The 56,465-nt window shown below is 60.5% G+C and carries 49 protein-coding genes and 1 tRNA gene; 26 read left to right on the top strand and 24 right to left on the bottom strand.

Features of this window, described 5'->3' with window-relative positions; translation table 11 throughout:
- Positions 1-15 precede the first annotated feature (15 nt).
- Together GR183_RS15120 and GR183_RS15115 are read left to right on the top strand one after the other, a co-directional pair.
- On the top strand, positions 16-972 hold the full coding sequence (locus GR183_RS15120) for an ABC transporter permease subunit (protein ID WP_160776492.1): 957 nt from the start codon (positions 16-18) through the stop codon (positions 970-972).
- Between the two features lie 36 nt (positions 973-1,008).
- Positions 1,009-1,830: an ABC transporter permease gene (locus tag GR183_RS15115; protein ID WP_160776491.1), complete on the top strand. Its 822-nt coding sequence runs from the start codon at positions 1,009-1,011 to the stop codon at positions 1,828-1,830.
- 46 nt (positions 1,831-1,876) lie between these two features.
- Here GR183_RS15115 and GR183_RS15110 read toward each other — a convergent pair whose 3' ends face one another.
- A complete protein-coding gene (locus GR183_RS15110; protein ID WP_160776490.1) occupies positions 1,877-3,730 on the bottom strand; it encodes an AsmA family protein in 1,854 nt (617 codons plus the stop codon).
- A 301-nt stretch (positions 3,731-4,031) separates the two neighbouring features.
- Between GR183_RS15110 and GR183_RS15105 the strand changes: the two genes are divergently transcribed.
- Both GR183_RS15105 and GR183_RS15100 read left to right on the top strand, forming a co-directional pair.
- Positions 4,032-4,730: a CoA transferase subunit A gene (locus GR183_RS15105; RefSeq protein ID WP_160776489.1), complete on the top strand. Its 699-nt coding sequence runs from the start codon at positions 4,032-4,034 to the stop codon at positions 4,728-4,730.
- 19 nt (positions 4,731-4,749) lie between these two features.
- Complete coding sequence (locus GR183_RS15100) at positions 4,750-5,385, top strand: CoA transferase subunit B (protein WP_160776488.1); 636 nt, start codon at positions 4,750-4,752, stop codon at positions 5,383-5,385.
- 53 nt (positions 5,386-5,438) lie between these two features.
- Here the strand turns inward: GR183_RS15100 and ftsH are convergent, their stop codons facing one another.
- The 4 genes from ftsH to GR183_RS15080 all read right to left on the bottom strand — a co-directional run bounded on the left by ftsH (position 5,439) and on the right by GR183_RS15080 (position 11,666).
- Positions 5,439-7,265 (bottom strand): ATP-dependent zinc metalloprotease FtsH, encoded by a 1,827-nt coding sequence (gene ftsH, locus GR183_RS15095; RefSeq protein WP_160776487.1) that lies wholly within the window; start codon positions 7,263-7,265, stop codon positions 5,439-5,441.
- Positions 7,266-7,344: 79 nt separating this feature from the next.
- A complete protein-coding gene (locus GR183_RS15090; protein WP_312846837.1) occupies positions 7,345-9,090 on the bottom strand; it encodes an ABC transporter permease in 1,746 nt (581 codons plus the stop codon).
- 94 nt (positions 9,091-9,184) lie between these two features.
- Positions 9,185-10,237, bottom strand: coding sequence for a Fe(3+) ABC transporter substrate-binding protein (locus tag GR183_RS15085; protein WP_160776486.1), 1,053 nt, complete (start codon positions 10,235-10,237; stop codon positions 9,185-9,187).
- Between the two features lie 391 nt (positions 10,238-10,628).
- Positions 10,629-11,666 carry a zinc-binding dehydrogenase gene (locus tag GR183_RS15080; RefSeq protein WP_160776485.1) on the bottom strand — a complete coding sequence of 346 codons (1,038 nt, stop codon included), beginning with the start codon at positions 11,664-11,666 and terminating at the stop codon, positions 10,629-10,631.
- 310 nt (positions 11,667-11,976) lie between these two features.
- On the opposite strand from GR183_RS15080, the gene GR183_RS15075 reads away from it, so the two are divergent.
- A complete protein-coding gene (locus tag GR183_RS15075) occupies positions 11,977-12,555 on the top strand; it encodes a PAS domain-containing protein (protein WP_160776484.1) in 579 nt (192 codons plus the stop codon).
- Positions 12,494-13,726, top strand: a complete 1,233-nt coding sequence (locus tag GR183_RS15070) for a methyl-accepting chemotaxis protein (RefSeq protein ID WP_160776483.1) — start codon at positions 12,494-12,496, stop codon at positions 13,724-13,726. Before GR183_RS15075 ends, GR183_RS15070 begins: the two co-directional genes overlap by 62 nt.
- 51 nt (positions 13,727-13,777) lie before the next feature.
- Here GR183_RS15070 and GR183_RS15065 read toward each other — a convergent pair whose 3' ends face one another.
- The 3 genes from GR183_RS15065 to GR183_RS15055 all read right to left on the bottom strand — a co-directional run bounded on the left by GR183_RS15065 (position 13,778) and on the right by GR183_RS15055 (position 19,933).
- Complete coding sequence (locus GR183_RS15065; RefSeq protein WP_312846836.1) at positions 13,778-14,647, bottom strand: c-type cytochrome; 870 nt, start codon at positions 14,645-14,647, stop codon at positions 13,778-13,780.
- Between the two features lie 491 nt (positions 14,648-15,138).
- Positions 15,139-16,101, bottom strand: coding sequence for a threonine dehydratase (locus GR183_RS15060; RefSeq protein ID WP_160776482.1), 963 nt, complete (start codon positions 16,099-16,101; stop codon positions 15,139-15,141).
- Between the two features lie 121 nt (positions 16,102-16,222).
- The gene (locus tag GR183_RS15055; protein ID WP_160776481.1) at positions 16,223-19,933 is read right to left on the bottom strand and encodes a PAS domain S-box protein; all 3,711 of its coding nucleotides are present in this window, start codon (positions 19,931-19,933) and stop codon (positions 16,223-16,225) included.
- Positions 19,934-20,292: 359 nt separating this feature from the next.
- Here GR183_RS15055 and GR183_RS15050 point away from each other — a divergent pair, with 359 nt between their 5' ends.
- The 6 genes from GR183_RS15050 (at position 20,293) to GR183_RS15025 (ending at position 24,050) form a co-directional block, all read left to right on the top strand.
- Positions 20,293-20,676 carry a phasin gene (locus tag GR183_RS15050; protein WP_160776480.1) on the top strand — a complete coding sequence of 128 codons (384 nt, stop codon included), beginning with the start codon at positions 20,293-20,295 and terminating at the stop codon, positions 20,674-20,676.
- Between the two features lie 231 nt (positions 20,677-20,907).
- Positions 20,908-21,417, top strand: coding sequence for a phasin (locus tag GR183_RS15045; protein ID WP_160776479.1), 510 nt, complete (start codon positions 20,908-20,910; stop codon positions 21,415-21,417).
- A 185-nt stretch (positions 21,418-21,602) separates the two neighbouring features.
- Positions 21,603-21,679, top strand: a tRNA-His gene (locus tag GR183_RS15040).
- Positions 21,680-22,113: 434 nt separating this feature from the next.
- Positions 22,114-22,530, top strand: a complete 417-nt coding sequence (locus tag GR183_RS15035; RefSeq protein WP_160776478.1) for a helix-turn-helix domain-containing protein — start codon at positions 22,114-22,116, stop codon at positions 22,528-22,530.
- A gap of 166 nt (positions 22,531-22,696) precedes the next feature.
- Complete coding sequence (locus GR183_RS15030; protein WP_160776477.1) at positions 22,697-23,116, top strand: hypothetical protein; 420 nt, start codon at positions 22,697-22,699, stop codon at positions 23,114-23,116.
- A 379-nt stretch (positions 23,117-23,495) separates the two neighbouring features.
- Positions 23,496-24,050: a GcrA family cell cycle regulator gene (locus tag GR183_RS15025; RefSeq protein WP_160776476.1), complete on the top strand. Its 555-nt coding sequence runs from the start codon at positions 23,496-23,498 to the stop codon at positions 24,048-24,050.
- 195 nt (positions 24,051-24,245) lie between these two features.
- On the opposite strand, the gene GR183_RS15020 is transcribed toward GR183_RS15025, so the two are convergent.
- Both GR183_RS15020 and GR183_RS15015 read right to left on the bottom strand, forming a co-directional pair.
- On the bottom strand, positions 24,246-25,148 hold the full coding sequence (locus GR183_RS15020; protein WP_160776475.1) for a hypothetical protein: 903 nt from the start codon (positions 25,146-25,148) through the stop codon (positions 24,246-24,248).
- Between the two features lie 88 nt (positions 25,149-25,236).
- Positions 25,237-26,805: a bifunctional aminoglycoside phosphotransferase/ATP-binding protein gene (locus GR183_RS15015; protein ID WP_160776474.1), complete on the bottom strand. Its 1,569-nt coding sequence runs from the start codon at positions 26,803-26,805 to the stop codon at positions 25,237-25,239.
- Positions 26,806-27,012: 207 nt separating this feature from the next.
- On the opposite strand from GR183_RS15015, the gene GR183_RS15010 reads away from it, so the two are divergent.
- The 3 genes from GR183_RS15010 (at position 27,013) to GR183_RS15000 (ending at position 29,800) form a co-directional block, all read left to right on the top strand.
- Complete coding sequence (locus GR183_RS15010; RefSeq protein WP_160776473.1) at positions 27,013-27,393, top strand: hypothetical protein; 381 nt, start codon at positions 27,013-27,015, stop codon at positions 27,391-27,393.
- 136 nt (positions 27,394-27,529) lie between these two features.
- Positions 27,530-27,994, top strand: coding sequence for an Hsp20/alpha crystallin family protein (locus tag GR183_RS15005; protein WP_160776472.1), 465 nt, complete (start codon positions 27,530-27,532; stop codon positions 27,992-27,994).
- A 147-nt stretch (positions 27,995-28,141) separates the two neighbouring features.
- Complete coding sequence (locus GR183_RS15000) at positions 28,142-29,800, top strand: thiamine pyrophosphate-binding protein (protein WP_160776471.1); 1,659 nt, start codon at positions 28,142-28,144, stop codon at positions 29,798-29,800.
- A gap of 4 nt (positions 29,801-29,804) precedes the next feature.
- Here the strand turns inward: GR183_RS15000 and GR183_RS14995 are convergent, their stop codons facing one another.
- The 3 genes from GR183_RS14995 to GR183_RS14985 form a co-directional block, all read right to left on the bottom strand.
- Positions 29,805-32,537: a bifunctional acetate--CoA ligase family protein/GNAT family N-acetyltransferase gene (locus GR183_RS14995; RefSeq protein ID WP_160776470.1), complete on the bottom strand. Its 2,733-nt coding sequence runs from the start codon at positions 32,535-32,537 to the stop codon at positions 29,805-29,807.
- A gap of 118 nt (positions 32,538-32,655) precedes the next feature.
- Positions 32,656-33,483: a putative universal stress family protein gene (locus tag GR183_RS14990; RefSeq protein ID WP_160776469.1), complete on the bottom strand. Its 828-nt coding sequence runs from the start codon at positions 33,481-33,483 to the stop codon at positions 32,656-32,658.
- Between the two features lie 152 nt (positions 33,484-33,635).
- Complete coding sequence (locus tag GR183_RS14985; protein ID WP_160776468.1) at positions 33,636-34,790, bottom strand: acyl-CoA dehydrogenase family protein; 1,155 nt, start codon at positions 34,788-34,790, stop codon at positions 33,636-33,638.
- Positions 34,791-35,081: 291 nt separating this feature from the next.
- Between GR183_RS14985 and GR183_RS14980 the strand changes: the two genes are divergently transcribed.
- The 3 genes from GR183_RS14980 (at position 35,082) to GR183_RS14970 (ending at position 38,296) form a co-directional block, all read left to right on the top strand.
- Positions 35,082-36,098, top strand: coding sequence for a C4-dicarboxylate TRAP transporter substrate-binding protein (locus GR183_RS14980; RefSeq protein WP_160776467.1), 1,017 nt, complete (start codon positions 35,082-35,084; stop codon positions 36,096-36,098).
- 189 nt (positions 36,099-36,287) lie between these two features.
- Positions 36,288-36,929 (top strand): TRAP transporter small permease subunit, encoded by a 642-nt coding sequence (locus tag GR183_RS14975; RefSeq protein WP_160776466.1) that lies wholly within the window; start codon positions 36,288-36,290, stop codon positions 36,927-36,929.
- A complete protein-coding gene (locus tag GR183_RS14970) occupies positions 36,929-38,296 on the top strand; it encodes a TRAP transporter large permease (protein WP_160776465.1) in 1,368 nt (455 codons plus the stop codon). Before GR183_RS14975 ends, GR183_RS14970 begins: the two co-directional genes overlap by 1 nt.
- 83 nt (positions 38,297-38,379) lie before the next feature.
- On the opposite strand, the gene GR183_RS14965 is transcribed toward GR183_RS14970, so the two are convergent.
- Positions 38,380-38,829: a DsrE family protein gene (locus GR183_RS14965; protein WP_160776464.1), complete on the bottom strand. Its 450-nt coding sequence runs from the start codon at positions 38,827-38,829 to the stop codon at positions 38,380-38,382.
- Between the two features lie 134 nt (positions 38,830-38,963).
- On the bottom strand, positions 38,964-40,562 hold the full coding sequence (gene xseA, locus GR183_RS14960) for an exodeoxyribonuclease VII large subunit (protein ID WP_208999866.1): 1,599 nt from the start codon (positions 40,560-40,562) through the stop codon (positions 38,964-38,966).
- Positions 40,563-40,684: 122 nt separating this feature from the next.
- Here xseA and GR183_RS14955 point away from each other — a divergent pair, with 122 nt between their 5' ends.
- The 3 genes from GR183_RS14955 (at position 40,685) to GR183_RS14945 (ending at position 43,752) form a co-directional block, all read left to right on the top strand.
- Positions 40,685-41,413, top strand: a complete 729-nt coding sequence (locus GR183_RS14955) for a 16S rRNA (uracil(1498)-N(3))-methyltransferase (protein WP_244313761.1) — start codon at positions 40,685-40,687, stop codon at positions 41,411-41,413.
- 97 nt (positions 41,414-41,510) lie between these two features.
- Positions 41,511-42,884: a glutamate--cysteine ligase gene (locus tag GR183_RS14950; protein WP_160776461.1), complete on the top strand. Its 1,374-nt coding sequence runs from the start codon at positions 41,511-41,513 to the stop codon at positions 42,882-42,884.
- Between the two features lie 106 nt (positions 42,885-42,990).
- Entirely contained in the window at positions 42,991-43,752 is a 762-nt protein-coding gene (locus GR183_RS14945) for a DUF937 domain-containing protein (protein WP_160776460.1), read from the top strand.
- Positions 43,753-43,824: 72 nt separating this feature from the next.
- Here GR183_RS14945 and GR183_RS14940 read toward each other — a convergent pair whose 3' ends face one another.
- Positions 43,825-44,133, bottom strand: coding sequence for a DUF1127 domain-containing protein (locus tag GR183_RS14940; RefSeq protein ID WP_160776459.1), 309 nt, complete (start codon positions 44,131-44,133; stop codon positions 43,825-43,827).
- Positions 44,134-44,342: 209 nt separating this feature from the next.
- Here GR183_RS14940 and GR183_RS14935 point away from each other — a divergent pair, with 209 nt between their 5' ends.
- Positions 44,343-45,227 carry a LysR substrate-binding domain-containing protein gene (locus GR183_RS14935; protein WP_160776458.1) on the top strand — a complete coding sequence of 295 codons (885 nt, stop codon included), beginning with the start codon at positions 44,343-44,345 and terminating at the stop codon, positions 45,225-45,227.
- 121 nt (positions 45,228-45,348) lie between these two features.
- Here GR183_RS14935 and GR183_RS14930 read toward each other — a convergent pair whose 3' ends face one another.
- Complete coding sequence (locus GR183_RS14930) at positions 45,349-46,290, bottom strand: DMT family transporter (RefSeq protein ID WP_160776457.1); 942 nt, start codon at positions 46,288-46,290, stop codon at positions 45,349-45,351.
- 189 nt (positions 46,291-46,479) lie between these two features.
- Between GR183_RS14930 and GR183_RS14925 the strand changes: the two genes are divergently transcribed.
- Positions 46,480-47,751, top strand: coding sequence for an adenylate/guanylate cyclase domain-containing protein (locus GR183_RS14925; RefSeq protein WP_160776456.1), 1,272 nt, complete (start codon positions 46,480-46,482; stop codon positions 47,749-47,751).
- 2 nt (positions 47,752-47,753) lie between these two features.
- Here the strand turns inward: GR183_RS14925 and queF are convergent, their stop codons facing one another.
- Positions 47,754-48,206, bottom strand: a complete 453-nt coding sequence (queF, locus tag GR183_RS14920) for a preQ(1) synthase (protein WP_160776455.1) — start codon at positions 48,204-48,206, stop codon at positions 47,754-47,756.
- 173 nt (positions 48,207-48,379) lie between these two features.
- On the opposite strand from queF, the gene GR183_RS14915 reads away from it, so the two are divergent.
- On the top strand, positions 48,380-48,985 hold the full coding sequence (locus GR183_RS14915; RefSeq protein WP_160776454.1) for an NUDIX domain-containing protein: 606 nt from the start codon (positions 48,380-48,382) through the stop codon (positions 48,983-48,985).
- On the opposite strand, the gene GR183_RS14910 is transcribed toward GR183_RS14915, so the two are convergent.
- From GR183_RS14910 to GR183_RS14885, 6 genes are all read right to left on the bottom strand, one after another.
- Complete coding sequence (locus tag GR183_RS14910; protein WP_202396119.1) at positions 48,960-49,565, bottom strand: hypothetical protein; 606 nt, start codon at positions 49,563-49,565, stop codon at positions 48,960-48,962. The two genes, GR183_RS14915 and GR183_RS14910, sit on opposite strands and share 26 nt — an antisense overlap.
- Before the next feature lie 85 nt (positions 49,566-49,650).
- Complete coding sequence (locus GR183_RS14905; RefSeq protein ID WP_160776453.1) at positions 49,651-50,334, bottom strand: LutC/YkgG family protein; 684 nt, start codon at positions 50,332-50,334, stop codon at positions 49,651-49,653.
- Positions 50,331-51,767, bottom strand: coding sequence for a LutB/LldF family L-lactate oxidation iron-sulfur protein (locus GR183_RS14900; RefSeq protein WP_160776452.1), 1,437 nt, complete (start codon positions 51,765-51,767; stop codon positions 50,331-50,333). Before GR183_RS14900 ends, GR183_RS14905 begins: the two co-directional genes overlap by 4 nt.
- A gap of 17 nt (positions 51,768-51,784) precedes the next feature.
- On the bottom strand, positions 51,785-52,306 hold the full coding sequence (locus tag GR183_RS14895; RefSeq protein ID WP_160776451.1) for an arsinothricin resistance N-acetyltransferase ArsN1 family A: 522 nt from the start codon (positions 52,304-52,306) through the stop codon (positions 51,785-51,787).
- Positions 52,307-52,310: 4 nt separating this feature from the next.
- Positions 52,311-53,090, bottom strand: a complete 780-nt coding sequence (locus tag GR183_RS14890; protein WP_160776450.1) for a (Fe-S)-binding protein — start codon at positions 53,088-53,090, stop codon at positions 52,311-52,313.
- Positions 53,087-53,917 (bottom strand): FCD domain-containing protein, encoded by an 831-nt coding sequence (locus GR183_RS14885; protein WP_160776449.1) that lies wholly within the window; start codon positions 53,915-53,917, stop codon positions 53,087-53,089. Before GR183_RS14885 ends, GR183_RS14890 begins: the two co-directional genes overlap by 4 nt.
- A gap of 216 nt (positions 53,918-54,133) precedes the next feature.
- Between GR183_RS14885 and GR183_RS14880 the strand changes: the two genes are divergently transcribed.
- Both GR183_RS14880 and GR183_RS14875 read left to right on the top strand, forming a co-directional pair.
- Entirely contained in the window at positions 54,134-55,366 is a 1,233-nt protein-coding gene (locus tag GR183_RS14880; RefSeq protein ID WP_208999865.1) for a TRAP transporter substrate-binding protein, read from the top strand.
- A 124-nt stretch (positions 55,367-55,490) separates the two neighbouring features.
- Entirely contained in the window at positions 55,491-56,456 is a 966-nt protein-coding gene (locus GR183_RS14875; protein ID WP_202396118.1) for a TRAP transporter small permease subunit, read from the top strand.
- Positions 56,457-56,465 lie beyond the last annotated feature (9 nt).

Raw genomic sequence — 56,465 nt, 5'->3', positions numbered from 1 at the left:
GAAGGGGAGAGATCGATGGTCGATACCGCAGCGCCCGGGGCGGACGTCGAAGCCGCCCCCGCTCTGAAGAGAAAGCGAAGCCTCGGCGGCTGGCTCCTGATCGCAATCCCCTACGCGTGGCTGCTGTTCTTCTTCCTTGCGCCGTTCTTCATCGTCTTCAAGATCTCCCTGTCGGAGATCGCCGTTGCCATCCCGCCCTATCTGCCGACGTTCGATCTGGCGGAAGGCTGGCAGGGATTGAGGGAAAATTTCGCCGCATTCAGCTTCGAAAACTACATCTGGCTGACGCAGGACGCGCTTTACTGGAAGTCCTATCTTTCAAGTGTGTGGATAGCGGCAACCTCCACCGCCATAACGCTCGTGATCGGCTACCCGCTGGCCTATGGCATGGCGCGCGCCCCCGCAGCCTGGCGTCCCACGCTGCTCATGCTTGTGATCCTGCCGTTCTGGACGAGCTTTCTGATACGCGTCTACGCGTGGATCGGCATTCTCAAGAACGAAGGGCTTCTCAATCAGGCGCTGCTTTCAATCGGCGTGATAGATGAGCCGCTGACGATCCTGAACACGAACGCCGCCGTCTATATCGGCATCGTCTATTCCTACCTGCCGTTCCTTGTATTGCCGCTTTACGCGACATTGGAAAAGCTTGACGAAAGCCTGCTTGAAGCCGCGTCCGATCTCGGCTGCCCGCCGTGGAAGGCGTTCTGGAAGATCACCGTTCCGCTTTCGCTTCCCGGTGTCATCGCAGGCTGTTTCCTCGTCTTCATCCCCGCCGTCGGCGAATTCGTGATCCCGGACCTGCTCGGCGGGTCGGAAACGCTGATGATCGGCAAGACGCTGTGGAGCGAGTTCTTCGCCAATCGCGACTGGCCGGTTTCATCGGCAGTTGCCGTCATTCTCCTGTTGATCCTGGTCGTGCCGATCGTGCTTTTCCAGAACCAGCAGCAGCGCGCTTCGGAGAAAGACGCATGAGCTGGCGTTCGAAGGTGGCCGAAGGGGAGGGGCGCCATGCGTAAGGGGCCGAGCTGGTTCAACCTCACCTCGCTGGTGCTCGGGTTTGCCTTCCTTTACCTCCCGATCGTCCTGCTTGTGGTCTATTCATTCAACGAGTCGCGCCTCGTTACCGTCTGGGCCGGGTTTTCAACGAAGTGGTACGGCGAGATGCTGCGCAACCAGCAGCTTCTGGACGCCGCCTGGGTCACTGCTCGGGTCGCCTTCACGTCAGCCACGATCGCCACTGTGCTTGGCACAATCGCCGCGCTCGTTCTCGTGCGGTCAGGGCGGTTTCTGGGGCGTACACTGTTTTCGGGCATGATCTACGCGCCCCTCGTCATGCCAGAGGTGATCCTCGGTCTTTCGCTCCTGCTTTTGTTCGTGGCAGTGGATCAGACGCGCGGGTTCTGGACGGTGATGATCGCCCACACCACGTTTTCCATGTGTTATGTCGCCGTGGTCGTGCAATCGCGTCTTGCCGGTTTCGACCGTTCGGTGGAAGAAGCGGCGATGGATCTTGGCTGCCCGCCGTTCAAGACGTTCTTTGCCGTCACCCTGCCAATTATCCTGCCGGGCGTCGTTGCCGGCTGGATGCTTGCCTTCACCCTGTCGCTGGATGATCTGGTGATCGCGAGCTTCACAACGGGGCCGGGGGCGACGACGCTGCCGATGAAGATCTACAGTCAGGTTCGTCTTGGCGTCACACCGGAAATCAACGCGGTTTGCACTGTTCTCGTCGCCATCGTCACGGTTGGCGTAATCGCTGCCTCGCTGGTGACCAAGCAGCAGGAGGCGCGCAGGCAGCGCGACATCCGCCGGGCGGAGGCGCAAGGCTGAATAAAGATCGCACCTTAAAATGGCAACCGCTGCAAGATAATGGAAATCAGTTCGGCAGGAAGGCGGGTTCCGCCAATGTTCCCTCCACCTTGAACGGGGTTTTTGGCGGGGAGGCTGCTGTGGAAACTTTGTCAGCACCGTCCTCTGTGGGTTCGGTCGGGAGCGGACGGGCAGTGCCTTGAAGCGACAATGCACCGTCAGACCTGCTCAGCGTGCCATGCGCGGAAATCGAAAGTCGCTCCGTCTCGGCGTCGATTGCGTCGATTTCCAGATTTTCGCCGCGCTTCCTGCCGGAGATCTCCAGGCGAACCAGGGGTGTGCCGCCGGTTGAATTCGGGCCTGTGAATGCGGGGTTGCCAAGCGCGGCGATCTCGCGGTCCAGATCGAGCGCCTCCACCCCGTTGCCTGAGAATTCGAAGCGGATGGAGGCTGTCAGTTTCCTTCGCAACAAGGCGGCGGTCTCTCCCCTGGACCTTGCCTGGATCGACATGGAGGCGCGTCCGCCTCGTGGCAGAAGAGGTATGGCGAAACTGGCGACGGGCGTTGCATTCATGAGTTCGGCGTTGGCTTCCAGGGAATAGAGGTCGGGCGAACCCGAGGCTGGCGTCAGCCTGAGGTGCGCGCGTCCCGTTCCCTCAGCTACTCCCGCCTCACTCACGTCGATTGTGAGATTGCCTTCCTTCATGAGCAGCGCCAGTGCGCTTCGCCCCAGGACGGCGCTTCGCATTTTCACGTTTGCGGCTGAAAGCCGAAGATCGAGATCGAAGGTGCCGAGAAGGGCCGAAAGCGGCCGGCTTGCCTGCCCTGTGTCCTCAAGGAGGCCCGAAATCGCGGGCTCGAAAGCTGAAAGATCGAGACTGTCGAAGGCAAGTGTACCTTCCGCGCTTGGCCGGTTGGACATGGCATGAAGGGACAGTCTCCCGTCGGCGATGTTACCGTCGACATCAAGCGTCGCCCGATCGAATTCAAGCGCCTGGAGGCTGAAAATTCCTTCACCCGACAGGCGTAACGTCTTGATGGCCGCAGGACTTTCGCCCGCCCCGACCAATCTTGCGATGTCGTTCGACGACACCGTAAGGCTACCGTCCACACGGTCCGCCTTCTTCCCCATGATGCGGCCATTGAAGGTGATTCCGATCGAGGGAGAGGCAAGCTCGAATGCCAGCGTTCCCGGGCGTTTTCCCGTCAGCGCTTCGGCATCGCTTACGCCGAGGGCCAGCTCGAAACGCTCGCCGGCATAGTCGAACCGGCCGTCCAATTGTGCATTTTCACCGTTTTCATCAGCTTTGAATGTCGCGTTCAGCGCCATGATCTGGGGCGCATACGTCACCTGACCCGGAGCGTCTTCCACGAATGCGGGATCGCGTTCGTGGCCGGAATTCGCTCCGGATTCAGCATGTTCAAGCGTGACCGTGCCGCCGCGAATCGAAAGTTGCCGGCGAAACAGCCTTGCAAGCTCGCGCTGGGCCCGGTGAAGCGGCGGCTCACTTCCGTTTTCGTCGCCAGTCATGGCGGCGAGGCGTATGTCCGGATTGGAGATTGAAAAATACTCCGGCGCGAAATCCCCGCCGATGATCGAAGCCGGGTCAAGGCTGGCGGAAAGCAGCGGGCAATCCGCACTCCACTGCCCGTCGCGGCCTTCCAGGCGCACATTGGCAAGCGTCAGGCGCAAATCTGGCAGGAGGCTCAATTCGGCCGCGCCGTCTATGGTCACGCGTGCTCCCAGCCAGTTGGAAACAGCTTCCTCCAGGCGATCCTTCGCAGCATCCGTCGAAACGAGCAGCGGCAGTGCGAGACTTGCCACGAAGGCAAGCGCCGCTACGGCGACGATCCCGATGAATATGGGCCTCGCGAAGCGGGTGCCCCCGCGTCTCGCCGATGCTGACTCTGTCGATGCCATGGTAAGCGGGATAGGCCCTCAATGCGGCCTTATCAAGCGCAAAGACATCGGGCCGATCCAACTTTCGAATCTTTGCAAGGGCGACAAATGAATCTTTGCAAGGACGACAAAAGCCTTGGCTTGTGATTGTGCGGCGCGGGCGTTATCACATGTCGCCATCAGGTCCATTGGACCGGACAAACGCAGGGTGAGCTGTAGCGGAGCGGTTTCGTGGCTGCTGGGTTTGCAAGCGTTCGCACAGCACAGCTTGCGGGCGCCCCATCGGCACGCGGCGTTCCGGACCAACGCCAGGGAGACCCCTATGAACAAAGTTTATCCGGACGCGGCATCCGCGCTGGAAGGCTATCTTTTCGACGGAATGACCATCATGGCCGGAGGCTTCGGCCTTTGCGGCATTCCTGAAAACCTGATCGAGGCGCTGCGCGACAGCGGCACCAAGGGGATCACGGCGATCTCCAACAATGCCGGCGTCGACGATTTCGGTCTCGGCCTGCTCTTGCAGACGCGCCAGATCAAGAAGATGGTCTCTTCCTACGTCGGCGAGAACGCCACGTTCGAGCGCCAGTACCTGAACGGCGAGCTTGAGCTTGAGTTCAACCCGCAAGGCACGCTCGCAGAGCGCATCCGTGCCGGCGGCGCCGGCATTCCGGGCTTCTATACCAAGACGGGCGTGGGCACGCTTATCGCGGAAGGCAAGGAGCACAAGGATTTCAACGGCGAGACCTACGTCATGGAGACGGGCCTCGTGGCGGACCTTTCCCTCGTCAAGGCCTGGAAGGCCGACAAGGAAGGCAACCTCATCTACCGCAAGACGGCGCGCAACTTCAATCCGATGATGGCGACCGCCGGCAAGGCTTGCGTGGTGGAAGTGGAGGAACTTGTCGAGGTCGGCGAGCTCGATTCCGACTACATCCACACCCCCGGCATCTTTGTCGACCGCATCGTTGTCGGAAGCCACGAGAAGCGCATCGAGAAGCGCACCGTGCGTTCCGCCGCTTGAGATCACGGAGAAAAGCAGTATGGCCTGGACCCGCGAAGACATGGCGAAACGCGCCGCGCAGGAACTGGAAGACGGTTTCTACGTCAACCTCGGCATCGGCATCCCGACGCTCGTTTCGAATTACATTCCCGAAGGCGTTCACGTGACGCTCCAGTCGGAAAACGGCATGCTCGGCATGGGCCCGTTCCCGACCGAAGACGAGATCGATGCCGATCTCATCAACGCCGGCAAGCAGACCATCACCGAACTGCCGCAGACGAGCTATTTCTCGTCCGCCGACAGCTTCGGGATGATCCGCGGCGGCCACATCGACCTGTCGATCCTCGGCGCCATGGAAGTTTCCGAAAAGGGCGATCTCGCCAACTGGATGATCCCGGGCAAGATGGTCAAGGGCATGGGCGGGGCGATGGACCTTGTCGCCGGTGTGAAGCGCGTCGTCGTCATCATGGACCACACCTCCAAGGCGGGCGATCCCAAGCTCCTGCCGGAGTGCACGCTGCCGCTGACCGGCGTTCACTGCGTCAACCGCATCATCACCAACTTCGGCGTCTTCGACGTCACGGAGGACGGGCTGAAGCTGATCGAGCTTGCGCCGGACGTCACGGTTGAAGAGGTGAAGGAAAAGACGAAGGCAAAGCTCACCGTCGCGGTTTGACGGTGTTCGGCTTTAGCTGACGATATCGCCGGCCGCGGCTTTCGCGGCCGGTTTCATGTTTCCGCCAGGTTCTTTTCCCGCGCGGCTTTGGATTTCAGCGGCGGGAAATCCTCGGCCGTGAGCGTTTCTTTTTCCAGAAGCAGCGTAGCGCCCTCATCGAGTTCCGTTCTGTGCTCGGTCAAAACGCCCGTTGCCTGCTCGAAGGCGTTTTCCACGCGTTCGCGCACGGCAAGGTCGATTTCGCGCAACGTTTCCTGGGAGACCTCCGGTCCATCCACGCCCGGCTGGCCCAGGAACGACTGTCGCTGCGCGGCATAAACGCGGTTGCCCAGCGTTTCATCCATGCCGTAGCGCATGACCATTTCGCGGGCGATTTCGGTGACCCGCTGCAGGTCGTCGGAAGCTCCGGTGGATATCCTTCCGAAGACTATTCTTTCCGCCGCCCGTCCGCCCATGAGCACCGCCATGCGGTTTTCAAGGTCCTGCGCCGCGAGCAGGAAGCGGTCCTCCGTCGGCCGCTGCATGGTATAGCCGAGCGCGCCGACGCCGCGCGGGATGATGGATATCTTGTGCACCGGGTCCACGCCGGAAAGATTGGCCGCGACGAGGGCGTGGCCCATTTCATGGTATGCGACGGTGCGCCGCTCGATGTCCGACAGCACACGCGAATGGCGTTCAAGCCCCGCCACGATGCGCTCAACCGCGTTGGTGAAATCGTCCTGGGTGACGAATTCCCCCTTGCGGCGGGTGGCGAGGAGGGCCGCTTCATTGATGAGATTGGCAAGGTCCGCGCCACTGAAGCCCGCGGTGATCTGCGCCACCCGGTCAAGATCGATATCGGGGTCGAGCGTGATCTTCCTGACATGAACGTCAAGGATCGCGCGCCGCCCCTTGCGGTCGGGCCGGTCGACCAGCACCTGCCGGTCGAAGCGCCCTGCGCGCAGGAGCGCCGGATCGAGTACCTCCGGCCGGTTCGTCGCCGCCAGAAGGATGATGCCGACGGAGGGGTCGAAGCCGTCCAGCTCGGCAAGAAGCTGGTTGAGCGTCTGTTCCTTTTCGTCGTTGGACTGCACGACGTTCACGCCGCGTGCGCGCCCCAGCGCGTCCAGTTCGTCTATGAAGATGATGGCAGGCGCCTGCTTGCGCGCCTGTTCGAAGAGGTCGCGCACGCGCGCGGCCCCCACGCCGACGAACATTTCCACGAATTCGGAACCGGAAATTGAAAAGAAGGTCACGCCCGCCTCGCCGGCGACGGCGCGTGCCAGCAGCGTCTTGCCGGTGCCCGGCGGGCCGACGAGCAGGATGCCTTTCGGCGCGTGCGCGCCAAGCCGCCCGTAGCTTTGCGGGTCCTGCAGGAAATCGACGATTTCCTTCAACTCTTCCTTGGCCTCGTCCACGCCCGCGACATCGGCGAAGGTCACCTTCGTGTCTGATTCCACATAGATCTTCGCCTTGGATTTGCCGACGGTCATGAAGCCGCCCATGCCCTGCTTTTCCGCAATCTTTCGAATGAAGAACATCCAAAGCCCGAAAAAGAAGAGGACGGGCAACACCCAGGACAGGATATTCGTCAGGAAGGTTTCCTGAACCGTGCCGTTGTACTGCACGCCGTATTTGTTCAGGACTTCCGCCAAAGGCAGGTCGACGCGGTTGGTTGTGAAATATTGTTTCCCGTCGTCGAGCGGGTTTTTGAATTTACCCTCGATCGTCTCCTGCCGGACGGTGATTTCGGCGATCTTGCCGTCCTTCAGGAGCTGCTCGAATTCGGAAAAAGGTATGCTTTCATAGGTGGTATGGGTGATCCACCAGCTCTGGAACAGAAAGACGAGAAAGATAGCTCCGGCAGCGTACCAGAAATTGATCTGGTTCTTCTTCTCCATGACGCATAATCCCTGGCTGAAACAGCAAATCTGCCAGAAGCGCGTTGAATAAAAAAGCTTTTACGGAGAAGAAGGGCGCTCAGCTCACCCGGCTTCCCCGCCGGTCGCGGAAAGTGGCGGCCGATGTGCGCGCAAGCAGGATCACCGGAACAAGGCCGACAAGCACGATAAGAAGTGCGGGCAGGGCGCCATCCTCGAAAGCGCCGCGCGAGGCGGCGTTATAGACCGTCGTCGCCAGCGTCTCGAAGTTGAAGGGCCTGAGCAGGATCGTCGCCGGAAGCTCCTTCATGCAGTCCACGAAGGCAAGCAGCATGGCCGAAAGCAGCACGGGGCGGATCAACGGCAGATGCACTTCGCGAAGCGTCGTCAGGGAGTTGCGGCCAAGTGTGCGTGCGGCCATGTCGAGATGCGGTGTCACCTTGCCGAGCCCGCCTTCCACCTGGCCATAGGCGACCGCGAGGAAGCGCGCCACATAGGCGTAGACAAGGGCGGCCCCCGATCCCACGATCAAAAGCCCGGTGCCGAAGCCGAAAAGCCGCTCGGTGACGCCGTCCAGCGCATTGTCGAAGGCTGCAAGCGGCACCAGCAGGCCGACGGCCAGAACCGTGCCCGGGATGGCGTAGCCGATTGAAGCCGTGCGTCCGAGAAAGCGGATGCCGGCGTTGCGGTTGACCCGCTGGGCATAGGTCAGCACCGTCGCCACGACTATGGTCATTATTGCGGCGGAAAGCGAAAGCGTCAGGCTGTTCCAGGTGGCGTCCAGAAGGCGTGGGTCGGTAAGGGCGTCGAAACGGCGCGAGATGTAGTCGACGAGCGGCCACGCCGGGACGGCGAAGCCGAGCGCGATGGGGGCGGCGCAGGCTGCCCATGCCGCCCACGCGCGGGCACCTGTCAGCCGGTAGCTTGGCAGGCCGATATAACGCGTGGTGGTTACGTGAAAGCGCTGCTTGCGGCGCGCATGCCGCTCAAGCCACAAAAGTGCGAAGACGATGACGAGCATGGTGCATGCAAGCTGTGCCGCGCCGGCGAGGGAAGATCGGTTCACCCAGGTGTCGTAGACGGAAAAGGTCATCGTCTTGACGCCGAAGAAGGTGACGGCGCCAATGTCGTTCAGGCACTCCATCATCGCAAGCGACATGCCGACGACGATCGCCGGTCGCGCAAGCGGCAGCGCTACCTGGAAGAAAAGCCGCATGGGTCCCGCACCCAGCGTGCGCGACACGTCGAGCGTGCAGGCCGACTGCAGCAGAAAGGTCGCACGCGTCGTAAGGTACACATAGGGGTAGAGCACCAGACCCATGACGAAGATCGCGCCGCCCAGCGAGCGGATCTCGGGAAACCAGTATTCGCGCGAGGTCTGGAAGCCGAAGACGGCCCGGATCGCCGTTTGCACGGGCCCGGTATAGTTCAGAACCTCGACGTAGGAATAGGCGACGATATAGGTTGGCACGGCAAGCGGGATCAAAAGCGCCCAGTCGAAAATGCGCTGGCCTGGAAAGCGACACATGGTAACGAGCCATGCCGTGCCTACGCCCACCACCAGCGTGATTGCGCCGACGCCAAGCATGAGAAGCGCGGTCGTGACAAGAGAGCGCGGCAGCACGGTGCCGATGAGATGCTCCCAGATATCGCCGGTGGGTTCCAGCGCAAGCACCAGAAGACTTGCGATCGGCAGCAGCATGAAACCGGCCACAATGCCTGCGAATACCAGCCAGGCTAGGTCGGTGCGGGACATGGCGGTCAGCGCGCCGCCCTTCGCGGCTTCCGAGACAGGCGCTCGAAATGGTGCCGCTTTTTCAGGTTGCAGGCGGGTGGCGTCGGTCATCGGATGCGACGTGTCTTCGTTTATTTTCGTAAAACGAGCGATGCCGGAGGCTGTCCCCCCGGCATCGTCGAAGTTGCGCGTTCAAGCCGAACGGTCAGCTTGCCGGACCATCGTCATACCCGACCTTGTCGACCAGTTCGCTCGCCGTCTTGCGGTGTGCGGAAATCTCCGAAAGCGGCAGATCGTCCGGCGTAAAGGAGCCCCAGGAGCGCACGAGTTCGGATGCCTCCACACCCGGCTTCACCGGATATTCGAAGTTCGATTTCGCGTAGATCTGCTGCGCTTCAGCCGACGACAGATATTCCATCAGCTTGAGCGCTTCGTCGTGATTGGGCGCATATTTCGCCATAACCACTCCGGAAATATTCACATGCGTGCCGCCTTCGGCGCTCGTCGGGAAAAGGATCTTGGCGGAGTTCGCCCACTCCTTCTGCTCCGGCTCCTTCTCGTTCGTCTGCATCTTGCCCATGTAGTAGGTGTTGCCGAGGCCGATGTCGCATTCGCCCGAGTAAATTCCCTGCACCTGGCCACGATCGTTGCCTGCTGGCTTGCGGGCAAGGTTGTCGCGCAGGCCCGCGAGCCATTCCTCCGCCGCCTTTTCGCCCTTGTGGGCGACCACGGAAGCGAACAGGCCGATGTTATAGGGGTGCTGCCCGGAGCGTGTGCAAATGCGGCCCTTCCACTTCGGATCGGCCAGTTCTTCGTAGGTGATGGCGTCCTGCGTCACGCGTTCCTTGGAGGCAAAAACGACGCGCGCGCGGGTCGTCAGGCCGAACCAGTGGCCTTCCGGATCGCGGAATTCGGCCGGAATATTGGCGTTGATGATCTCGGAATCGACGGCTTGCGTCACGCCGAGCGCCTTCGCCCCGTCGAGGCGGCCGATGTCGACGGTCATCAGGATATCGGCCGGCGAGTTTTCGCCTTCCGCCTGCATGCGCTGCGCAAGGCCCTTGTCGGCGAAGATGACATTCGTCTTGATGCCGGTCTTTTCCGTGAAGGCGTCGAGTAGCGGCTCGATCAACTCCGGCTGGCGGTAGGAGTAGATATTGACTTCGCCCGCGGCGGATGCGGGCAGCGTTAAGGCGGCAACGGTCAAAAGGCCGGTGGCTGCGGCCGCAACGCGGCCGGCCAGGGAAGTCTTGTTCATTTCTGTCTCCACGCAATCAGGGTGCAAGGCCCTGATGTTGGTTCTTCGGGCCCAGCGTCGGTTCTTCGAGCCCGAGCCGGTTCTTTGAGAATGAGTATCATTCTCCATTCAACGGCGGCAATAATATCGTCGGCGGCCATGCTGTCAATGAAAAGTTGAATGAATTCAATAGGTTAGAATTGTTCTAAACTAACTTGAGCTTTGCCTTCCAGTTTTTGGCCGCGGTCCGACATGGCCGTTGCCGGTAAGGCTCTGACAGGCAAGATTATTTGTGCGTGGCGATCGCGAGGGCCGCCGCGATATTTTGGACCTCAAGACACGGTAGATGTCATTCGGCATCCGTCTGCCGTGCGTGCGAAGGCTTTATGCAGGCATTCGTCGCATCCCGGCATTATTGCTTGAAGTTGGTGATGACCGCTGTACCCGGAGGCGTGGGTCCGTTCATCGCCCTAAGCTCCGCACTGGCGCCTGACAATGGAATTTCCCTGGCGACCATTGGACTCAGGTCAACCGCACCTCGCTCGATCATTCCAAGCAGCGCGGGATATTTCCAGGCTGGCATCCCGCGCGTCCCGTAAACCGCAAGGTTCTTCATGTAAACGGCGTTCATATTGATCTTCATCCAGGCGGTATGGCCCACCGGCATACCGACTTGAACATGGCGACCGAGCGTTGCCAGGCATTCGATCGACGCATTGGTGGTTGCCTCGATCCCGAGCGCTTCGATCGAGACCTGCGCGCCGCCTCTCGTAATGTCGCGGATCGCGGCCGCTGCATCGGTTTCGGCAGCATTCACGGCTGCGTCCGCTCCCAATTGCTTCGCATGATTCAGCTTTTCCTCGACGATATCGACGACGACCACCTGCGCCCCCAGCATCTTTGCCAGGAGCATGGTGGCAAGGCCGATCCCGCCGGTGCCATGAACGGCTACCCACTCTCCAGGCTTGAGGGCGGCGCGGTCGGTCAGCGCATGCCAGGCGGTCGTCACCCTGCAACCGAGCCCGGCCGCGAGGGCCGGCGACATCGTTTCGGGCAGATGTACGAGATTGTGATCGAACGGTACGGCCACGTATTCGGCATAAGCGCCCGGTGCACTGAAGCCGGGCACGATCTGGTTCGGGCACGTATTGGAGACGCCGGTATGACAGGCCGGGCAACTGCCGCAAGCAAGAATGAATGGGGCAATGAGGCGGTCGCCGATAGCATGGGTTGCGCGCGCTCCCGCCTCGACTACGGTTCCACAATATTCGTGGCCGAGAATGGAGCCATTCTTGATGCGCGGGTGTTCGCCGATCCAGCCGTGGTGGTCGGAACGGCAGACGCCGCAGGCCGCGACTTCGAGCACCACGCCATTTTCCGGACAGGCCGGATCGGCAACGTCCTCGATGGAAAGGTCTTCATTGAAGTTTCTGACGATAGCAGCGCGCATTGAAAGTCCTCGCTTTTAGAGAGCTTTCCACGAAAGCGGGATCGCTTGCGTGTTTGGAAATCGCTCCAGAATCAACATCTTGAGCATATCATGATCACCCATGCATCCCTGTCTGGCGGGCGTGAAGCCATCACCGCCGTCAACGCGGGGCGCATGGCTGCCGCCTGAAAGCGACCCTGCGTCAGGTTACCCTCGAATCCTCAATTGGATAGCGCCATGCGGGTTCTTACGTATGTCGATATTAACAGGTGTTTTACGTGAAAAAACGTATGACGGCTTGCAGAATAGGCGATGCAAGGCAAGAATATTCATGGCAAGTAAACACGCGCTGCGATTAGATATACATTCAAATAGTCAAGAGAGATATTTTGAAGAAAATGAAATAATTGTTAGCAAAACAGATCTTAGAGGCAGGATTACATACGCTAATAAAATTTTCCTGGATATCGCGGACTATACGGAAAGTGAAGTCTTGGGAAAGCCGCACAGTATTATCAGGCATCCTGATATGCCCCGCTGCATCTTCAAGCTCCTCTGGGATACGATTTCCGAAGGGCGCGAGATTTTCGCCTATGTGGTGAACCGCACCAAGTTCGGCGACCACTACTGGGTTTATGCCCACGTAACTCCGAGCGTCGATGTAAATGGCAAGATCCTGTCATATCACTCGAACCGTCGCGTGCCCGACCGGAAAATCGTCAAGGAACAGGTTATTCCGCTTTATGCGAAATTGCTGCAAGCGGAGCGCAGTCACAAGAACGGCAAGGAAGCGTTGGCCGCCTCCATGAATTTGCTGGAAAGCATCCTTGCGGAAGCCGGAATGGCCTATGACGAATTCATCGCATCCCTCGGTCGCGACAGCGCCCGTACCGCCGTTGTTGCCGCTTGAGGTTATCCAGATGTTTTTCAGAACGAAAAAGTCGCCGATCCGCAAGGTGATCGATGTTTGCAAGCGGGTTGCGGAAGGCGACTTCGAAGCGCGCATTGTCGGTATTCCCGAAAAGGGCGAGATGGCGGAACTCATGCATGCCGTCAATCTGATGATCGACCGGACGGACGCATACTTGCGTGAATCCAAGGCTTGCCTCGAATACGTCAGCCGCAACCGGCATTTCCGGCTGATCTCGGAAAAGGGGATGGTGGGCAGCTTCCTGGAAGCATCGAGAACCATCAACGCGGCGACGCGAGCGATAAAACAAAAGCACGACGGTTTCCGCGAAATCGGCGATCGCTTCGATGCCGAGATGCAGGCTGTGGTCGATACCGTCTCCTCGGCGATCCGGGACCTGAACAGCGCCTCGGAGGATGTAGCGAATGCTTCCGGGACAGCGAGCGAGCAATCGATGATCGCTTCCGCTGGTGCCGAGCAGGCCTCGGTGAACATGCAAAGCGTCTCCGCTTCGGCCGAAGAGCTCACCGGAGCGATCGCCGAGATCAATCGTCAGATGTCGGGTTCGGCGGAGGCGGCGGCGAGCGCCGTCGATCGCTCCCGGCGGATGAACGCGGAAATTGAGGGACTTTCAGCAGCCTCGCTCAAGATCGGGGAGGTGGTTCGCCTTATCGGCGATATCGCCGAGCAGACCAATCTTCTGGCGCTCAATGCGACGATCGAAGCCGCTCGTGCCGGAGAGGCGGGCAGGGGTTTTGCGATTGTCGCTCAGGAGGTCAAGGCGTTGTCAGGTCAGACTGCGGCTGCAACAGAGGATATCGGCCGTCAGATCGCCGATCTTCAGGAGGCGACAAGCCGCGCCGTTGCTGCGAATGGCGACATCAGCGACACGATCCAGCAACTGAGTGAAATCGCGACCGCGATAGCCTCTGCCGTCGAAGAGCAGAGTGTGGCGACGGGGGAAATCGCGCGCAACGTCGAACAGGGGGCTGCGGGAACCCGGGATGTCGCCTCGGGTATGGAAAGGCTCAAGCAAGCCACCGATGAGACCAGGCAGGTCGCTGCAAGCGTGCAGTCTGCCGCGGGCGTCCTGTCGGATCAGGAACGCCGCCTGCTTGATATGCGTGAAGAGCTGAGTGCTTTTGTGGCGGAAGCCACCAGGGTCGGCTGATCCTTCTCGACCGGAAAGCCGGCGCAAATTCGCTCGCGCCGGCTTTAATTGTCAGTGCTCCGATTTTTGCGCCGGAATGCTGCGCAGATAGGCGACCATGGCATCGAGATCCGGCTCGGTGATATTGGCGTAGTAGCCAAAGCCCATCGGTGGCAGGAGGTGGGATCCGTCCCGGCTGATGCCCTTGGCGATGGCCGTCTTGATCTCCTCGTCGGACCATTCGCCAAGGCCCGTTTCCGTGTCGGGCGTGATGTTGCGCGAGACGGAGACGCCCCATGGGCCGGGGAATTCGTTGCCGCCCGCGCCCAGCCTGTCGAAATCCGGGTGGCCGTCTTCCTTCAGCGGCGTATGGCATTCCATGCAGTGGGAAATCGTGACGAGGTATTCGCCGTAGGCCAGCTGGTCGCTCGGGGACGGAGCGCTCAGGCTATCGATCGGGGGGCCGTAAGCGGGCGGAAGAGGAATATTATAGGTGGAGACGGGTATCTCGTTTGTCACTGGCTTGACGCTGCGGATATAGGCGACGATCGCCGCAAGGTCTTCATCCGACAACGCGCGATAGAAGGGCACGGGCATCGGCGGGCCGATCAGCGTTCCGTCTGGTCTCAGTCCCTCACGGATCGCCTTGCCCAGTTCCGCATCGCTCCACGCTCCAATCCCCGTCTCGTTGTCCGGTGTTATGTTCGCGGCATAGGCCTTGAAGGGCTCGGCATCGAAAACGAGGCCGCCGGCCAGTTCGCGCGAATAATCCGGTCCGTCCGGTCCGGCCAGCGTGTGGCAATTGCCGCAGGCGACCGGCCCGTTCATCAGATATTCGCCCCGCTTTAACAGCGTGTCATTGTCTGACGCCGCAGAATCATGCGCAAAGGCAGCCAGCCCGACAGCCAGAGCTGTAAGGAATTTGCGAAAACCGGATGTCACGAAGTCTCTCCCAAATCAAGAATCTTCTGTTTGTTATTCTAAGCTATAGAATACGGAATTAAAAAAGAAGAAAAAATTGCAATACAGTTATTCTGAATATAAATTTCCTATATTCATTATTTTAATATGTGAATACTTTTCATTTCAATGTGGCGGGGAGGCGGCAAGTGCCTTCGCGAGAATTGGGCGCCTCAGGTCATGGACCCATTAATGAGGTGAGGCCCGCCACGATGGCCAGTGCGAGCGTTCGAGTGCAATTGTTGATGAAAACGTCCTTCTCACGGCGGTGCGGAGGGCCGCCCGCGTGGATGGGCGTTGCGAGCCGCTTGAAAAATCATACGAATGAGAATTTCCGGCACGACGGAATTAAAAAAGAACCTGGCGACCCTCTTTTTCTCCCGGAAATGCCTGATTTGGAACTTTTTCGGCCTTTTTCGCCCTGAGAGGATAAGTACCGGCAGGCGAGGGGGGATAGGTGCGCCGGCACAGGATCATATTTCCGGCGTTTCGCCCTCGAGCACCTTGGCGAAAACATCGCGGTCGACGTTCTGGCCGCTCAGCACGATGCCGGGCACGCTGCCGCGGTTTGCATCGGCTAGCAAGGCCGCGAGCGCCGCTGCGCCTGCTCCTTCCGCGATATTATGGGTCGCGCGGTAATAAAGGCGCATAGCTTCTGCGACATCGTCCTCGCTGACGCGGATAACATCCTCGGCGCCCGCGCGGATAACCGCTAGCGCTTCCTCCGATGGGCAACGCACCGCCATTCCGTCGGCGAAGGTGCTGGCGCTGTCGGTTTCCTTGTAATCTCCCGTCTCGAAGGAGCGGGCATAAGCATCCGCCTTCGAAGAGACTACGCCTATGATTTTCGTCTTCAGGCCAAGGGCGTCGCGAGCGGATATCATCCCGCAAATGCCCGAACCAAGGCCGATCGGGACGTAGATGACGTCGAGTTCGGGCACGGAGCGCAAAAACTCTAGCCCGTAAGTTGCCACCCCGCGAACAAGATCGGCGTGAAAGCTCGGCACGAAGTGCAGGTGCTGTTCTTCCGCAAGGTCGAAAGCATGTGCCTTTGCTTCGTCGAAATCCCGCCCGTGCTCTACCAATGTGGCGCCGAAAGCCCGCATTGCCGCGTTTTTTTCCGTGGAGTTGCCATGAGGGACGACGATGGTGCAAGGCAGACCGAAGCGCTTGGCGGCAAAGGCAAGGCTCTGTCCGTGGTTGCCGCGGGTGGCGGAGATAATTCCCTGCCCGGTCGTGCTGTGATCGGCGAAATTCTTGAGATAGACCAGCCCGCCGCGCACCTTGAACGCGCCGATCGGCGTGTGGTTCTCATGCTTGACCCAGACCGTCTTGCCAACGGCCTCGCCGATGAGCGGCCATGCGTATTGCGGGGTCGGGGATATCGCGCCGTAAACGATCTTTGCGGCGTCTTCCATGGCGGCCAGGGTAAGCATTCTGAACCTGCTAGAATCTTCTTTGCGGCGGGGGCTGCCGGCGCCGTTGAATCCCGCTTTCCACCGGCTTTTCAAGCTTATGACGTTGAAGGGTTTTCGCTTTCAGGTCAATGCATTGCCACTATTCGGCAAGCACTCGCTGCGGTGGAAAGGTGATTTCAACGAGTGTGCCGTGGCTTGGCTCGGAATCGATACGGAATGCGGCGCGGTTTGCCTCCACAAGGGCCTTCGTCAGCGGCAGGCCGAGGCCGGTTCCGCCGCCGTGACGAGCTGTGTGAAGCTGGCGAAACGGCTCGAGCGCCATCTGCAAGTCCTTGGAACTCATGCCGATACCCGTATCGCGCACCCTCAGGACGACTTCGCCCGTATCCTCCAGCGCGCTCGAGACGATAACCTGCCCACCGGGCTGGTTGAACTTGATGGCGTTCGACAGGAGGTTCAGGATCACCTGCCGCACCGAGCGACCGTCGGCGACGATATTCGGAACGGAACCGGGAAGGCTTGCACGAATAATAACGCGTTCACGATTGGCCTGCGGCTGCATCAGCGCGACGCACTCGCGGATGATGTCGTTGGCCGAGACCGCTTCGAACGTGAGGTCCAGTTTGCCTGCCTCGATCTTTGACAGGTCAAGCAAGTCATTGATGAGGCTCATCAAATGAGAACCGGAAGTATGGATGTCGCGCAAGTATTCCTTGTAGCGGTCGTTTCCGATCGGGCCGAAGCGTTCCTCCATCATAACCTCGGAAAATCCGATGATGGCATTGAGCGGGGTGCGGATTTCATGGCTGATCTTTGCAAGGAAATCCGATTTCTGAGAGCTTGCGTTTTCCGCCTGCCGCTTGGCGTCGGTGAGCTCTTCCTCCGCCTTCTTCCACTGGGTAATGTCGCGCAGGACAGCACAGAAACGGGGGGTGTCTGGGTCTGATCCGATCCTGCCCAGGGTCATGAAGAGCGGGATTAGCCCTCCGTTGCGCACGCGCCCGATCACCTCGCGCCCGTCGTTCAAAACCGAGGCGACGCCGTTCTTCGCAAGCCCTTCGATATAATCCCTGGCATCGCGGTGGCTTTCCGGTGCCAGGTATTCCATGAGCGATGCGCCCACCATGTCCTCGCGCGCGGCGTCGAACAAGGCTTCCGCGGAACGGTTGACCTTCAGAACCGTCGCCTGGTCGTCGAGAACGAGCACTCCGTCGGTTGCCGTTTCGAGGACCGTGTCGAGTTCGGCAATCTGCTGTTCCGCCTCGCCAAGCGCGGTCTGCGCCATGTGCAGCTGGTCGAATGCGGCTTCCTGCAGCGGATCATGGCGGTCCAGCAGCGACATCATGAGCGCATGCCCCTCACCCCAGGGAACGGCATGAAGCCGCGCTTTCACCGGCTTCGTACCACCATCGGCGAGCCTGACGCGCATGGTCCGCTCGAAAGTCTTTTCTTCGCTGTCTGTCGAAGGCCAGTCCTCAGGCTCGGCGAAGAGAGCTTCCAGCCCACCCGCGCGGTTCAATTCGCCAAGATCCTGGTGGCCAAGCAGCGCAAGAAATGCGCGGTTTACATAGAGGACGTCCGGCTCGCGTATTATCGCGACGCCGATCGGAAGCCGGTCGAGAAGTTTCCTGTCGATTGCGCCGGGTTCCACGGATACGGGCGCACCGTTTTCCGCCGCCGTCTCCGCCTCGTGATAGGCGGTCAGCTCCGCTCCGTCCTCCAGTTCATTTCCGGCTTGCGTAGCGCGGCCTTCCGTCTCGTCCGGATCGAACAGCGGCGGCTCTTGCATGCCGGTGTCGGTTGCTTGTACGGCCTGGGTCGCTGCTTCCGTTTTTACGGTTTCCAGATCCTCACGGCCCGGGCTTTCGTCACTTTCGTCTTCAAATATCTCCTCGGGACCCTCGTCGCGTGCGCCCATGATGCCCGCGTCGGCACGTTCTTTGTTCGCGCCAAGGGTTTCGGCGATCTTGGCGAAAGCTTCCCGTTCGGGCTTCGAAAGGCGCGAGGCGTCTTCCTGGTAAATCACCCTAGCTGCCGCTTCGGCCTCGTAGACCTGCGCTTCCAGGCTCTCGTTTTGATTGCCGGCAGGCTCCTCCGCTCTGGCCTCGGGCTCCTGCGGCCGGGCTTCGGCGTCGAAAGTGTCTTGTGTCGCGCCATCATCTTCGCTGGCGTGGACCTTGCCTCCACCACCCTGATTTTCCTCCGCGTCAAGCGGTATCGGATGGCTTTCCTCCACGACCGTCTCAGGCTCGATGGGCCGTTCATCTGGCAACGGGTCGGCTTCCAGGGAGGGAAGTTCGTTCGCCTCGTCATCGGGCGGTGCAACAAAAGCAGTCTCGCCTTTGTCGCCCGTGATCTCGTCGGACGGCCCGCTCCAGGCGAGGTTCAGCCCCGATCCTTCAGGATCTTCGGTCGCATCCGCACCGCGGCACACGCCGAATCCGCGAAATCCCTCGAATACGCGTCTGCGGTCGAAAGCAGGCAGCGCTGCCATGTCCACAGGGACGCGAAGGGCTTCTCCGGTAACAGGCCAGAAGACGGTTCGCCCGCTCCATGTGTCGCGCCGCGCCAGTGCCTTGGCAATATCCCTGTCAGGGTCCATGCCGAAATGTTCGGCAACCTCCTCCCAAGTCCGGCCGACCACGTCGGCGGCTTGCGGACCCAGCACGGCCTCGAATTCAGGCGAAATGAACGTGAAACGCCGGTCGATATCCATCTTCCAGGCGAAGCGGACCGGCCGCCCGTGACGCGAGAAAACAAAGCCCTCGCTCGGTGGCTCCCGCTCTGGCGCATAGGCGCCTGCCAGGCCCAGCAGGAACCTGCTTTTATCGTTCTCCTTGGGCGGGGCGGTTATCTCGACGATATTCGATCCCGAAAGTTCCTCGGCTGTGTGCGGAACGTCGAACTTCGTTCCGGCAATCGTGCCTTCATCGATGTTTTCGGTCGCCCATACAGTGTCGCTGCTCTCTTCGGGCGCTTCCGCATTCACGGCTGTTGCTTCACCTGCGGGGTAATCGTCCTCAGTGTGCTCGGTTTCATCCGCATGGGCTTGAGCCGGCACGTCAACCGGCTTGACCGTTTTCCAATCCGCATCGTCGCTGGCGTCGGCTTCGGCCCAAACGTCGTCAATGCCGGGATCGGCGGTAACTTCCTCGGTCAGGGCGTCGGCGCCGGTCCTTTCGTCGGTGGCGAGTTCCGCGGTATCGGCTTGCTGGCAGACGACGATGATGGCGTTACCGTCGTCAAGCGCGACGGCTGCGGCTTCGTGGCTTTTGTCGCCGAACGCGACCGATCCGAAGACGGGTGAGCGTTTGCCCGATGCGATAAAATCTCGGACGCCTTCGGAATCGGGGGGCAGCATCTCGCCGCACGAAGCAATCGTATTTCCCTTCCGGTCCACAAGGAATGAGGATCCCTGCTCTCCGGCCAACAGCCTGCATAACCCGTGGGCGGGCCCTTCTTTCGCCAATTGCTGGAAATCGGGCGCTTCGGCAGCAACGATAAGCGCCGCATTGCCGCCACCGGGCAAGGTCATGCGCCGACAAAAGCATGTCAGGATCATTACCCGCAAGCCGCGATAAAACCTCAAGCGCTCGATGCTGTCGCGTTCCATCGACCCGGATGCGGCGATGCGCGCGATATGTGGACGGGCAGGCGAGCGCGAAAGCCCGGATACCTGCGAAAGGTCGTGCAGCGAACGTGCGCCGAAAAAAGCGGCTCCCGATGCATTCGCCCATACGATCGACCGTCCGTCTTCCGCCCATAGCCACGCCGGGCGTTCATCGGTCAGATAGGCGCTCGCCGCGGCAAGTCCGCTCAAAGCCAGATAGCTGCGAGTGAGACCGTCCATCTAAGCCAGCTCCGCCTCTTTCCTGTCGTCCCTGTCGCCCGGTTCGCTGCGCTCTCCTCGGGGGAGCTCAGTTGCGTCACGTGCCCGATACTTATACGACCGGTAAACAGGAAGTTAATATCGCGTCCGAGTCGAGTCGTCCACGCATGGCATTCCTGTGTGACCGTCTGATGTTGCTACGTGGTTAACGGGGGTATCGGCGTGGGCCGGTTGAAACAGGGTGCTTGCGCGTGCATGCTGATCTGTTGGAAACTGCGAGGGAAATGCCTGAATTGCCGATTTTGACGTCATCGGCGGCAGGTCCACTCCAGGCGGCCGGTGCGGCGCCGGCCTGCAAATCAGAAGGAGGTACCAGGATCATGGCAGACAAGCAGCCCGGTTTCGAAATCCCCGAGCAAATGCGCGAATTCGCCGACAAGAGCATGGATCAGGCCCGCAAGGCGTTCGACGATTTCATGTCCGCGACGCAGAAAGCCGTTACGAAGGTGGAAGATTCGACCTCGGCCATGCAAAGCGGCGCCAGCGACATCAACAAGAAGGCGATGGAATATGCCGAGGAGCATATGAATTCCGCCTTCGATTTCGCGCAGAAGCTCGTACGGGCAGGCGATGCGAACGAGATGCTTGAGCTGCATAAGGAATATATGCGCAAGCAGATGGAAACGCTTGGCGAGCAGGCGCGCGAATTGAGCGACAAGGCCAGCAAGACGGCGCAGGACGCTTCCAAGGCGACCAAACCTTGAACGAGGTCATGACCGGCGTTTTCAGCGCGTAGCGAAAACCGCGCAATCTCGATGTTTCGCCGACAATAAAAATGGTGCATTGCAAAAAAATATTGCAATGCACAATAACCTCTCCTATATTCCGGGTGCGGATGACGGCGACCCTTGGATTTGTCGGGTTCGGCCGGCGGTCTTTGCAAGGCTTCATTCAGCCAGGACCGCATCCAACGAGACACGATAGGAGATCACATCATGACCGAGAACACCCAGACCACCGCTTCCAAGACGGCGCGCGCGAAGTCCACCAAGTCTGCTGCGCCCAAGACCGCGCTTCCGAACTTCGAGGCATTCGCCATGCCGAATGTGGAAATTCCGGGCGCTGCCCGCGAGTTTGCCGAGAAGTCCATCGAGCAGGCGCGCGACGCCTATGCCAAGGTGAAGACCGCGGCCGAAGAAGCAACCGATCTTCTGGAAGACACGTTCCAGACGACGCGTCAGGGCACGATCGACTTCAACGCCAAGGCGCTGGATGTTGCCAAGGCGAATTCCGACGCGACCTTCCAGCTCCTCAAGGACCTGATGGGCGCCAAGTCGGTTGCCGAGGCTATCGAGCTGCAGTCGAGCTTTGCCCGCACCCAGTTCGAGACGCTGACGGCCCAGGCTAAGGACATTCAGGAATTCTCGACCAAATTCGCCACCGAGCTTTCCGCTCCGGTGAAGGATGCGGTCGAAAAGTCCTTCAAGCCTTTCAAGGCAGCCTGAACCGTTTGACGCCATTCGTGGTCGATCGAATTCGAACACAAGAACCCGGGCCGTTTGGTCCGGGTTTTTATTTGCCTTCGGTAATTCCGGTATGGTGTCAGCCTTGTGGAGAATCCGGGATTCGGCGGGTTGAAGCCTCTTGCATTCCTCGGGATTAGCGCTTAGTTTCCGCGCCATTCGCGCAAGCAGACGTAGCTCAGTTGGTTAGAGCGTCGGATTGTGGCTCCGAAGGTCGGTGGTTCGAATCCACCCGTCTGTACCATCCTCCCGAAGTTTACCGTTTCTTGAATTTGGCCTGTGACCTGTCATCGCAGGTAACGGTATCCATGACGTTTTTGCGCGACCTTGCTCCGCCATATAAAATCCGGGCCTGTGTCTGGCGGCGAAAGCGACTTCCTTTTCGTGAAATGCACTCCCGATCTCCGATTAATAGAATTCATGCGGAACTGTTTGCAGTCTTGGTAAATGCAAGTGCAAGTCGTTTATGTATCTAATGACGTTTCGTTAAGTGTAATATTTACCAATCAAATTAATGTAAAAATTTAGGTTACTGCTTGGTGATATTTACCATTAAATATCTCGTTTGTTGCGAAGTTATAAAGGCTAACAAAATACTGCGCCCATGAATCGGTGGCCACGCACGCCATGTGAATAAGAGCCAGCGGCGTCGAAATACCCGAACAGGGGGCGAATTTGTTGTCGGGAACTGTGAATCCGGAAGAGTTCCGGAGCGCACGCTTTCGTGCGCTTCGGCTATTGAATGCCTACTACGAACTAACGTTGCAGTTGCGCGAGCGCTTTGGAGCGCATGATCCTGTAGATCTGACCATGCTCGTACTGATTGCGCTCGGGGATCTCGGCTCAGTGCCGATGGATGCTGAATTGCTTGCCGAAAAACTCGCCGCCTCCCGTTCGACGGTGGACCGCCGTTTGCGGCCGTTTCTGGATCAAGGGGTCGTGGTGAAGGAGCGGGAGGGCAAGGGCACGGTCTTCAAGCTCGGTGCGGATATCTTGTGGAACCCGGAGCCGCCGGCCGGTGTGGCGGTGGATTTGACGGAGGAAATGGTCCAAACGCTGATGGAGCTGATTTTCGACCTGATCAATGAAGAGTAAGGAATCTGGTAGCCAATTTCTGGCCGGTTCATGTTTACCGCAGTAAATGCTTATTCGAGGGTGGGTAGCTGCGTTCAAGCCATTGCGATTTTTCCTGATAGAAGAGTGCTGCATATTTCTTATGTTTCTTCAAATTGACGAATGATCGCAATGGAGAGAGTGCGGAATGAACATCCATCACCATAAGTTATCTTCAGAGGCGCATAGTATCCTCCGAATTTATGAGATGTTCTTCAGCCTGACTTTTCGTTTCATGGAAGAATATAAAGTAAACGAATTCAGCATGCTCATGATAATCACAACAATAGCAATTGCCAATTCGAATGAACTTGAGGCGGACCTGGATTTAATCTCGGAGGAAACCGATATACCTTATTCCACAGTACGCCGGAAGGTTGAGAAAATGTGTGAAGAAGGAATATTATCTGTTAAAAAATCACAAAATCGGTTGACTTATGAATTGTCAAAGGAAATTCCAATTGCGCATCCGAATCAAGTGATTGATAAAGTAAATAAAAACTTTAAGAGAGAAATTTCAGATATCGTTATTCGCGAAATTAAAAACATGATTCTTGAAAATAAATAGTAAAATTCAAACTGAAAATTGTTATTCATTGACCCTTTAAGAATTTGTTCACTATGATCTACCTGTGGTTGGGGACTACGGATAGATGAGGCAATTGTCGAACTTTTTGTTCATGGCGTAGTTTGACGATCGGTGGCGTATAAGCTGCCGGAGCCTGGCACCTGCAACCTGAACATTGATCGCCGCGTATGCCCGATCGAAGCCGGAAGGGGTTTCGTCCGGGAACGGGAAAGCCTTGCCCGATACGAAGTGAACCGCCGGAAGGTTCGTTTTCGATCGGCAGGAAAGTGTTGACGGCCTTCATGATCGGATTTCGTCGGATCACGGGCGGCAACGCGGGGGCTTTCGATACGCGCCTTGCGCGAATGGGAAATGACAGATGGTCTGGACGCCGGAACGTGAAGATCTCCTGAAAAAATTATGGCTGCAAGGGCTGAGTGCCAGTCAGATCGCTCGGACGATGGATTGCTTTACCCGCAATGCGATAATCGGCAAGGCGCACAGGTTGAACTTGCCCAAACGTTCTCCGGTTGCGCGTTCTGGCCCGAAGCCGCGCCGCCTTCGCGCGAAGCCTTCGCTTGCCCGTATAGGCAGTATGGCCAAGGCAAGTCCACGTCTGCCCGGTCAGCATCGCGAGGGGCCGCTGCGCGCAGAGCGCTCGCTCGGCTTTGGGCCAGTAGCGCTTGAACGCGGCAGCGACCTGTCGCTGCAGGAAACGCATTCCACCTTGATGGAACTGAAGCACAACACCTGCAAATGGCCCATAGGCGATCCTGGCGACCCTGATTTTCATTTTTGCAGCCAGAACGCGGAAGGTGGCAAATCCTATTGCGAATTCCACCACCGCCTTGCTTACCGCCCTTTGCGCAAGCGAGATGAAAAGAGGGAAAGCCGACAGGACCAGCAGGATTTTGTAAAAGCCCTGGCAAGTTGATCCGCTGCCGGCGAGCGGCACCTTCTGGCCGCTGGTGCGGGCAAGAGGCCCCAAATCTCAGGCGACCTCATCAGATCCAAAAATGCCAGGCGATTTCAAGAGAGTTACGACGCAGCCTCCCGAGCGGTCGAACTGCCGGCGGTCCCGAATTCGAGGGAGCGCCGGCTTCTTTTTTGATCGAGGCGGCATGCGAAATCAGAAATCGTATCCGAACGCCTTCAGGAACGATCTTAGAGCTTCGGGAAAGCCGACTTGCATCTTCTCGTCCGGCCCGCATTGTCCCGGATAGGGTTGGTTGCGGCACATCTCGTAACCGGGGTCCCGGGAAGGAGAGTAGGCGGAAAGCATTTCCTCCCAGGCTCTCGATCCCTTGCCGAGAAGAGCACTTTGTGCCACGTAGCCGGCATAGAAGCCCGGCGAAAACTCCTGTCCCGGCTGCGCTGCCTGTCGTTGCCAGTCGATCATCCTGGCCAGATGGCGTTCCTGTACCTGGCGGAAACGGTCCTGGCGGGAAACGTCTTCGAGCCTGCCATCCCTGATCGCCAGAATTTGCTTGGGCGCAGCGCTGCAGGCGTAACAGTCGAAGGCATAGAGGAAGCGCTGATCGACCGTGGAAAATTCCCCGGTGCCATCGCCATCAAGGTCTGAAACCGTTGGGCCTTCACCGTCCCACGCGCCAAGGTCGACCATCGTCCAGGAAATCGGCCCGGCTTTCGTCGCGACCTGCATTTGCGTGCAGCAATGGGCGCCTCCGGAAAACGTTGAAAATATCACCTCGGGCGTGTCGTTTGAGTTATCCACTTCAGCGAAACGGGCACTCCCGTATGGTCCGCCGAAGCCGCCGGGCGAACCGAATTGGCGCAGCACCTGCCGTCCGCGGTAGACGATCGAAAGCAATGGCACCTGTTCTGCGCTTGCCGGGTCCTTCGCCATTTCGAGGTGGAACGTGATATTCCCGTTCCTTGCCTTGCCGGATGAAATTTCGCCGCCAAGGGTTACCGCGCCGTCCTCTTGAGCGCTCGAAATTCGGAGCGGTGCAACGGCGGCTGCGATCAGGCAAGCGGCAGCGACTATTGCACGGGATGAAACCCTGACCATGCGATCGGCCTCAATCTTAAATACGCAAATCATAGGAATTCAGAGCGGGCTTGTCATGAAATCCGGGTTCAAATCCGCTGGCGGAGGTTCATCCGGTGCGAACGCCAAGATATTCGCCAAGCTCCTCCTGAATCTCGTCAATACTCCGCGAAGCGTCGATGCGTTGCCAATCCATTCGGCCTAGATCGAAGCTTTCCTGCATGGCGACGACCTTCGCGCTTGCGTCCGACGCGTCAGCCTTGCGGGCCGTGACGCGCGATGTTTTGACTTCGTGAGGGGCTTCAAGCCAGATCCCGGCAAAGGGCAATTCAAGGGCCTTCGCCAGCCGCCTTGCCGCCTCTCTCTCTTCTTCGCGGGCGAATACCGCATCGAGGATCACGCTGCAGCCGCCTGCAAGACAGCGGTCCGCCGCGTTCAGCATGAGATCGTAAATCTCCGCATGCGCCTGGGGTTCATAGGCTTCCGGTGGCGCGGGCTCGGTTTCGCCGAGGCCCAAGTGCCGCTTGCGGAAGACATCGGTCCTGAGCAGAACCGCACCCGGAGGATGTCCTACGAGCGGCGCGAGCAGGCGCGCCTGTGTTGTCTTTCCGGTGCCCGATAGCCCGCCAATCGCGAAAAGCCGTGGCGTATGCGGCTCCATGAAGCGTTCCGCGCACTCGAAATAGCGGCGGGCGGATGCGGCCGCAGCTGGCCGCCCTTCCGCGGGTTGATGGGGGAGGGCGGCGGCGGTCACCTTGGCGCGGATCGCGGCGCGCATCATCAGGAAGAAGGGCAGCGCGGTCAGCGCGTCGTAATCCGTTGCACCGCTGCCTAGCGCGAGATAGCGGTTGAAAACGCGATTGGCCGCAATGCGTTCCCCGCGTTCCCAAAGGTCCATCAGCAGAAAGGCGAGATCGTAAAGGATGTCGCCGGTTGCAATGGTGTCGTCGAATTCCACCGCGTCGAAAAGCGACGGCTTGCCCTCGATCAGGACGATGTTTCCAAGGTGAGCATCGCCGTGCCCGAGCCGGACTTTTCCCTGACGTCCGCGCGCGTGAAGCAACTCGCCGAGACGGTGATAGGTCTTGCGCGCTTCCAGGGTAAGGGCTTCGGCTCTGTGCTGCGGAAAAAGATCCGGGTCGGCGCGAAAAGCTTCGTCGTTCTGTTCGAGGTATCGGCCGAGATCGATGATCCAGCTCGCCGCATCGCGCACTTCCGCCTTCGAGTGGGCTTCGACCATGATGTCGGCCAGTCCATCGGCCAGCGCATCGTCTATACCATGTCGGTCGGCAATATGGTCGAGCGTCTTCATCTCGTCGAAGCGGCGCATGACGACCAGCCAGTCGATCGTTTCTCCGTCGCCGGAAATCGCAAGATTGCCACTATCATCGCGGGTAACGGGCTCGACACCCAGATAAATATCGGGTGCGAACAGGCGGTTGCGCTCGATTTCGCGGTCGCAGGCCGCCTTGCGTTTTTCGAGCGTGGAGAAATCCAGGAAGGGGAAGCGCACGGCCCGCTTCAGTTTGTAGGCCTTTTGGCCGGCGAGGAAAACGATTGCCGCATGGGTGTCGATCCTTTTGACATCCGCACCGCCGTGGGTCCGCCCATCGCTCATGAATGCGATGACACGTTCCTGGTTCGTTTCTTTGCCCGATGCTGTCGCCGCTTGAGTCATTCTTTGATTCCGGTTTCTTCAGAACAATATGTAAAACGTAGGCTGAAGAGCAAAATCTGTCGCTGAGGCAGAGATATTGATCCTTAATCATCTCTATCGGCAATACTTGCCAGTTGATTGCGGGTGTTTGACATTCGTCATTGTTATCATTGAAACGGTTGAGAAAATAAAGACCGACAACCACCTCACTGCGGAGGAAGGCCCGAAATGGCAGCGCATCTTGGCTTGAAGAAAATACGCCTCAACCTCGCCAGAACGAAGGAGTTCCCCAATGGATCCGCGCATCATGGGTATGAGTTCCTGGCCCCGCTTGATGCGGATGATCATATCGATCCGGCTGAGTGGAAGACGCACCGCAAGCATTGCCGGGTTCGCCGCTTCTGGGGCGATGAGGACGAGGATGTCGGCCATCTGATGCATCGTCCCGGCGGGTCCTGGGCCTTCCACTACGATATCGACGGCGATGAGGACGATGAGGCGGGATATCGCTTTGGAAGCCATGCGTTCCGGCCTGGCGAATACGTTTCCATCCGGGACGAGGACGGCGACCTGCACACTTTCGTCGTCGTTACGGTCGACGACGTGTGATGGCGCAGGCACATCTTTTCGGGTTGACGAGGATCAAGGTCCGATTTTCCGGAAAGCGTTACATTGCCTTCAGCGGGCCGCGCGAAGGAGTTCAAATATATCGCTGCCTGCGTGAAACAGGAATGGAGCATCACCGATGAAATCGCTGTTGCCGTCTTTCTGGGATGAAAAGAACGATCCGTTCGCGGCTCTTGGCCGCGATCTGAACCGGGTGTTTTCGGATTATTCCAAAGCCTTGCCTGCCCTGTCTTCGACATTCGGAAACGGATTTCCCGCTATCGATGTTCAGGAAACGGATGAAGGCCTGGAAATCACCGCGGAGGTGCCGGGAGTTTCGGAAAAGGATATCGACGTGTCGCTCGAGGGGCGCATGTTGACCATCAAGGGCGAAAAGCGCTCTTCCAAAGATGTTAGCGAGCAGAACCGGTTCGTTTCCGAGCGCTCCTACGGGGCGTTCCGGCGAGCCATGACGCTACCTTTCGAGCCTGAACACGACAGCATATCGGCGCATGTCGATAACGGGGTTCTGACGATCGGCCTTCCCAAGCCGAAGAAGTCGAAGGAGAAAACCTCCAGGATCGAGGTCAAGCGTAAAGCTTGATCGGCGCCGCTCAGTCATTCCCGGGCGGAATAGGTTGGCAACGGTCGCGCTTTTGCGCGGCCGTTTTCGTTATGTCTATATGGTGGCGATAACGAAACAATCTGCGGCAAACGTGTTTGCCTGCCGAAGGGCGAGAAAGAACGGATGATGTCAGGCGACAGGAAAAAAGGTGGCAGGCTTCTGGTTGAGGCGCTCGAACGGCAGGGGGCGGAGCGGGTGTTCTGCGTTCCGGGCGAGAGCTACCTTGCGGTGCTTGACGCCCTTTACGATGCCGACCTGCCCGTCACGGTCTGCCGGCAGGAAGGGGGGGCGGCGATCATGGCCGAGGCCTGGGGCAAGATGACGGGGCGTCCGGGCATTTGCATGGTCACGCGCGGGCCGGGCGCTACGAACGCTGCCGCGGGGCTCCATATCGCCCAGCAGGATTCCACGCCGATGATCCTCTTCATCGGGCAGATCGAGACGGGCATGCGCGGGCGAGATGCCTTTCAGGAGGTCGACTATCGTCAGATGTTCGGCGGCGTCGCCAAGTGGGTGGCCGAGATCGAGGACGCCGCCCGTGTGCCCGAGATGGTGCAGCGTGCGTTCTACACGGCAACGTCGGGGCGGCCTGGTCCGGTGGTCCTTGCCCTGCCGGAGGATATTCTGGTCGAGGAAGCTTCCGTCACGCACCCTGCTTCTTTCGAACCCGTCGAGACTTATCCCTCGCCCCGGCAGATCGGCGAACTCGAAAAGCTTCTCAAGGCCTCCAGTAACCCGATCGCCATCCTTGGCGGCAGCCGCTGGACGGAAGCCGCATGCGTCGAATTCACGCGTTTTGCCGAGCGTTTCAGACTGCCGGTCGCCTGTTCCTTTCGCAGGCAGATGCTGTTCGATCATCTGCATCAAAACTATGCGGGTGACGTCGGCATCGGCATCAACCCGGCGCTGAAAGCGCGCATCGAGGACGCTGATCTGGTTCTTCTCGTTGGCGGCAGGCTTTCGGAAATGCCGAGCCAGTCCTATACGCTCCTGGATATTCCCGAACCACGCCAGACGTTCGTTCATGTGCACCCGGGCGCGGAGGAACTTGGCCGCGTCTATCGCCCGAGCCTTGCGATCCACGCTTCGCCTTCGGCGTTCGTCAGCGCTCTCGCAGCGCTTGATGCGCCGGGCGAGGTCGCGTGGGAAGGGTCGGCGGAAGCCGCACATGCGGCCTATCTCGAATGGTCTGGGGCAAGGCCCAGGATCCCCGGCAATTTGCAAATGGCCGAGGTCATGGAGTGGCTTGAGGCCAACCTGCCTGAGGACGCCATCCTGACGAACGGCGCGGGAAATTACGCGACGTGGGTGCACCGTTTTCACCGTTTCCGCCGGTTCATGACCCAGCTTGCCCCCACCAGCGGCTCCATGGGGTATGGCCTTCCGGCGGCCGTTGCCGCGAAGCTCAAGTTCCCCGGGCGTACTGTCGTTGCTTTCGCGGGCGACGGTTGCCTGCAGATGACGATGCAGGAATTCGGCACCGCCGCGCAGGAAGGTGCGGCCGTCATCGTCGTCGTTGTCGATAACGGCATTTACGGCACGATCCGCATGCATCAGGAGCGTGACTACCCGGGCCGTGTCTCGGCAACGACGCTCGTCAATCCGGATTTCGCAAGCCTCGCGCGCGCCTATTCCGCTCATGCCGAAACGGTGGAAACGGCGGAAGAATTCGGCCCCGCCTTCGAAAGGGCGGTGGAGAGCGGCAAGCCGGCGCTCCTGCATCTGAAGCTCGATCCGGAGGCGATCACGCCGGTAAGGACGCTGAGCCAGATTCGGGCAGGATAAGCGGTCAGGCTGGCCGGTTTCCGCCCGAGAGCTGGCGCGCGGCTTCGCTGATCGTGAGTGATACGACGGCAATGGCGTCGTCGTCCGGCGAGGTGCGGATCGTGAAGCCGAGTGCCTGGCACATGTCGAGCATCGTCGTGTTTTCCTTCAGGACCTCGCCCTTGATGGTCTCGATCCCGTCCACCCTGGCGTAGTTGATAATGCGTTCCATCAGCACCCAGCCGAGGCCGCGCCCTTTCAGGCTGGATCTCACGATGATCGCATATTCACCCGTGCGGTGGTCGGGGTCGGCGTGGAGGCGAACGGCTCCAAGCATCTCGCCGCTTTCCGGATCGAGTGCCGCGAACGCCATGGCGCGCGAATAGTCCAGTTGTACAAGCCGGGCGAGGAATGCGTGGGTGAATTCACGGACGGGCGCGAAGAAACGGAGGCGCAGATCCTCGGGTGCCACCGTCGCGAAGAACTCGCGGTAAAGCTCCTCATCCTCCGGGCGCACGGGTCTGATGAAGACCGGCGAACCGTCTTTCAGCTTGACCGTTTGTTCAAGTTCCTTTGGATAGGGCGCGATCGCGAGGCGGGATTTGCCCTGCCGTCCCTTGTGGATGGCCGGTTCGGCAACGGAAATGCGCGCATCGAGGGCCAGCACGCCATCCGCATCGGCGAGAAGCGGATTGACGTCCATCTCCCGGATTTCCGGAATGTCGGCCGCGATCTGCGAAAGCTTGACGAGGGTGAGTGCGACGGCGCGAAAATCCGCCTTCGGGCGATTGCGGAAACCTTGCAGAAGCTTGCAAACGCGCGTTCGGTTGACAAGGGCTCCGGCAAGATTGAGGTCGAGCGGGGGAAGCTCCAGCGCGATATCCCCGACGATTTCGATCGCCGTGCCTCCGTGACCGAACAGAATAATCGGGCCGAAGGTCGGGTCGTCGGCAATTCCCGCAAATATTTCAGCTCCGTGCGGACGAGAGCGCATGGGCTGCAGGACGATGCCGGATATTTCCGCGTCGGGGTGGCTTGCGCTGATGCGTTCGATCAGGCCTTTTGCCGCGGAAAACGCCTGCTGGGGCGTCGTGATTTCGAGGATGACGCCCCCGACATCGGATTTGAAGGGCAGTTGTGGCGAGGTGATCTTGACCGCGATCCTGCCGTTACGCTCCAGAAGCGTCCGGGCATTTTCGTAAACCTCGTCGAGATCGCGCGTAACGAGCGTCTCGATCTGCGGAATCTCGTAGGCTGCCAGAACTGCGGAAACTTCAGCAGGATCAAGCCATGTACGGCCTTGTTCGAGCGCGCCCGCGGCAATGGCGCGCGCTTTTTCCGCATTCGGCTTGAAGTCGCTCGGCAGGCTGGGCGGTGCCGCCATCAAATGGGTTTTGGCTTCGGTATATTGCACGAGGTGCATGAAGCTTCTGACGGCGTCGGCCGCGCTTGCGTAACAGGGAACGCCTGCCTCATCCAGCGGCATTCGCGGCAGGGGAGTGCCGGCGGCAAGCGTTGCGATCAGGGCTTTTTTCCGGCTGGCCGGGCGTTTGTCGGCATTATAGGCGGCGGCAATGGCGCCTGCGGTTTCTTCTAGTGAGGAAAACGCGGAAGGGGCGGCAAGTGCAAGAACGCCGTCGCTTTGCCGTTCCGCCAACAGTGCCGAAACCGCTTCGCGGAAGGTTTCGGGCGATGTCGCTTCCGGCAGGATCAGCGGGTTGTCGGCAGGCATCCCCGATCGGACCGCGGAGGCTAAGGCGGTCTTCGTTTCCTCGCTCAATTCGGCCAGTTCGCCGCACCGGGTCGTAAGTTGATCCGCCGCTATTGTCGCAAGGCTGCGGCCGGTCGAGACGATTGCGAGCCGGCGTCCGGCGACCGGGCGCAGGCGTTCCACCGTTTCTGCGGCGTCGAACAGCTCGCCAAGGTCGTCCACCCGCAAGATGCCGGCGCGCTGAAGTGCCGCCTCGAAAACGAGATCGGGTGCGGCGAGCCTTCCGGCATGCGTTGTGCCCTGTCCCCTGCGATCTCGGCTCTTGCCCGAACGGATGGCGATCACCGGCTTCGAGGATGCTGCGATCCGGGCGGCGGAAAGGAACTTCTGAGGGTTGCCGATGCCTTCCAGGTGAACCAGTATCGCGCGGGTGCGATAGTCGAGGGCGAACCAGTCGAGCAGGTCGCTGACGTCGATATCGGTCCGCTGGCCAAGCGATGCGACGGCGGAAAATCCGATACGGTTCGACGCCGCGTGAGACAGCGTCGCATTGAGGACGGTGCCGGATCGCGCGATCAGCGCCAGGTCGCCTCGTGCCACGTCCGATGCCGCAAGATGTGCGAAAAAGCCCTGCCGGGGAGCGGCGACGCCAAGGCTGCCGGGGCCTAGCAGACGAACGGTATGCTCTCTTGCGGCTTCAAGCGTCCGCGTTACCAGATCGTCCGGCCAGATCGCGAAGCCCGGCGAAAGTGCTATCACCGCGCGCGTTCCGCGCCCGCCCGCTTCCAGCACGAGCCGCGGCGCGTCCTGCGGATCGCCGGCAAGGATCATGAGGTCGGGCGCTTCATCCAGGTCGCTGAGCTTGCGTTTCGCACGTAGACCATCCGGAACGTCCTTGCCGCAACCGACGATCGTCACCGGTTTCGCACAATCCCCGGAACAGAGCCTGGAAAGCAGCAGCCTGTACGCCTTGTTCGGCAATCTGTTCGGGCCGACAACGGCAATGGATGAAGGGGCGAACAGGCCTTCGAGATTGCGGATCGTCACGAGGGAAACTCCGGAATGACTACGGACCCTGGATCATTTCTCCCGCAAAACCGTTGATTTTGTTCTTGTTCGGAAAGTTGGCGGCGAAGCGCACCCGCCGCCGGATCCCGTTATTTGATTAGTGCGCCATCAGGATGGGTACGGTCATGGCGGCAAGGATTTCCCTGGTTGCGCCGCCGAAGAGGAATTCGCGCATGCGCGAATGTCCGTAACCGCCCATGGCGACCATGTCGACGCCCTGGTCGGACACGTAGTTCAGAATGGCGTCGGCGATGCCCGTCTGCGGGCGCGGGACCAGATCCACGGTGACGTCGAGGTTGTGACGGGCGAGATAGGTTGCGATATCCGCTCCCGGTTGGCCGTGAGACACCTTGCCGGTTTCCACCATCATGACGGTCACCTTCTCTGCCATGGCCAGAAGCGGAAGTGCCGCATGGACCGCGCGGCTTGCCGTCGGGCTGCCGTCCCATGCGACGAGCACGTTCTTCATCTTCAATTGGCTTCCGATGTAGGGCACGACGAGAACCGGCACGCCGGATTCGAAGAGCACCGCTTCGATCAGCGTTTCGCGCATCGGTTCCGGCTCGTCCGGGTTGTCCTGGCCGATGACGACAAGGTCCGTGAAGCGGCAATGCGAGATGACAGGCTCCGCCGTTCCGCCGGTGATCATTTCGGCGGTGCGCACTTCGGATGAGACGCCGTTCTTGCGTGCCAGATCGGAAAAAGCCTCGCCCGCTTTTGCGGCTGCTTTCAGGGCGGAATCGCGAGCGATCTCGATATAGTCGGCCGGCATGGGCGCGGCGATGAAGCCCGGCACCACCGGCTCGAAGGCTATCGAAAGCCCGGTCACATGGGCGCCCGTGCGGCTCGCCAGATCGAGCGCTAGCTTCGGCGCTGCCTGTTTCCCGTTCAGGTCGACAACAGTCAAAATATCCTTGATCGCCATAACAACGTCCCTCCTTTAATGGGCCCGAGCCTCGCGGGCCCGGAATGTCGTTGCGAGAGTACCCGTCCATGGGCGATCATTCTTTGACCCTCGTCAATCGGACGCAAGGGCAGAATCGAATTTTCTTAGCGAAAATAGGGATATGTCACGGCTCATATCTCTTTAAGTACTTCCCGGGCGATGATCAGCCGTTGAATCTCGGAAGTTCCTTCGTAGATGGTCGTGATGCGGGCATCTCGAGCGTATCGTTCCAGCGGATATTCGCGGATGTAGCCTGCTCCTCCGTGAAGCTGCAGCGCGGTGTATGTGGCGCGCTGGGCGGCTTCGCTGGAAAAGAGCTTCGCCATGGAAGCTTCGCGTGCGAAAGGCTTGCCGCTTTCCTTCAGATGCGCTGCTTGCAGGATCAGGAGGCGGGCGGCTTCCAGCTCGGTTTCCCGGTCGGCGATCATCCATTGGATGCCCTGCATATCGGCGATCGCCTTTCCGAACTGCTTCCGCTCCTTGACGTAGGCCTTCGCCGCTTCCATCGCCGCGCGCGAAATGCCGAGCGCAAGCGCGGCGATGCCGATGCGCCCTCCCGCAAGTTCGCCGACGGCAATTCGGAAGCCATCGTTTGCCTCGCCCATCATTTGCGTTGCGGGGATGCGGCAATCCTGAAAATGCACTTCGTTGGTGACGGAGCCTGTCTGGCCCATCTTCTTTTCCGCCTTGCCGATGACCAGTCCCGGCGTGTCGCCCTCGACGAGAAAGCAGGAAATCCCCTTGCCCCTGGGCGCATCCGGATCGGTCACCGCCCAGACGACGAAAATGCCGGCGTATTCAGCGGAGGTGATATAGAGCTTCGAGCCGTTGAGGACGTAGTGATTGCCGTCCCGCACGGCTTTCGTGCGCATTGAGGACGGGTCGGAGCCAGCTCCCGATTCGGTCAGACAGAAGGCGGCTGCCGGATAGGTGCCGTCGGCGATTTTCGGCAGATAGGCCGCGCGCTGTTCCTCGGAGCCCACCGCCTGAATGACTTCGGCCACCATGTTGGTGACGGACATTGTCACCCCCGTCGAGGCGCAGGCCCGGCCCACTTCCTCGATGGCGAGCGCGAAGGCGACTGTTCCCGCTTCCGTTCCGCCGTAGCCGGCGCCGACGTTCAGCGCCATGAAGCCGTTTTCGGCGAGAAGTTTCAGGTTTGCCAGAAACTCGTCGCGGCCTTCGCCCCGGTCCAGATGTTCGGCGAGCGGGGCGATACGGTCACCGGCAAGTCTTCTCGCGGTGTCCTGAATGAGGATTTGTTCCTCGTTCAGCAAAAATTGCATGGTTTGTCCTCCCATGTGCCCGTTCGGGCACGCGCGTGGCTCTTGCCTCAGCGTATTCCGGTCCTTGTACGGCGAATAATGGAGACCGCGAGGCTTTGACCATTTCTCCACGCGGCTAGTCGCAGCCTGAAAAGCTTGAGGAATTTCGCTGAGATTGCGTTCACCCTCTGGATATGTCGTTTTTACCATGTAAATGTGCGTCCACGGATCGCCGTGGCGGGACCAGCAATCATTCGGGCGCGGCGATCTTCGTGTAAAGGCAGCAAAAGAGACAAAAATCGGGAGGACCGAATGAAACTCAACCGCGCACTTATCACGTCGGCGACAGCACTCGCGCTGACGTTCGGCTTCGCCGCCGAAACCTTTGCCCAGGACGTTACCTGGAACGTGTCGCTGTGGGGCAAGCGTCGTGCTTTCACCGAGCATATCGAAAAGCTGGCCGAGCTCGTCGACCAGAAGACCGATGGCGGCTTCAAGCTGAACCTTTCCTACGGCGAAGCGCTTTCCAAGTCGCGCGAGAACCTTGATGGCATTTCCATCGGCGCATTCGAGATGGCGCAGTTCTGCGCGTCCTATCATGCCGACAAGAACCCGACGCTAACGGTGCTTGAGCTTCCCTTCCTCGGCGTGCCGGATCTTGAGACCCAGGTCGCGCTCGACAAGGAGATCTATTCTCATCCCGCCGTCCAGAAGGACCTTGCGCGCTGGAACGCGAAACTCCTGATGTCCTCGCCCATGCCGCAGTACAACTTCGTGGGCAAGGGCGATGCTCCGAAATCCGTGTCCGACTTCGAGGGCATGCGTGTTCGCGCGCTTGGCGGCGTGGGCAAGGCGATGGAGACGATCGGCGCCGTTCCGACGACCGTGACGGCTTCCGAGACCTTCCAGGCGATCGATTCCGGTACCGTGCGTGCCGCGTCCTTCGCTCCGCATGCGCATCTGGCGTTCAAGACGGTGGAAGCTGGCAGCTGGTGGACGACGAACCTCAATCCCGGCACGGTGAACTGCCCGGTCGTGATCAACCAGGACGCCTATGCCGCGTTGCCCGACAACTACAAGGAAGCGCTCGATTCCTCCGTCGACGAGGCGATCGCCCACTACCTCGCGACCTACAAGAAGGTCTATGACAAGTGGTATCCGACGCTTGACGAGATGAAGATCGAGCAAATCACATTCGAGCAGTCGGAAATCGACGCCTTCAAGGAAAAGGCCGGCAAGCCGCTTTGGGACGAGTGGGTCAAGGAAATGAGCGCCAAGGGCATTCCCGCTCAGGAACTGCTCGACATGGTGCAGTCCAAGCTTAACTGACGGTCCATCGATCCGCATGACGCACCGCCCCGGCCGACACTCTCGACCGGGGCGGTTTGCCAACATGGGATCGGTCTTTTCTCCTGCGGTCCGTGATCCGGTGGCGTAGGGCATATCGACTGTGAGCGATTTCCTGTTTCACGATTACGCAGCCGTATTCGTGGAAAGCGCTCTAGACAGGAGCACATCATGAACGCTGGGCCCGCCTCGAGCGAGCAGCCGCGTACCTATATCCGGTTCGACGGCGCTCTCGGCGTTATCGAAAATCTGTTCAATCTGATCGCCGCCGCCAGCATCCTGGTGCTGATGCTGCTTGCCGTCGTGCAGGTCGTCGGGCGTACGGCCTTCAATTGGCCCGTCCCGGGCTTTATCGACATCACCGAACAGGCGATGGCCGTTTTCGCCTTCGGCGGCATTGCCTACTGCCAGCGTGTCGGCGACCACATCCGCATGGAAATCGTGCTTGGCCAGCTCAAGGGCCGGACGCTCTGGATTGCGGAGTTTGTCGGCGTCGTCCTCATCTGGCTTGTCATCACCGGCCTCGTCTACGGTTCCTGGTTCCACTTCCAGCGCTCGTGGCTGCTTGGCGACAGCACCATCGACATCGGCCTGCCGACATGGCCGTCGAAGCTGGTCGTCCCCGTCGCGCTTTCGCTTCTGTGGTTGCGGCTGGTGCTTCAGATCTACGGTTACTGGCGTCTGGTGCGAAATCCCGATGCGGAGCCGATCGCCGTACCCGTGATCCATGATGTTGCGGAGACGGCCAAGCATGAAATCGAGGAAGCTTTCGGAGAAGACCCGGCGGAATTCGGGCGAGGGGAGAAAGCCTGATGACGCCTTTTGACATCGGTTTGATCATGACGGGCGTCCTGCTCGTTCTAGTCGTCATCGGCATGCGCGTCGCCTTTGCCGCCGCTCTCGTCGGCATGGTTGGGCTCATTGCCATATTTTCCATGCGCCTCGGCTTTGAAAAGGGGGTAATAACCGCGCTCAAGATGGCGGGAACGGTTCCCCATTCGAAGTCGGTTACCTATTCGCTGTCGGTCCTGCCGACATTCATCCTCATTGGCTTTCTCGCCTTTTACGCCGGCTTTACGCGCCAGCTTTTCGAAGCGGCGAAGCGCTGGCTCGGCTGGCTGCCGGGCGGCATGGCGGTGGGTACCGTATTTGCGACCGCGGGTTTTGCCGCCGTTTCCGGCGCAAGCGTTGCCACGGCCGCGGTCTTCTCCCGGGTCGCGATCCCGGAAATGCTTGCGGTAGGGTATTCAAAGCGGCTGTCTTCGGCGGTTGTCGCGGCGGGCGGCACGCTCGCCTCGCTCATTCCGCCTTCGGCGATCCTTGTGATTTACGCCATTCTGGTCGAGCAGTCGGTCGCCAAGCTCCTGATCGCGGGCTTCCTGCCGGGCATCTTTTCCGCGTTCATCTACGTGATCATCATCATCGGCATGTCGGCCTGGCGCGGTGATGCCCCGCCGGTGCACGGATTTACCTGGGGCCAGCGGTTCGCCTCGGTGCCCGGCACGCTGCCGATCGTCAGCGTCGTCGCCATTATCTTCGGCTCGCTTTACTACGGCATCGCCACGCCGACGGAAGCCGGTGCGCTCGGTGCTTTCGTGGTGCTCGTCACGGCAATCGTCAACGGCATGCGCGGGCGCCAGCTCGGCCAGGCGCTGCACGAGACGGCGAAGCTTACGGTGATGATCTTCACGCTCATCTGGGGCGTGCTGGTCTACGTCCGCTTTTTGGGTTTCGCCGGCCTGCCGGAAGCCTTCAAGGAGTTTATCGTAGCGCTCGAGTTCAGCCCGTGGATGACGCTCGTCATCATCCTGTGCGCCTATGCCGTGCTCGGTATGTTCATAGATGCCATCGGCATGCTGGTGCTGACCTTGCCCGTGGTCTATCCGGCGGTCATGGCACTTAATGGTGGCGAATTCGTATCGGCGGCGGACAGTTCGTTCGGCATGTCGGGCGAGCTTTGCGCGATCTGGTTCGGCATCCTGGTGGTCAAGATGGCGGAGCTTTGTCTGATCACCCCGCCGATAGGCCTGAACTGCTTCGTGGTTGCCGGTGTCAGGCCGGATATCCCGGTGCAGGAGGTTTTCCGGGGCTGCATGCCGTTCTTCGTGGCGGACGGACTGACCATCGCGGGCCTTGTCGCCTTCCCGGCGATCGTGACCTGGCTGCCGTCGGTGATGTAGGGCCGGCAAACGGTGTAAAAAACGATGCGGCGAGCCGTTTTCCAATGGCTCGCCGCAAACATTTCGAGCTTCGGGCTTCGGGCTCAAGGCCTAACGATCGTCCAGCCCGCCTCGTTAAGCTCCATGAGGGTCACGACGCCGGCGGGAACGGTCTCTGCATTTTCCACCAGCGGTGGCTCCTTTCCTTCCTTCTTCGTCATTCCCGCAATCGTATTTCCGCATGCGTTGAAAGTGACGTTGGGCATGCTCTTGGCAAAGCCGGCAAGACGCTCCTTAACCGGAGATGTGTCGGATCTGAGCATGTGAAGGCCCTGGTTGAAGGCGACGATCCTTATTTCCACCTCCTCGCCGTTTCCCGAGTAGTGCCGCGCCACATTCGCAGCCACGTTGAGAACGGTGTTCATCTTTTGCGGGTCGTTGTCGCTGATCTGAAGCGCAAGCCGATGCACTCCTTCGCCGGCGACGACTGGCCCGGAAACAAATAGTGCAAGCCCAGCCAGAATGGCTGCGAAATATACGGTGATTGGTCTCATGGATTTCCTCCCGTTCGCCGCCCGTTGGGGCGGTGCGGAACTATAACATAATAACATTTATATTTTTGAATTTATAATTGGATGGAATTCCCCGCATGCCTTGCGCAGTGCTCCACCGATCCCGCAATCAGACCCTAAAAAAGGGTGCCTTGCTTTTTCGGTTCGGCGGAAGACTTTGCGGTGCGGGCCTTTTTCGACGCCGTTCCGCCGCCTGCCGGTGTACTGCCTGTAACGGCGGTGAGGTGGCTTTCGTCGCCGAATTCGATATCGATCACCGCACCTGCCGCAATGCCTTGGGCCGATCTGACAGGCGCGCCCGTATCGTCGCGCACGAGCGCGAAGCCGCGTTGCAGAACGTTTCGGTACGAGAGCGATTCCAGCAGCTTGTCGACGGCATTGAGCCGCGCGCGATCCGCCTTGGCGCGTTCGGCAAAGGCCCGCTCGAAGCGTGACGCAAGTCCCTCCAGCTTTTCGCGCGAAAGCCCGGCCCGTTCGCTCAGGCGCTGGGGTGACAGGCGCTGGGCGGTCGCCTCGAAGCGGTGCCGGCGTTTGTCGGTGATGACGGCGAGCGCGCGCAGGCTTCTTGCCGAAAGCACTTCGATCCGTTCCGCCGAGTAGCGCATCGTGCGCTGCAGCGTCGCCGGCGAAAGGCGGGCGTTGGCCGTGTCCAGGCGTGCGCGCCGGTCGCGCAGGGTGGCGCGCAGCGCCGGTTGCAGGCGCTCCGAATAGGTGTCGAGCCGCTGGCGGGGAAGCGCAAGCAGATCGCGCGGGGCGGGCAGGGCGGCGCTTGCCGCGCGCAATTCCGTTCGCCGGCTGCTCAGGAGTCTGACGAGGCCGGAGCCGAGGCGGCGAGAGAGATCGTCGATCGCGTTCAGAAGTTCCGCCTTGACCGGAACCGCGATTTCCGCGGCCCCTGTCGGCGTCGGTGCGCGCACGTCGGCTGCCAGATCGATCAGCGTCCAGTCGGTTTCATGGCCGACCGCCGAAATCAGCGGAATGTCGGAAGCGGCCGCCGCGCGCACGACCTCCTCTTCGTTGAAGCCCCAGAGGTCTTCGATGCTGCCGCCGCCTCGCGCGACGATCAGAACGTCGGGCCGGGGGATCGGGCCATCTGGACTAAGGGCGTTAAAGCCGCGAATGCCGTTCGCCACTTCCGCCCCGCAGGTTTCGCCCTGCACCCTGACGGGCCAGACCAGAACGTGCAGCGGATAGCGGTCGGTGATTCGGTGCAGGATGTCGCGGATGACCGCTCCGGTGGGGGAGGTCACGACGCCGATCGTGCGCGGCAGGCGCGGCAGAAGCTGCTTGCGCGCCTCGTCGAACAGCCCTTCGGCGGCGAGCTTTTTCTTCCGTTCCTCCAGAAGCGCCATCAGCGCGCCGACACCGGCAGGTTCCAGGGATTCGATTACGAGCTGGTATTTCGACTGGCCGGGAAAGGTCGTGATCTTGCCGGTCGCAATCACTTCAAGGCCTTGTTCGGGCTGGATTTTCAGTCGGCTTGCCACGCCGCGCCAGATCACGCCGGCCAGCACCGCCTTGTCGTCCTTGAGGTCGAGATAAACATGGCCGGAGCCGGGCCTCGAAATTCGGCCCAGCTCGCCGCGTACCCGTACATAGCCGAAGGTGTCCTCCATCGTGCGCTTGATGGCGAAGGAAATTTCGGAAACGGAAAATTCGGCGACGTTGGTTGTGTCGGACAATGGCTTTCTCGAAAACGCTGTGGCGGATCGCATTTCGCCTGATCAAGGGACATGAGCCGGCGTTCAAGGTCAAGGTCCACACCTTTGGATATCGACAGGTGGGAATGAGGAATCGATTTCGTTAAGGTGGTCCCATGCCAAGATCGAACTTCAGAATGCAGCGTCTTTTCCTTCGGCAGATCCTTGCGCACGGTGCTCGGATCGAGGCGGACAAGGCGCAGACGAATTATCTCGTCAACGTCATGCGGATGACCTCGGGCGACCGGATTCTGGTCTTCAATGGAAGCGACGGGGAATGGCTTGCGGAGCTTGAGGTGGAAAGCCGCAAGTCCTGCCGGATCGCGCTCGTCGAGCAGACGCGCGAGCAGGCGCCGGCACCCGATATCGATTATCTATTCGCGCCGCTGAAGCATGCCCGCCTCGATTATATGGTGCAAAAGGCGGTGGAGATGGGGGCGGGGCGTCTTCGTCCGGTACTGACGCAGCACACTCAAAGCTCGCGCATCAATCTGGAGCGGATGGAAGCCAACGTCATCGAGGCGTGCGAGCAATGCGGCGTCATCGCGGTGCCCGAAGTCCTCGAACCGACATCCCTTGCAGGCCTGCTGGAAGGCTGGGCGCAAACGGATGCAGGCCGGCGAATTCTCTTTTGCGACGAAGGCGAGGAAACGCATAATCCGTTGGCCGTGTTGAGCAAGGTCGAGCGCGGGCCGCTCGCCGTGCTTGTCGGTCCGGAAGGCGGTTTTTCGCAAGGCGAGCGGGAGAGCCTGCGTGCGTTTGACTTCGTTACGCCGCTTCCTCTGGGCCCCAGGGTCCTGCGCGCCGATACGGCGGCCGTCGCCGCACTTGCGGTCGTTCAGGCGGCGCTCGGCGACTGGTACTGAAAAGTAACTGAAACGAACCGCGAGCGTGCAAATTCAGGTTTGTGCCTGGGGGACGGGGTGAGTATGTTGCCGGCCAACATACGTTAGGGATTTCCGGATGGCTCGCGATACTGTCGATTCCACCCCGATCGAGGGGATACCCGCGCTCGCCGCGACGCTGGAGGCTGGCTGCAAGCCGGCCGACCGTTTCCGCATCGGGACGGAACATGAGAAATTCGGTTTCAACTTCTCCGACCTGAGCCCCATTCCCTATGAAGGCGAAAATGGCGTGAAGGCCGTGCTTGAAGGCATGGAGACCCTGCTTGGCTGGGAGCGCATTTCCGACAACGGGCTCATCATCGGCCTTGCCGATCCGGTTGGCGGCGGTGCGATTTCCATCGAACCCGGCGGCCAGTTCGAGCTTTCGGGCGCGCCGCTCGACAATCTCCACCAGACCTGCCGCGAAACCAACAGCCACCTTGCCCAGGTCCGCGAAGTGGCGGAACCGCTCGGCGTCGGCTTCCTCGGTCTTGGCATGGCTCCGACATGGGCGCGCGAAGACATGCCGGTCATGCCGAAATCGCGCTATCAGATCATGACGCGCTACATGCCCAAGGTCGGCAGCCTCGGCCTCGACATGATGTACCGCACGTCGACGATTCAGGTGAATCTCGACTTTGCGTCGGAAGCGGACATGGCGCGCAAGATGCGCGTCGGCCTTGCGCTTCAGCCGGTCGCCACCGCAATCTTCGCCAATTCGCCCTTCACCGACGGAAAGCCCAACGGGTTCAAATCGTTTCGCGCGGAGATCTGGCGCGATACGGATGCCGACCGTTCGGGAATGCTGCCGTTCGCCTTCGACGAGGGTTTCGGCTTCGAAGCCTATGTCGAATGGGCGGTCGATGTGCCGATGTATTTCGTCAAGCGCGGCGATACCTATTTCGATGCGACGGATGTCACTTTCCGCCAGTTCATGAACGGTGCGCTGGAAGGGCGGATTCCCGACCCGCATCCGACGCTGGGCGATTGGGACAATCATCTGTCGACCGTATTCCCTGACGTCCGGCTGAAGCGCTACCTCGAAATGCGCGGGGCGGATGGCGGGCCGTGGCGGCGCATTTGCGCACTGCCCGCGCTTTGGGTCGGTCTTCTCTATGATGACGGCGTGCTCGATCAGGCTTGGCAGCTCGTCAAGGACTGGACGCTCGAAGAGCGGGAGGGGCTTCGCGACGGCGTTCCCCGTCATGCGCTTCAGACGCCTTTCCGGGCGGGGACGGTGCGCGATGTCGCGCGCGAAATGGTCGCGCTTGCCGGCGAGGGGCTGAAGCGGCGCGCCCGCCTCAACGATGCCGGCGAGGACGAGCGAACCCATCTTGCCGCTGTCGAGGAAACCGTTGCGACCGGAATGTCGCCTGCGGACCAGATGCTGGAGCGCTATCACGGCGCCTGGGGTGGAGATGTCACCCGCGTCTTCCGCGAATATGCGTATTGAAATCGGTCGTCGGGCAAGAATTTTCCCTTGCCCGTCAAGGCATGCCGTTTGACCCGCGACGCGGCAAAGGCGATGATTGGCGTCCACTCTTGAAGGACGGACATTCATGTCGGACGCGTTCGGATTTCCTCAAAGCTACGACCCGCAGGCGCTTGCCGAACATATGCGCGAGCAATTCGGCTGGTCGAACCAGGACCTCCTCAAGGCGTCGGAAAACCTGATGTCCGCCGCCCTTGCCGGGCTTCGGCAAAATGCGTCGTCGCCCGCAGGGTTGGAGAGCCTCATGGCGATGATGCCGGGGCCGGGGGGCGCTTGGGCCTTGTCGCGTCCCGACGCTTTCGCTGGTGAGCCGCTTGCGCTCTTCTTCGGCCCGGCGGATGTTCAGGCCCGCATCATTGAGCAGATCACGAACGCGACGGGCCTTGGCCGTCAGGGTGTCGAGACAATGATGCCGGTGGTTGCGACCCTCACGCTCGGCAATCTGGCGCGGCAGTTCACGGCAGGGCCAATGCGCGACATGCTGGATGCCTTCCTTGCGGGTTATGCCCGCGGTCGGCCCAAACCCGCTCCGAAGCCGGAGGATTATCTCGCGCCATATGCCGAGGCGATGCAGTCCTTCTGGGATGGTTACATGCGCGCGTTCATGCCCGCGCCACCGCAAGAGGAGCCGGCTGAGCCGGAACAGGGCGAGCCGGAGGCGGAAAATTCGCAAACGGAGGACGCTCCGCCTCAGGAAGCGGCGCCTGAAGCGCCTTCCGACGAGAATATCGCGGAGGCCTGGCTCGACCTCGGCCGTAATATCCAGGAAACGCAGATCAAGGCTTTCGAGCGTCTGTTCGACAAATCTGCCAATCAGACCGACACATAAAAAACCCGCCCCGGAAGCCGGGGCGGGCAAGGTGTGTCGGCGAGGGGCCGACAGGGCTGCAGTTGCAGGAAATCAGGACGTCTTCACACCCTTGCGGCGGGAGAGCGCATTGAAGCGGCGCCCGCCGCGCATGGCCGCAAGCCGGCTTGAGGGGTCTTCGAAGACGTCGCCCATCAAGGCGCTCTGGATGTCGGTGCGCGACACGCCGATATCGGCGAGCATATGGTCGTCCATCTCAAGCAGCCTGGAGATCTGGCGGCGGTTGCGATGGGCGTTCCACATGTGCGCGGCAAACCTGCCGAGTGCGGCGGCGCCATCGGCGGCGAGCATGAGGACGGATGACTTGACGGTCCGTCTGACGGGGTACTGTATCAATGTCATGGCACGGGTCTCCCGTTCGGAAAACAGGCGTTTTGCCTGTCCGTTGCCTATGCCGGAAAGTTTGGTCCGGCTTCGTTTCAGATGTTGAAGCGTATATGCCATTCCCCCATCAATTCATCAAACGAATGATTTGAATGGAAAACCATCGAGATTGGTGATAGGTTTGCAAAACAGTTCGATCACACTTCTGAATGGACCGGGGAAATTCGATGGCGCATGCACTCGATATCGACCAGTTGAGGACCTTCCTGGCGATTGCGGAACTCGGCAGTTTCACCAAGGCCGCGGATGCGGTTCACAAGACGCAATCCGCCGTATCCATGCAGATGCGCCGCCTCGAAGAGCGGATAGACCGGCCGATCTTCGTGAAGGACGGGCGCCAGTCGCGTCTGACGGAGGATGGCCACAGGCTGGTTGAATTCGCGCAGCGCATGATCCGGCTGAACGACGATACCTTCAAGGCGTTCACCGAACCGACCATGGTCGGCCGTGTGAAGTTCGGCCTGCCGGACGATTACGCGGAGCGGCTTCTGCCGCAGGTTTTGGCCGCCTTCTCGCGGCTCAACCCGTCGATCGAGATTGCCGTCCAGTGTCAGGCTTCGGTCGTCACGGCCCAGCTCGTCGAACAGGGCGAACTCGATATCGCGATCGTCACCTCCGGCGATTGCGTGCCCCTGCAGGGTGAGGTGTTCCGCCGCGAGCCGTTGCATTGGGTGACCGCGTCGGATCGTTGCCTGCATTGCGAAGACACGTTGCGGCTCGCGCTGGGGCCGACGACCTGCTCCTGGCGCGCGCAGGCGGTGGCGTCGCTTGACCGCGCCAACCGGCCGTATTGCATAGCCTATACTTCGTCCAGCGCTTCCGCCCTGACGAGCGCGGTGCAGGCTGGCCTTGCCATCGCCGTATTGCCGGAAAGCGCCATCCGCCCGGGCCTGCGCATCTTGGGCGAGGCCGACGGCCTGCCGCAGCTGCCGCCTTGCGAGATCAATATCCTGCGTGCAACTCATGCGACCGACCCGGTACACGATGCGCTGTGCGATCACATTCACGCGTCGATCGGCAACGTGTCCTATCAGTTGGCCGCTGCCGAATAAGATGCCGCTAGAGCATATCCCGCGAAATCTGAGTCGGATTTAGCGAAAAGGATATGCTCAAACCATTGATCCTGGAGCGAATTCTTGTCACGAAAGCGATCCCGCTTTCGTGGAAAGCGCTCTAGCGGCGCCCTGCTCGCAGGACGAAGATATTGCCGATGAGCACCGCGGCGAGCCCGGCCAGAACGTCCGGGCTCCAGTGGAAGTCTTCCAGGGCGGTTGAAACGAGCAGCGCCACGACCGGGAACATGACGGTGGCGTAGCCCGCGCGCGCCGAGCCGATACGCCCAAGCAGCGTCAGATAGCAGGCAAACGCGACGATGGTGGCGAAGATCGCGAGATAAACGAGCGCGCCGATATAGGTCGGCGTCCATTCGATGGCGAAGCTCTCGCCCTTCAGATACGCGAATGTTCCCAGAAGTGCAGCCCCGTAGACCATGCCCCAGGCGTTGGCGGAAAGCACGGAGATGCCTTTGCGCTGGTTTGCGGCGGAAACCATGTTGCCGAGGCAGAAGGAAAGCGTCCCGCCCACGCAGAAAGCAAGTCCTGTCAGCGCGCCGCTGTCGAAACCGGCTGGACCTCCGGCGAAGATCTGCGGCCGGAACATGAGCGCGATACCGGCGAAGCCCAGCAGCCCGCCGATAAGCACGCGCCTGCTGATCTTCTGGCCGAAAATCATGAAGCCCAGAAGCATGTTGAAGATAGAGGCCAGCGAGAAAACCACGGAAAGCAGGCCGGACGGTACGTAGTGCGAGCCGTAGTAGAAGAGCACGAAGTTGGTGGAAAAGATAAACCCGCCGAGGGCCGCGAAACGCAAATGATCGGAGAGCGGAAAGGCGAGCCTTGCCCCCTTCGCCCATGCCCAACCCATCATGATGCAGGCGGCAAGCACGAAGCGCCAGAAGACGGAGACCTCCGGCGAAACCGGTCCCGCCTGCAGCTTTACCGCATACCAGGAGACGCCCCACACCAGCACCGTTGCTCCATAAAGCCCGAAATCCGCCGGCGACATGGAAAAGTCGTCGCTGGAGATGCTTCCCGCCGTGCTGCGCGAGATCGTCATGGAAGGTGATCCGGTTGGTTGATCGAAATGGGGCGGGCTTTGAATGCCATGTTCGTCACCGCGCATCCAATCAATCATTGTCGACTAAACCATCGCGTTTCCTGATTAAACTTCGATTTTTCATGCCGTAACGGAATTTGCTCGCCGCGTGTTACGATCCTTTCATGCTCTTGATCCGGGATAAGAAAGATGTTGGCCCGTAAATTCCCGAGGGTGCGTTTCCGGCTGCCCGCATGGATCGACAGTGCGCTTGATCTTGGCATCGTCTCGCAGGACCCTGAAGTGCGCCAGCGCGAGCGCTTCACGAATATCGGCGTGGCGATGATGTTCGTCGCGAATTTCACCCACAGTCTTCAAAACTGCTTCTACGACGCGGAAGGCTTGATGCCGATCATCGTCTACGGCTTCGTGATGATGGCACTCTTCAGCTTGACGCCCGCGCTTTACCGTCTGGGGGAGAATGTCGGCGCGTTCTGGTTCGCTATCGTCGCGGCGATAGGCAATCTCTTCGTCATCTGGTCGATCGGGCTCGAAGGCGGGGCGCATTTCTATTATGCGCTTGCGGGTGGCGGGGTGCTGCTGCTCGGCGTTCACCGCTGGCGCTGGGTGGTCTCCCTCTTCGTGCTGGTGTTCGCCCTTTTGATCGTCTCGATCAACTTTGCCCCCCATTACGGGCCGGTGATGGCTGATGATTCCGAGTTTCATGAACTTCTGTCTGGTCAGATCGCGGTCAACGTCACCATCGTCTACTGCCTGTTGATGACCTATGCGCTGTCTGCGCTCAGGAAGGCGGAAAAGGCGCTGGAGGCCGAGCATGAGCGTGCCGAAACACTTCTGACCACCATCATGCCGGAACGCGTCGCGGAGCGGCTGAAACGCGAGCCGGGCCGCACGATCGCCGACCGGCGCGAGACGGTCGCGGTCCTGTTCAGCGATATCGTCGGCTTCACTCCGGCCGCTCGCGAACTTCCGCCGGAGGATGTCGTAAAAGGTCTCGACCGGCTGGTGCGCGCGTTCGACAAGCTTGCCGTCGAACATGGCGTGGAAAAGATCAAGACGATTGGCGATGCCTATATGGCAGCCGCCGGGCTTTACGGCGAAACGGGGGAGGAGGCTGCCCGGCGCATCGCCTCCTTCGCCATCGCCATGATGGATGAGATCGACAACCAGCCGCCGCTCGGGCCGTCAGGGCTTGCTTTGCGCTGCGGGCTGCACATAGGCCCGGCGATCGCCGGCGTTATCGGCCAGCGCCGCTATTCGTTCGACATCTGGGGCGATGCGGTGAATGTCGCCGCGCGCATGGAATCGCACGGACTTCCCGGGCGCATCCATGTCACGCGAGCGTTCTGCGATGTTGCGGGCGGCTGTTTTTCCTTCGAGGAGCGAGGGGTGATGATGGTCAAGGGCATCGGCGACATGGAAACGGCGTTCCTGGTGTGTCGCCTGCCGGAGGCCGTTTGAGCTCAACCGCGCCCGCGATAGGGCGGCACGCCCTGGTCGGGCAGCCAGATGCCTTCGGGCGGGTTCCCGGTCTGCCAGAACACGTCGATGGGAATTCCGCCGCGCGGATACCAGTAGCCGCCGATCCTGAGCCAGCGCGGCGAAAGCCGCTCGACCAACCGCTTGCCGATCATCACGGTGCAGCCCTCATGAAAGGCGCCGTGGTTGCGGAACGAATGCATGAAAAGTTTCAGCGATTTCGATTCGATCAGCCACTCGTCCGGAACGTAGTCGATGACGATATGCGCGAAATCCGGCTGGCCCGTTACCGGGCACATCGAGGTGAATTCCGGCACCACGAAGCGGGTGACGTAGTCGACTTCGGGGTTTGGGTTCGGCACGCGGTCCAGCGGCGCCGTCTCGGGGTCGTTTGGCGTCTCGACGGCGCGGCCGAGCGCGAGTTCGTTTTCGTTCATCTCATTCTCCTTGCGACCGGCAATACAGGCCGGCGCATTATCCTGTCGGCTGACCGGAGGCCGGCGCCGAACTTCTATTAACGTGCTTGCCCTTCTGCTTGAAGCGGCAATTCACAAAGTTTATCAAACTCGGAATCTCAGCGAATCTTGATAACTTAGCCTGGAGCCAGTTCATGACGTCGCGACCGCCGTCGACCGAGAACGTCGCCATAGAAAACGTCGAGACTTTAAGCGACAACTGGTATGTCCTGCGGAAATACACGTTCCGTTATCGCAGACGCGACGGCTCCGAGCAGCGGCTTTCGCGCGAGGCCTATGACCGGGGCAACGGCGCGGCGATCCTGCTCTACAATCGCGAAAAGAACAGCCTGATCCTGACACGGCAGTTTCGCCTGCCCGCTTTCGTCAACGGGCTCGACGACGGAATGCTGCTTGAAGTTCCTGCCGGGCTTCTTGACGATGACGATCCGGCGTCGGCAATCCGGCGCGAGGCCGAGGAGGAAACGGGCTTTCGGGTGCGCGACGTGATCCCGGTTTTCACGGCCTATACCAGCCCGGGATCGGTTACCGAGCAACTGCACTTCTTCGCCGCCGAATATGCGGATCGCGACCGCGTCGGCGCCGGCGGCGGCCACGCTGGCGAAGGTGAGGATATCGAGGTCATCGAAGTCGGTTTTGACGAGGCGATGGCGATGATCGAGCGGGGAGAAATCGTCGACCTCAAGACCATCGCGCTTATCTATCATGCTGCAATCAAGGGTCTTTTGGGGAACTCCTAACAGTTACCTCATCGGATTCACCAGCCGGGCTGGCGCTTTCATGCCATTGCGGAAGGTAGTCGTTTTTCAGCACAGCGAGGGTCGCGGGCGGTGTCAGCACTTCGGCCTCACCGGCTTCGGGCCGTGTGACTCCGGTTCCATAGCCATCAAAGGACCAGGGCAGAAGTTCCTTGCCTCTGACCGCCAGAAATCTGTCGCCCTCACGGATCACGGCACCATCCGGCAGGGATGAGAATTCGCGCCGGTATGTCCGCTTTGCTCGATGCTCCAGCCGCTCTTCGTGCAGCACCTTGTCCATTTCGCCTGCTCTGGGCGGGATCGCGAGGTCGAATGCGCGTGCCCAGGCTGCTGCGAAGCGCACGAAATCCTTACGCCGGCATTCGAAGCAGGGACGGTGCCCGGCGGCAAGCGCCGTCACCTCATCGAGGAAGAAAAGTTCCGTATAGCTCTCGCCCATCAACTCTCGTTTGCGCCCCTTGAAAGACAGCACGCAGCAGATCCAGTGTTTCGACGCCCACCTGCGGGAGAGGAGCGTCTTCGTCTCAGGATCGTGAATGCGCCCGCCGCGATTGCCGAACATGCTCCCGCGTGCTGGGGTCGCTGTGATCGAACCGTCGGGGGAAACGCGGTTTTGCAGAGGTGTTTTCGTTATTTTGGAAATCCGCCTAACCCTCTTCCACCACGATCACATGCAGTGCCCTTGGCCCGTGTGCGCCCAGAAGCAGCGTTTGCTCGATGTCGGCGGAGCGCGACGGTCCGGTCACCAAGTTGACCGTGCGCGGCATCGTCCCTTCGCCGTATTTCCCGCGAACTTTCGCCCATACGGCTTCCATGTCGCCGGAAAGATCGGCGGCATTCACCACCGCGATGTGATGCTCGGGCAGGAAGTTGATCGTCGTCGGGTTGTCGTTGCCCGACGTCAGCACAAGCGTGCCCGTCTCGGCAATTCCGGCGAATGCATGAGAAACGCCTGCCTCCTCGCTTCCCTCCGCTCGGCCCTGCATGACTTCCAGGTTGGGCTGGTCCTTCCAGGGCATGGCGGCAAGGCGGGCATCGGCGCCCATTCGTACCTGTTGTGACAGATTTTTCGACCGCAGATAGTCGCTCACCGCCGCCGGCACCTCGTCGGGCGAGGAAATGCGGGCAACGGACGCCTGCACGCCTTCCGCCATCTTGCAGAAAAGGTCGATCAGGTCTTTGCCGGAAAGCTGACCCCGCTTGGGGATGATGCCCTTGTGGTGGGCGGAAAGCCGCTCGGCAACCGTGTCCCGGCGCGTCTCGTCTTCGCCGTTCCGGCCGAGCGAGGTCCTGATTTTCGCGAGAATGCGTTCGCGAGAGGTCGCCGTCATGCCGCTTCCTTTCGTTTCGCTTTTTGCCGTTCGGCCCATTGTTGCTGGAAGGTCTTGCCTTCGGGCGCCGGCAGGTCGCGATATTTCGTCCATCCGCCGGCAAGCGGCAGGCCTTTGAACCGGCCCTTCGTTCGCCCGAGCAGCCCGAGCGTTCGCATGCCAAGACCCGTCATGAACTGGTAGAGCGAGGGCCGCTTTGCGAAATAGGCCCAGACGCCCAGGCCGTAGCGCGCGGTGGCGGAATTGAGGTTCCGCTCGAACTCGCGCTCGCGCCAGTGGCGCATCATTTTCGGCAGCGGGATGCGCATCGGGCAGACCGCCTCGCAGCGTCCGCAGAAGGTGGAGGCATTCGGCAGGTGGCCGGACTGGTCGACGCCGATGAGCGATGGTGTCAGCACAGCGCCCATCGGGCCGGGGTAGACCCAGCCGTAGGCGTGTCCGCCGACGGCGTGATAGACCGGGCAGTGGTTCATGCAGGCCCCGCAGCGAATGCAGCGCAGCATGTCCTGATAGTCTGAGCCCAGCATCGACGAGCGTCCGTTGTCGAGCAGGATGACGTGGTATTCGCCGGGCCCGTCCGGGTCGTCGTCGCGCTTCGGCCCGGTCGAGAAGGTGGTGTAGACGGACATGTCCTGGCCGGTGGCCGAGCGGGCGAGCACGCGCAGGATCTGGCTTACGTCTTCCAGCGTCGGCACGATCTTCTCGATGGATGCGACCACGATATGCGCTTTCGGCAGCGTCTGCGTCAGGTCGCCGTTGCCCTCGTTGGTGACGATGATAGAGGTGCCCGTTTCCGCGATCAGGAAGTTCGCGCCGGTGATGCCGACATCCGCGTCGAAATATTTTTGCCTGAGCACGGCGCGCGCTTCGCCGAGCAGCGTCGTCGGCTCGTCGAGGTTCCGCTTCGGGTCGAACTGGGTGTGGGCCCTGCGGAAATCCTCCTCCACCTGGTCCTTCGTCACGTGCACGGCGGGCGCGATGATGTGGCTCGGGTGTTCGCCGCGAAGCTGGATGATGTATTCGCCAAGGTCCGTCTCGACGGGCGTTACCCCGTTTTGCTCGAAGAATTCGTTGAGGCCGATCTCCTCGGTGATCATGGACTTGCCCTTGGTCACCGTGCGCGCGTTCAGCCTGCGGCAGATTTCCATGATCTGGTTTCGCGCATCCTCCGCCGTTTCGGCCCAGTGGACGTGGCCGCCGGCGGCCTCCACCTTCTCGGTGTATCTTTCCAGATAAAGGTCGAGATGGTCGAGCACGTGATCCTTGATATCGCGTGCGCGGTCGCGCAGATCCTCGAATTCCGGCAGCGCGTCCGCTGCCTGCGCGCGCTTTTCGATAAAGCCAGTGCGCACCTTGCCGAGCGCCTTTTGCAGGTTGACGTCCTTGAGCGCCTCTGCGGAATTGTTCTTGAAGGTGGGCGATTTGATTTCCATAAGCCTCGCCTTTTCGCTCACGCGTCGATCAGTTTCTCGACGATGACGCAGTCGCGCCATTTCCCGTCGAGCTTGCCGTGGCGCTCATAGGTGCCGACCACGCGAAATCCGAGCTTGCGGCAAAGCGCGAGGCTCGCCGCATTTTCCGGGAATATCCGCGAGAGCAGTTTCCAGGCGCCGTCGGCTTTCGCCAGTTCGATCAGTCCTTCGAGTGCGGCTTTGCCGGCACCCGTCCCGCGCGCCTCGCGCGCCACATAAACGGAAAACTCCCTCACGCCCGCGTAGCAGGGGCGCGCGCGGTAAGGGTGAGCGACCGCATAGGCAACGAGCCTGCCGTCCCGTTCCACGGTCGCGAGCGGAAGTCCGGCATCGAACCAGGCTTCGATATCCTTCGCGCTTCTGTGTTCCGTTTCGAAAGTGGCGAGCCTGTCGTCGATGCCTTCATTGTAGATTTCGCAGATGCGGCCCGCGTCCCCGCGTTCGCCTCTTCGCACGGCAAGGCGCGATTGCGCGGCGGGCGTTGCGGCGCCTTCCTCCATCGCGTCACCCTTTCCCCTTTTCGCCGATCGCCGGTGCATCGGTCATGCCGGCCAGCACTTCGGCGACATGGCGCACCTCGATTGCCGAGCCTTCGCGCTTCAGCTTGCCGGCCATGTTCATGAGGCAGCCGAGGTCGCCGGCAAGCAGCGTGCCCGCGCCCGTCTCGCGGATCGTGTTCGTCTTTTCCGAAACGATCTTGTTGGAGATGTCGGGGTATTTCACGCAGAAGGTGCCGCCGAAGCCGCAGCAGACGTCAGGATCGCGCATTTCCTTGATTTCCAGACCGTCCACGGTCTTCAGGAGCTTGCGCGGCTGGTCCTTCACGCCAAGCTCGCGCAGGCCCGAGCAGCTGTCGTGATAGGTGACGGATCCCCTGAACGCGGCATCGACGGATGTGACGTTCAGGACATCGGTCAGGAAGCTGACCAGTTCATGCACTTTTCCCGCGAAATTTTCAGCGCGTTCATGCGCCTGCGGGTCGTCCTGAAAAAGCTCCGGATAGTGTCGCTTCAGCATCCCCGCGCAGGAGCCGGACGGTGCGACCACATAGTCGTAAGGCTCGAACGCACGGATCACCTGTTCGGCGATTTCACGCGCATCCTTGCGGTCGCCGGAGTTGAACGCCGGCTGGCCGCAGCAGGTCTGGGCCGCCGGCACCTCGACCGTGCAGCCCGCGTCCTCCATCAGCTTCACGGCGGCGAAACCGACGCTCGGGCGGAAGAGGTCGACGAGGCAGGTGACGAAAAGCCCGACGCGCGGGCCTGCGGGGGGCGAAGAACTCATGAAGTCGTAATTTCCTCTGTCGCTTTGCGCGGGGCGCGGCGGCGTTTGGGGTCTTCTTTGGTGGTGGCGAGGCGTTGCTGCAGGCGCAGGCTTGAAACCTCCTGCCACAGCCCGTTGCGCATGACGTCGCGTATTACGTTTTCGACATAGTCGATGTGGGCGACGACGGCGGCTTGCGCGCCTTCCCGGTCGCCGCGCATTACCGCTTCGAAGATGGCCTTGTGCTGGGCGAGCAGCTGGTCGCGAGAGCCCGGATAGCGGTAGAGCTGCATGCGGTTGTAGAAGACGCCGTCGTTGAGCAGCCGGTAGCAGGAACGCAGCGTGTGAAGCAGCACGATGTTATGTGCGCTCTCGCCGACAGCCTGGTGAAACTCGACGTCAAGCTCGGCCTCGCGGGCGAAATCCTCGCTGTCGTGCGCTTCCTGCATGGCGTTGAAGATACGTGTGATGATTTCCTTGTCGGCGTCCGTCGCGCGTACCGCGGCATAGCCGGCGGCAATGCTTTCCATCTCGCGCCGGTATTCCATGTAATCGGCGATCGCTGGCGGATGGCGGCGGATAAGCTCGATGATCGCGTCGGAAAAAACGGTACCGATGACATCGGCGACGAAGGTTCCCTCACCGTGGCGGGTGGCGATCAGCCCGCGCTCCTCCAGTGTCTTGATCGCCTCGCGCAGGATCGGGCGGGAGACGTCAACTTTCTTGGCCAGCTCGCGCTCGGAGGGCAGGCGGTCGCCCGGGCGCACCACCCCCTGCAGGATCAGCTGCTCGATCTGATCGATCACGGCATCCGCCGTGCGATTGTGACTGATCTTCTGAAATACCATTGTGACGCCAGCATTTTTATTGTGCGGCGCAGCCACGGAAACTGTGCAGAGCAGCATGGATCGACGGGACTGCCTTCCTGTCCGTAATTTATTCCGTATTGCGTTCAGTGGTCAATATTGTTATCCAGTTATAGTTCTGACGTTGCGGAAATTTTGATCTTTTCGAAAAGGGGCGAATGGATCGTAATTGGGCCGCACGGCCGCGGGCAACAGGCAATGGCCGCCCGCGGGGAGCTTCGGTTCAGCGGGCACCCGTCACGGGTGCGGCCCGGCTGTTCCGAAAAGGGGGAAGACGCCTCGGGCCGCACGGCAGCGGGGTGGGCCGGGGGCATGCGCCAGATCGCATCCTTCCGGCATGAAAACGGCGTCCACGTCCTTGGGCGTACCAATTGGGAGGAATGTACCGTGAAGAAGCTTCTTACCGCCTTCGCCTTGTCCACTTCGCTCGCGCTCGGCGCGAGCATGCCGGCAAGCGCGTTCGACGATATCAACTGGGACATGCAGTCGACCTATCCGAGCTCGCTTACCCAGCTCGGCACGCTCGGCAAGGTCATTCAGGACAGGCTGGCGGCAACCTCCGGCGGTCAGGTCAATGTCACGTTCCAGGAACCGGGCGCCATCGTCCCGGCGCTCGAAGCCTTCGATGCCGTGTCTTCCGGGGCGGTGCAGGCGGCCTGGTCGACGCCCGGCTACTGGACGGGCAAGGATTCCGCGCTCGCGCTTTTCGCTGCCGTGCCCTTCGGCCCGCAGGCCGGCGAATATTACGCCTGGATCCGCTTCGGCGGCGGGCAGGAGCTGCTTGACGAGATCTACGCCAACTACAACATAAAGTCGCTCATCTGCGGCGTCATCGCGCCGGAAGCGTCCGGCTGGTTCCGTGAGGAAATAAAGTCGATCGACGACCTCAAGGGCAAGAAGATGCGCTTCTTCGGCCTTGGCGCGAAGGTGATGGAAAAGGTCGGCGTTTCCACGCAGCTTCTTGCCGGCGGCGACATTTTCCCGGCGCTTGAACTCGGCACCATCGATGCGACCGAATTCTCGATGCCGGCGATCGACCTGAAGCTCGGCTTTTATCAGGTCGCCAAGCACTACTACTTCCCCGGCTGGCATCAGCAGTCGACGCTGTTCGAACTGATGATCAACAAGGACGAGTGGGACGCTCTTTCCGACGATACCAAGGCGTTGTTCGAAACGGTTTGCGAAGCCAACGTCGCCTACGGCCTTGCGGAAGGCGAGGCGATCCAGTTCACGGCTCTCAAGGAGCTTCAGGACAATGGCGTGACGATACACACCTGGCCGCCGGAAATCCTGGATACGCTGCGTGCGGCCTGGGGCGAGGTCGTGGAAGAAGAAAGTGCTGGCAACCCGAACTTCAAGAAAGCCTGGGATTCGCTGTCCACTTTCCGGGAAAACTACAAGACGTGGAGCGATGTGGGCTATCTGAAATAAGGCCCTTCACGCTTTGACGGATCGGGCGGCGGTGCGACCGCGCAGCCGCCCGGTCTCATCCCTTCGGCCGAGCCTTCCTCGTCATTCGGCCGAAAGCCCCGCATAATCTCGCAGGGGACCTTGAATGGGACAGCTTCTGCTTCTGGCAAGCCTTGCCGCTTCGGCGCTCGCCTTTCTCGGCATTCCGGGCATTCCGGTGCTTGCGCTTGTTGCGCTCGCCGTTTTGTTGCTTGCGGCCGGCGTTTTGCTTGGTGCCCGGCCTGCCGGGGTGCTGATCGTGCTGCTTGCGTGTTTCATCGCCTTCATCGTCGCGCCGGATGGCCTGCCGGCGATCATCAAGGCGGCAGGCGGCAATCCGCTGCGCTTCTTCCGCTCCTATGGGCTATGGGTCGAGATCGCGGCGATCGCGCTGATGATCGTTTTCTTCGTTCTGGCCGTGAAGCGCCGGGGGCCGGGCGGTTATCACGCCGCGATGGAGGCGGCGGAGGATATCGACAGGGCGGTCAGCCTCATCGGCAAGGTCGCGGCATTCCTGTTCATCCCCATGATGGTGATCATTTTCTACGATGTGACGCAGCGAAAGATCATCGAATACGACAGCGGATTCATCGATTCGGGATTCTATTTCTCATCCACCAAGCTTCAGGAGCTGGAGTGGCATCTGCATGCCGTGCTTTTCATGATGTGTCTCGGCTTTGCCTATGTGAAGGATGCCCATGTGCGCATCGAGCTGGTGCGCGATCGCCTTTCGCCCAGAAAGCGTGTGTGGCTAGAGCTTCTGGGCATCGTCCTCTTCCTGATCCCCTATTGCATCATCATCGGCAAGCTCGGCTACACCTTCGCCGAGCGGGCCTGGAACACGAACGAGATTTCAGCAGCCCAGACCGGTCTTTCTCATCGCTGGGTCATCAAGGCGTTTCTGCCGCTCGGCTTCGTCATCCTGGGGGCCGCCGGCATTGCGGCGCTCCTCAAGTGCTGGGTCTATCTATTCGGTCCGCCGGACCTTCAGGAAAGATCGGGCGAATATGCAGGCACCCATCACGCGGACCTGCCGGAAGACGTCGTAACCAAAGGGCCGGTAACGGACTGACGGGAGAAT

The organism is Stappia sediminis (assembly GCF_009826895.1).
Taxonomy (GTDB): domain Bacteria; phylum Pseudomonadota; class Alphaproteobacteria; order Rhizobiales; family Stappiaceae; genus Hongsoonwoonella; species Hongsoonwoonella sediminis.
The sequence above is the reverse complement of the archived record's forward strand: the minus strand, read 5'-3'. Positions and strand labels throughout refer to the sequence as shown.

What these genes read in the sequence shown, in the direction of transcription:
- GR183_RS15120 (WP_160776492.1), top strand. Translation starts at nt 16, where the DNA reads ATGGTCGATACCGCAGCGCCCGGGGCGGACGTCGAAGCCGCCCCCGCT.
- GR183_RS15115 (WP_160776491.1), top strand. Translation starts at nt 1,009, where the DNA reads ATGCGTAAGGGGCCGAGCTGGTTCAACCTCACCTCGCTGGTGCTCGGG.
- GR183_RS15110 (WP_160776490.1), bottom strand. Translation starts at nt 3,730, where the DNA reads ATGGCATCGACAGAGTCAGCATCGGCGAGACGCGGGGGCACCCGCTTC.
- GR183_RS15105 (WP_160776489.1), top strand. Translation starts at nt 4,032, where the DNA reads ATGAACAAAGTTTATCCGGACGCGGCATCCGCGCTGGAAGGCTATCTT.
- GR183_RS15100 (WP_160776488.1), top strand. Translation starts at nt 4,750, where the DNA reads ATGGCCTGGACCCGCGAAGACATGGCGAAACGCGCCGCGCAGGAACTG.
- ftsH (WP_160776487.1), bottom strand. Translation starts at nt 7,265, where the DNA reads ATGGAGAAGAAGAACCAGATCAATTTCTGGTACGCTGCCGGAGCTATC.
- GR183_RS15090 (WP_312846837.1), bottom strand. Translation starts at nt 9,090, where the DNA reads ATGACCGACGCCACCCGCCTGCAACCTGAAAAAGCGGCACCATTTCGA.
- GR183_RS15085 (WP_160776486.1), bottom strand. Translation starts at nt 10,237, where the DNA reads ATGAACAAGACTTCCCTGGCCGGCCGCGTTGCGGCCGCAGCCACCGGC.
- GR183_RS15080 (WP_160776485.1), bottom strand. Translation starts at nt 11,666, where the DNA reads ATGCGCGCTGCTATCGTCAGAAACTTCAATGAAGACCTTTCCATCGAG.
- GR183_RS15075 (WP_160776484.1), top strand. Translation starts at nt 11,977, where the DNA reads ATGGCAAGTAAACACGCGCTGCGATTAGATATACATTCAAATAGTCAA.
- GR183_RS15070 (WP_160776483.1), top strand. Translation starts at nt 12,494, where the DNA reads ATGACGAATTCATCGCATCCCTCGGTCGCGACAGCGCCCGTACCGCCG.
- GR183_RS15060 (WP_160776482.1), bottom strand. Translation starts at nt 16,101, where the DNA reads ATGCTTACCCTGGCCGCCATGGAAGACGCCGCAAAGATCGTTTACGGC.
- GR183_RS15055 (WP_160776481.1), bottom strand. Translation starts at nt 19,933, where the DNA reads ATGGACGGTCTCACTCGCAGCTATCTGGCTTTGAGCGGACTTGCCGCG.
- GR183_RS15050 (WP_160776480.1), top strand. Translation starts at nt 20,293, where the DNA reads ATGGCAGACAAGCAGCCCGGTTTCGAAATCCCCGAGCAAATGCGCGAA.
- GR183_RS15045 (WP_160776479.1), top strand. Translation starts at nt 20,908, where the DNA reads ATGACCGAGAACACCCAGACCACCGCTTCCAAGACGGCGCGCGCGAAG.
- GR183_RS15030 (WP_160776477.1), top strand. Translation starts at nt 22,697, where the DNA reads ATGAACATCCATCACCATAAGTTATCTTCAGAGGCGCATAGTATCCTC.
- GR183_RS15025 (WP_160776476.1), top strand. Translation starts at nt 23,496, where the DNA reads ATGGTCTGGACGCCGGAACGTGAAGATCTCCTGAAAAAATTATGGCTG.
- GR183_RS15020 (WP_160776475.1), bottom strand. Translation starts at nt 25,148, where the DNA reads ATGGTCAGGGTTTCATCCCGTGCAATAGTCGCTGCCGCTTGCCTGATC.
- GR183_RS15015 (WP_160776474.1), bottom strand. Translation starts at nt 26,805, where the DNA reads ATGACTCAAGCGGCGACAGCATCGGGCAAAGAAACGAACCAGGAACGT.
- GR183_RS15010 (WP_160776473.1), top strand. Translation starts at nt 27,013, where the DNA reads ATGGCAGCGCATCTTGGCTTGAAGAAAATACGCCTCAACCTCGCCAGA.
- GR183_RS15005 (WP_160776472.1), top strand. Translation starts at nt 27,530, where the DNA reads ATGAAATCGCTGTTGCCGTCTTTCTGGGATGAAAAGAACGATCCGTTC.
- GR183_RS15000 (WP_160776471.1), top strand. Translation starts at nt 28,142, where the DNA reads ATGTCAGGCGACAGGAAAAAAGGTGGCAGGCTTCTGGTTGAGGCGCTC.
- GR183_RS14990 (WP_160776469.1), bottom strand. Translation starts at nt 33,483, where the DNA reads ATGGCGATCAAGGATATTTTGACTGTTGTCGACCTGAACGGGAAACAG.
- GR183_RS14985 (WP_160776468.1), bottom strand. Translation starts at nt 34,790, where the DNA reads ATGCAATTTTTGCTGAACGAGGAACAAATCCTCATTCAGGACACCGCG.
- GR183_RS14980 (WP_160776467.1), top strand. Translation starts at nt 35,082, where the DNA reads ATGAAACTCAACCGCGCACTTATCACGTCGGCGACAGCACTCGCGCTG.
- GR183_RS14975 (WP_160776466.1), top strand. Translation starts at nt 36,288, where the DNA reads ATGAACGCTGGGCCCGCCTCGAGCGAGCAGCCGCGTACCTATATCCGG.
- GR183_RS14970 (WP_160776465.1), top strand. Translation starts at nt 36,929, where the DNA reads ATGACGCCTTTTGACATCGGTTTGATCATGACGGGCGTCCTGCTCGTT.
- GR183_RS14965 (WP_160776464.1), bottom strand. Translation starts at nt 38,829, where the DNA reads ATGAGACCAATCACCGTATATTTCGCAGCCATTCTGGCTGGGCTTGCA.
- xseA (WP_208999866.1), bottom strand. Translation starts at nt 40,562, where the DNA reads ATGCGATCCGCCACAGCGTTTTCGAGAAAGCCATTGTCCGACACAACC.
- GR183_RS14955 (WP_244313761.1), top strand. Translation starts at nt 40,685, where the DNA reads ATGCAGCGTCTTTTCCTTCGGCAGATCCTTGCGCACGGTGCTCGGATC.
- GR183_RS14950 (WP_160776461.1), top strand. Translation starts at nt 41,511, where the DNA reads ATGGCTCGCGATACTGTCGATTCCACCCCGATCGAGGGGATACCCGCG.
- GR183_RS14945 (WP_160776460.1), top strand. Translation starts at nt 42,991, where the DNA reads ATGTCGGACGCGTTCGGATTTCCTCAAAGCTACGACCCGCAGGCGCTT.
- GR183_RS14940 (WP_160776459.1), bottom strand. Translation starts at nt 44,133, where the DNA reads ATGACATTGATACAGTACCCCGTCAGACGGACCGTCAAGTCATCCGTC.
- GR183_RS14935 (WP_160776458.1), top strand. Translation starts at nt 44,343, where the DNA reads ATGGCGCATGCACTCGATATCGACCAGTTGAGGACCTTCCTGGCGATT.
- GR183_RS14930 (WP_160776457.1), bottom strand. Translation starts at nt 46,290, where the DNA reads ATGACGATCTCGCGCAGCACGGCGGGAAGCATCTCCAGCGACGACTTT.
- GR183_RS14925 (WP_160776456.1), top strand. Translation starts at nt 46,480, where the DNA reads ATGTTGGCCCGTAAATTCCCGAGGGTGCGTTTCCGGCTGCCCGCATGG.
- queF (WP_160776455.1), bottom strand. Translation starts at nt 48,206, where the DNA reads ATGAACGAAAACGAACTCGCGCTCGGCCGCGCCGTCGAGACGCCAAAC.
- GR183_RS14915 (WP_160776454.1), top strand. Translation starts at nt 48,380, where the DNA reads ATGACGTCGCGACCGCCGTCGACCGAGAACGTCGCCATAGAAAACGTC.
- GR183_RS14910 (WP_202396119.1), bottom strand. Translation starts at nt 49,565, where the DNA reads ATGTTCGGCAATCGCGGCGGGCGCATTCACGATCCTGAGACGAAGACG.
- GR183_RS14905 (WP_160776453.1), bottom strand. Translation starts at nt 50,334, where the DNA reads ATGACGGCGACCTCTCGCGAACGCATTCTCGCGAAAATCAGGACCTCG.
- GR183_RS14900 (WP_160776452.1), bottom strand. Translation starts at nt 51,767, where the DNA reads ATGGAAATCAAATCGCCCACCTTCAAGAACAATTCCGCAGAGGCGCTC.
- GR183_RS14895 (WP_160776451.1), bottom strand. Translation starts at nt 52,306, where the DNA reads ATGGAGGAAGGCGCCGCAACGCCCGCCGCGCAATCGCGCCTTGCCGTG.
- GR183_RS14890 (WP_160776450.1), bottom strand. Translation starts at nt 53,090, where the DNA reads ATGAGTTCTTCGCCCCCCGCAGGCCCGCGCGTCGGGCTTTTCGTCACC.
- GR183_RS14885 (WP_160776449.1), bottom strand. Translation starts at nt 53,917, where the DNA reads ATGGTATTTCAGAAGATCAGTCACAATCGCACGGCGGATGCCGTGATC.
- GR183_RS14880 (WP_208999865.1), top strand. Translation starts at nt 54,134, where the DNA reads ATGGCCGCCCGCGGGGAGCTTCGGTTCAGCGGGCACCCGTCACGGGTG.
- GR183_RS14875 (WP_202396118.1), top strand. Translation starts at nt 55,491, where the DNA reads ATGGGACAGCTTCTGCTTCTGGCAAGCCTTGCCGCTTCGGCGCTCGCC.